The organism is Mesorhizobium sp. M0701, from assembly GCF_040320365.1.
Lineage (GTDB): Bacteria > Pseudomonadota > Alphaproteobacteria > Rhizobiales > Rhizobiaceae > Mesorhizobium.
In genome coordinates, this window is record NZ_JAMYPO010000028.1 from 1 (window position 1) to 55,937 (window position 55,937).

Below are 55,937 nucleotides of genomic sequence, written 5' to 3' on the forward strand. Positions count from 1 at the left end.
CTCGTTGAAACGATCGAGGCAACCGAATGCAACAACTACTTCGCAAACGCCGGCTACGCTTCCATCAAAACGTGAAAGGCTCTAGCTGAGGAGGGGGACGCGCTTCCTGGATATGCCACTTGGTAAGCCGGGCCCCGCTTCCGGCACAGGCTGAAGGTCTGCTTCGTAGCGCTAACTGGGCCCTGGCGTGACCCTGCTAAGCTTCCGCTCCTGGCGCAACGTGCTCGTCTGGCAGATGAGACGAACGGCAACTTCCCGCCCATCTCGGCCATTGGCGGCAGCCCGCTGATTGAGTTTTGACCCTAAGGCGCTTTTTGGGACGTGGCCGGTCTCGAAGCAGGTCAGGTACCGAGTTCTTCGACTTCCTCGACGAGTTGCGGACGCTGATGCAGATAACGCGTCGCCTTGCGCTTGGCGATGATATCGGCCCAGACGCGTTCCACTTGTGAGGCGGCCAACCCCGCCGCCTGCCCCACCACTTCGGCCGCCATGTCGTTGTTGAGACCGTAAAGGCAAATATCCATACGGTCATATGGAAGCGAGAAGTAGAACTCCTCCTGTGTCTGCGCCAGCGAGTAGGTATCGGTGGTCGGCGGCCGGTTCCGGATTTCCTCCGGAACGCCGAGATGGGGCGCCAGCGCATAGACCTGCGTTTTATAGAGGTGGGCGATCGGCTTGACGTCCGCGGCGCCGTCACCGTTCTTCACGAAGAATCCCTGATCATATTCCAGCCGATTCGGTGTTCCAAGAACGGCGAAGTTCAGACGATCAGCATGATAGTATTCGATCTGCTTGCGGGTGCGCTGTTTCATATTGGTAGCGGCGACGACGCCGAGATAGACAGGCAACGGCATTCTCAGTTTCGTCTGCTTGCCTTCGGGATCCTGCACCACCAGCGACGAGATATTGTAGCCCCCGCCCTCAAGGGCGTTCGCGATCACGATCTTCGAAGCCCAGCCTTCGCCGTATTCCGGGACCAATTCGCGGATGAAGGCGTCGCGACGCTGGTAGCAGCCCATTGCGCGCAGGATCGGCCCGATATCCTCCGTCACAGCCTCGACACCGAAAGTTTCGGCGACGAGGCGGCCGAGCCGCAGACTTTCAGGATCGGAATCGCTTTCCGGCATGAACAGGCAAAGCACATTCTTGGGGCCGACGGCACGTGCGGCCAACGCGACCGACACGCTCGAATCGATCCCGCCCGAAAGACCGAGCACAAGGCCCCGCTTGCGAAGCCCGCGCAACTGCTGGCGCAAGGCCGTTACGATACGGTCCGTTTCGGTGATCAGGTCGATTGCCAGAGCCTGCGCCAGAAAGGTCCGCGCATCCTCGGTCGGGCGAACATTCATTGCGCGGCCTCCATCATCTCTGCCGCAAGCCGACGGCTGACCTTGCCGGTATCGGTCTTCGGCAGCTCGCGGCGGAACTCGATGACCTTGGGGACCATGAAGTCCTCAAGGTGGCGTGCACAGTGGCGAATGATATCCTTTTCGCCAAGCGCTGGGTCGGAGCGTACTATAACTGCGCCGATCGCATGCCCGAGCACGGGATCCGGCACACCGACAACCACCGCTTCCGCGATGCCCGGATGAGCATGAAGCACGGCTTCCACTTCCTTGGGCGCCACCTTCTCTCCCCGTGTCTTTATGATGTCGTCCTTGCGGCCGACGAAATAGAGAAAGCCGTCCTCATCGGCCCTGAACAGATCGCCGGTGTAGAGAACCTTCTCCCAAGGGTTCGGGCCTGGGCGCAGGGTTTGTTCCGTCGCAGCTTCGTTTCGCCAATAACCCTGCATGAGGTGCGGCCCGCGAATGACCAATTCACCTGCTATGCCCGGCGGCACTCGTTGCCCATGGTCGTCGACGATAAAGGCTTCGGTGTTTGGAATGGCTATTCCGACCGACCCCGGCCGGCGGTCGAGCTCCTCGGGCGGCAGATAGGTGCAGCGCTTGCATTCCGTCAGGCCATACATCGAATAGAGCCTGACACCGGGAAAAAGGAACCGCAAGCGTTCTATGTGAGCCGGCGGCAAGGCAGCCGCCGTGTTGGAAATATAGCGAAGGCTGGGCAGGAAGCCCGGCGCCAGATCACGCATCTGCAGGATCATCGCTGCCATCGTGGGCACGAGCGGAAGCCCGGTGACGCCTTCCTGGCGGATGCGTTCAAAGACCGCCTGGGGAAAAGCGAAGGACTTCTCGAGCACGAGCGTGGCGCCGAGCCTGACAGCCATCAGCAACTGATAGAGGCCGTAGTCGAAAGCGAGGGGCAGAACATTCAAGATGATGTCGTCTGGGGAGTTGCGCAGATAAGTGATGATGGAGCCCGCCGCCGCGTCGCAATTGCGGTGCGTCATCATCACGCCCTTGGGCCGGCCGGTCGAGCCCGAGGTGTAGATCAACATCGCAAGATCGACGTCAACGCCGCGGTGGTCAATCTCCCTGGCTTGGAACGTCAAGCAATCCGCCAGGGATGTGGCCCCTGCCGGGCATTGATTATCGGCAGCAACGGTGGAAGCCACGAAGATGCCGGTCTTGCCGGACGATCCGCACGCCTCGGCGACCACGGGCATCAGTTTTGCTTGCGTGAGGATCGCAGCGGCATCGCAATCGGCGATGATGTAGGCCAGCTTTTCGGCCTTGGTGGATGCGTTGATCGGACTGAAAGTCGCGCCTGCTTTAAGAACTGCGAAAATCGAAACCGCAGCCTCCCAGCAATTGTCCATGAAGATCAGCACCCGGTCGTCGCGCCTGACGCCATTCATGAAAAGGGCGGCGGCCAGACGGCTCGAAAGATCGTCCAGCTCTTCATAGCACAGCCTTTTGTGCTCGGTGATCAATGCCGTTTTGGCTGGATGGGCAGCGGCCTTCGCCGTCAGAAAATGTTCGATCCGCACGGACGCTCCTCGCCGATGGCGCCTACGCTGCCAGCGCTTCTGCCTTTGCCTTGATGAAGGCTGAGATGCGGTCAATCGAATCCAGATTGGCCGGTACGATGTCGGCATCGACCATCGCTATGCCGAAATCATCCTCTATGAATGCCACGAGCTCCAACACGGCCGTCGAGTCGATGATGCCGTTCTCGATCAGTGATGCGGAGTCTGCAAGCTCGTAGGACGTGTCCCCGAACAGGAAGTTGTCGACGACAAAGGTTTTGACCTTGTCCTTGATTGCTATCATGATTTTTCATTCCCTCGATTTCTCAGGCCGCTCGTGCTGCACCGACCTTTTCGCCAGTGAAAATCTTCTGCCACAGTTGCGTCGACAAAATGCCGACGAAAGCCGCATTGTCGCGGAATCCGGACGCTGGCTGCAAGCGGCATTTCTCGTGCAGGTTCGCCACCGCCTTGGCGTTGAATAGTCCTCCGGCGGCGATGCTCGCCTCGCTCAGTGAGTCGCGTACGTAGTCCAGTTCTCCCGCTCCAACGAAGGAGCGGGCTTCCGGTGCCCGGTAAGGCTGTTTGGTGCGCTCGCGGATGGCCGTCGGAAGCAGGTGCTTGGCAGCTTTGCGCAATATGTGTTTTTCCACCAGTCCCTTCAGCTTCACCTCCGGCGGAAGTCGGGCCGCAAACTCTACCAAGCGATGGTCAAGGAAGGGGAAACGCCCTTCGATACCGTGCGCCATGGCCATGCGATCGCCCTGGCTGGAGAGGATGTAGCCCGGCAGGAGAAAGCGGGTTTCGAGATATTGCGCCTGATGCAGCGGATGCCACCGGGAAAATGCCTCAGGCAACCGGCTGGCCAGGTCCTCGGCTGCGTCATACCCCTTCAATGTCGCGCGCAGGTCGCCGGAAAAGAACATCTTCGCCGCTGATGTGGTCTTGAACCGCGGCCGATGCGAGAACAGCGGATCGTCCAGGGCAGCGCTGCCGGTTCCGAAGAACGCAGCCAGGTACTCCACGGACTGCTGTTGCAGGCCCGGCAGATAGGGATAAAGCTTGCGGAACAGTTGTGGCCTTATGCGCGATGCCGGCTGTCGCGCGCAGAAACGGCGAACCCGCGCTTCCTTGAAGACATCATAACCGGCAAAGACCTCGTCGGCGCCTTCGCCTGTCAGCACCACTTTCAAACCGGCCTGGCGAACGAGGCCAGACAATTGATATAGGGGGGCCGGGGCGGTGCGGATGATCGGCCGCTCGGTAAAGCGGATGACTTCGGGAAACACACCGGCGATATCGCCGGCACGGCAGGCGATGGTTCGATGCTGAGTGCTAATTGCCGACGCCATTTCGGTCTGGAAGGCGCTTTCGTCATGCTCGGCGCTGTCGAACGTCACGGAAAATGTCTGCAGCTTAAGAGGAGTCATGCCGGCCGCGAGTGCCGAAACGAGGGATGAATCGAGCCCGCCCGAAAGGTAAGAACCGACCGGCACGTCGGCGCGCATGCGAAGCCTCACCGCGTCGGTCAACAGGGCCTGCAGTTCCTCGGCCGCGTCGTCCTCATTGGTGATCTTCGATGGCGTATCCGGATACGGGTAGTCTAGGTGCCAATATGGTTTGACCGTGACTTGCCCCTGTGTCGCGATCATCACGCTTGCCGGCTCCAGCTCGTGGATGTTGCGGAAAGCCGTGCGTGGAGCGATCGGCGCCCACAGCGTAAAGATCTGGTCGAGTGCAATCGGATCGATTTCGGCCGAGACGCCGGGTATCTTCAGCAGGGCCTTTATCTCCGACGCAAAGTAGAGCACCCCGTCCTTGCTGGTGTAGAACAGCGGCCGAACACCCATGCGGTCTCTTGCAAGCACCATCCGCCGCCGCCGGTTATCCCAAATCGCGAAGGCGAAATCACCGTTCAGGAGCGACAGGCAGTCTTCGCCCATCTCGTCATACAGCTGCAGGAGAACTTCGGTATCGCTCGATGTGCGGAAGCGTCGGCCCTTGGCCAGCAGCCCTTCGCGCAATTCCACGTAGTTGAAGATCTCGCCGTTGAACGCAATCGTCAAATTGCCGGTTTCGTCGGACATCGGCTGCTGGCCATCGCCAATCCCGATCACCGACAGCCGCGCATGCCCAAGTCCAGCCTCGGGCGCTACGAATTTCCCTTGTTCATCCGGCCCGCGATGGGCGATCGCAGACGTCATGCGCGCAAGCAAAGCTTCCGCATCCCGGACTGAACCGAAATAGCCCCCGAATCCGCACATCCACACAGCTCATACTGAACAGCAAGCCACGAAACATAGCGGTCATAAGCGCCTCAAAGGTTAATCGGATACTTTTCAGCAAGCATGTGGTTAACAGGATGTTAGGACAAAATGATGCTTTTGCGGACCGACTTGCGCCCCACTCCAGGTGTCACGCTTGAAGGCGTCACGGCGAGCGTTGCAAATCACTGCTTCGAGTACGGCCGGTACCAGGCAACAAACTTCTTCAGCCCGTCCTCTATCGAAACGCTAGGCCTGAAACCGAAATTCCGCTCCAGCGCGGTCATGTCGGCGTAAGTCTTCTCGACGTCGCTCGCCTGCATCGGTTCGTTGTGGCGGATTGCCTTGACCTCGAGCAGCCTTTCCAGAATGTCGATGAAGTCGCCCAGACGCACCGGCCGGTTGTTGCCGACATTGTAGAGCCTGTTCGGCGGAACGTCAGCCGCCGGCGGCTTGTCGAGCACGGCGACAACCGCCTTCACAACATCGTCTATGTAGGTGAAATCGCGCCACATTTCGCCATTGTTGAAGACCCGGATCGGCTTGCCCTCGAGCATCGCCTGGGTGAACATCCAATAGGCCATGTCGGGACGGCCCCAGGGACCGTAGACCGTGAAAAACCGCAGGCCGGTCTGCGGTATGCCGAACAGATGGGCGTAGGTGTGGCTCATCAACTCATCAGTTTTCTTGGTGGCAGCGTAAAGCGAAACGGGCTTGTCGACCGGATCGGCTTCGCTGAACGGCACGCTGCGGTTGCCGCCATACACCGAGCTCGACGAGGCATAGACCAGATGCTCGAATGCCGGTTCGGCGCGACAGAATTCGAGCACTTCGAGGTGGCCCATGACATTGGAGCGGATATAGAGCCGCGGATTGTCGAGTGAGTGGCGCACGCCCGCCTGCGCGGCAAGGTGCACGATCCTAACGATGCCTTGCCCGGCCAAAGCGGCTGTAAGCGCGCCCTGTTCGGCAATATCGATCTGGTGGAACGAAAAATCCTTGTGGGGCAGAAGGCGGGCAAGCCGCCCCTTTTTGAGCGCCAGGTCGTAATAGTCGTTCATGTTGTCGACGCCGACGACCGCTTCTCCCCGGTCGAGCAGATGGTGGCAAACGTGGCTGCCAATGAACCCCGCGGCTCCGGTGACAAGTATAGGCAACAAGCTTCTCCACGCGCATAGCCGGGCCGGTATCTGGAGCGGCAGATCCGGCCCATTTTGTCGTGCTATAGTCGAAAGCCGAGGTGGAGACCACCATTAAGCTGATGCGTCAGCTTGCCTCGCGCATGGCTTCGGCCGCCTGCAGGTCAACCGACACCAGTTGGCTGACGCCTTGCTCGGCCATGGTCACCCCAAACAGCCGGTCCATGCGCGCCATGGTGATCGGGTTGTGTGTGATGATGACGAAGCGCGTTTCGGTGGTTGCGGCCATTTCGTCCATCAGATTGCAGAAACGCTCGACATTGTGGTCGTCGAGCGGCGCGTCGACTTCGTCGAGCACGCAGATCGGCGCCGGGTTGGTCAGGAACACGGCGAAGATCAGCGACATCGCCGTCAACGCCTGCTCGCCGCCGGACAGCAGCGTCATCGTCTGCGGCTTCTTGCCGGGCGGGCGCGCCAAGATCTCGAGCCCCGCTTCGAGCGGATCGTCGGACTCGATCAGTTGCAGCTCGGCGGTGCCGCCACCGAACAGATGCGAAAACAGCCGTTGAAAATGGCCGTTGACCACCTCGAAGGCGGCGAGCAGCCGCTCGCGGCCTTCGCGGTTCAGGCTATGGATCGCCTGCCGCAGCTTGCGGATCGCCTCGATGATGTCGTCGCGCTCGGAGACGATGGTCTCCAGCCGGTCCGACAGTTCCTTCTGCTCCTCCTCGGCGCGCAAATTGACGGCACCGAGCCGTTCGCGTTCGACCTTCAGCCGGTCGAGCTGACGCTCGATCTCGGCCATTTCGGGCATCGGGCTGTCGGATTCGAGGCCGGTGTGGCGGATCACCAGATGCGGCGGCGTGTTCAGCGTTTCCTGGATGCGCGCCTCGACTTCCAGCCGACGCTCGTCGGCGGCGGTCAGCCGCTCTTCGGCGCGAACGCGGGATTCGCGCGCCTCGGCCAGCGACTGGATGGCAGCAGTCGCAGCCTTGTCCAGCTCGGACTGCCGGTTCTCCGCTTCCTGCAAGCGGTCGCCCGCTGCCTTGCGCAGGCTTTCGGCCTCGGCGAGCTGCGACAGCAGGGCGCGCCGCTTGGCGTCAATCTCGTCGGGGGCGTCGGCCAGTTGCTCGCGCTCGGCCTCGGCCTCTGCCTTGCGTTCGCCGAGCGCCGCGATCTGCGTCGAGGCGTTTTCGGCGCGCTCGACCCAGTTGCGCCGTTCAACGCCGATGGCGTCGAGCCGACGCGCACGTGCCTCGGCTTCCCGCGTCAGGCCCTCGTGAACGGCACGCGCATCGGCAAGGGCGGCGCGGTCGCGGGCGACGTTGGCGGCCGACTGCTCGAGCTGCAATTGCAGATCGCCGAGATCGGGCGCGTCCTGCAGCAGCATTTCCGCCTCGACGAATGCCGCCGCCGTTTCCTCATGGCTGTCGACAATGCGTGCGCGCGCCTCGTCAAGTGCTGCACGCCGGCTCGACAGCTCGCCGCCGGCTTTTTCGGCCTCGGCCAGCGTGTTGCGGGCAGCGTCGAGCCAGTGCTGGGCGTCGCGCCCGGCCTGTCGGGCGTTGCGTTCGGCATCGCTCGCCTGGGCAAGCGCCTGTTCGGCCTGGGCAAGGGCTTGTTCAGCTTCGCGCAGGGTGCGCGTGGCATGGACTGCTTCGGCATCGAGCTCGGCCAACCGGTTTTTCTGCGCCAGCCGCTGCGCGGCGGCGGTCGGGGCATCGGCGCTGGCGGTGAAGCCGTCCCAACGCCAGAGCGCGCCTTCGCGGCTGACCAGCCGTTGACCGGGAGCAAGCAGCGTCTGCAGCCGTCTTCCGTCGGCGGCTTCGACAATGCCGATCTGGGCCAGCCTGCGGGCCAGCTGTGCCGGCGCACGCACAACGCTGGCGAGGCTCCTTATGCCTTCGGGCAATGCGGCGTCGGCAGGCTGGATTTCGCTCTGGCCCCAATGTACCGGCGCACTGCGGTCGAGCGGCACGGCGAGATCTTCGCCAAGCGCGGCACCCAGCGCCGTCTCGTAGCCACGCTCGACGCTGATCTGCTCCAGCACCGAGGGAAATAGATCGCCGCTGGCGGCGTTGAGGATCTTGGCCAGCGTGCGGGCCTCGGTTTCGATCCGCGCCAGCTCGGCCTTTGCGTCCTGAACCGGTGGGCGGGCAGCACTTTCGCCTGCACGCGCCTCGGCGACCGCCTGTTCGGCGGCAATGGCGGCTGCCTCAGCCTCTTCGAGCAGCGTCAGCGCCTGATCGACCAGCAGCCGCTTCTCGGCGGGATCGGGCAGGCCGGCGACCCTGGAGACGATCTCCGACAGTTCGCGGTCGACATCGGCAAGCTGGCGGGCAAAGCGGTCGCGGCGCTCAGCGGTGTCGCGCAGCGTCCGTTCGATCTGGTTGCGCGAGGCGGCAGCCTCCGCCCGTTCGGCGGTCAGCGCGGTGAGCCTGGCCTCGCTCGAGGCAAGCGTCGATGCCGCCTGCTCGAAAGCCGCGCGGGTGCTGGCCTCGCGCTCGGCGGCGCCGGCGTTTTCGGCGTTGAGCGCGGCTTCTTCGGCGGCGAGGCGTTCGAGGATATCCGCATTGTCGCGGATCATGCGCTCCTCGCGGGCAAGGTCGCCATCGAGCTGTTGCAGTCGGCGGTCGAGCTCAGCCTGGCGGGCGCGGATGCGGCCTGCCTCTTCCTCGATCTGCGCCTTGGCGATCGATAGACGCTGGAAGGCGGCGGCGGCAGCGGCTTCCGCATCGCGCAGGTCCGGCAGCCGGTGGGCGTTGATGCCTTGTTCCCTGGCGGCAGCCATCTGGGCGGCGGCACGGTCACCGACCAGCGCGGTGGCAATCGCCAGCGCCGAACGCGCTTCGCCTTCCTGCGTCTTGGCCAGCGTCCAGCGCAGATGCAGCAGCGTCGCTTCGGCCTTGCGGATGTCGGCCGACAGGTTCTTGAAGCGCGAGGCCTGGCGGGCCTGGCGTTTCAGGCTTTCGATCTGGCTTTCCAGCTCGCCGACGACGTCGTCCAGCCTTTCGAGGTTCTGTTCCGCCGCCTTCAGCCGCAGCTCGGCTTCGTGGCGGCGCGTATGCAGGCCGGAAATTCCGGCCGCCTCTTCCAGCAGCGCGCGGCGCGCCTGCGGCTTTGCCTGGATCAGCTCGCCGATGCGGCCCTGGCCGACCATCGAGGGCGAGCGGGCGCCGGTCGACTGGTCGGCGAACAGCAGCTGAACGTCCTTGGCGCGAGCCTCCTTGCCGTTGATGCGGTAGAGCGAGCCGGCCTCGCGCTCGATGCGGCGCGAGACCTGCAACTCGTCGGCGTCGTTGAAGGCGGACGGCGCGGTGCGGTCGCTATTGTCGAGGAACAGCGTGACTTCGGCGGTGTTGCGGGCCGGACGCGTTCCCGAGCCGGAAAAGATGACGTCGTCCATGCCGGACGCACGCATGTTCTTGTAGGAGCTTTCGCCCATGACCCAGCGCAGCGCCTCGACCAGGTTCGACTTGCCGCAGCCGTTCGGCCCGACGATGCCGGTCAGGCCGCGTTCGATGACGAACTCGCCGGGTTCGACGAAGGATTTGAAGCCGAGGAGGCGAAGGCGCGAGAACTTCATTCGCGCCGGCTCATAGCCAAGTTTCGCAAAACTGTGCCGCGGTTTTGCAAAGAGAACCCGCGGCAAGACAAAGAAGTGCGCACGCCGAAGCTACGCCGCTTCGGCGCTGCCGAAACGTCAGAGCAGAGGGTCGATGATGGCCGACATTTCCGCAATCGACATCGCCCCTTTGTAGGTCTTTCCGTTGATGAAAAAGGTCGGTGTGGAATCGACCTTGAATTCGTCGGCGCCGCGCTTCTGGACGGATCTCACATCGTCCAGAAGTTTCTGGTCCGTCAAGCAGGCCTCGAAGGACTCCTGTGTAAAACCGGCAAGCTTGGCGATTTGCAGCAGTGCGTCCTTGGTATTGTTCACACCAACCCAGTTCGCCTGCTGCCTGAACAGTACGTCGACCATCGGGAAATAGTTGTCCTTGGAGCAGCGCGCCAGCATGAAACCGGCCTCGGCGCTGGGATCGAACGGAAACTCGCGCAGTATGTAACGGGCCTTGCCGGTGTCGATATATTTCGTCTTCAGCTCCGGAAAAGTGGTCTCGGCGAAATGCGCGCAATGCGGGCAGGTCATCGATGCATATTCGACGATGGTGACCTTTGCATCGTCCTTGCCGAGCTGCATGTCGGGCAATGCGCCGGGCTTCAGCAGCGCCGCCATATCGACCGTGCCCTGAGCCTCCGGCGCCGCCGCGGCGGCCGGAGCGGCCGGCTTCGCAGGTTCCGGAGCCGCAGGCTTCACATCCTGCGCCTCGGCTTTCTCGCCCGAGTCGCTGCAGGCGGCAAGCAGCGCCACCGCTGGTATTGCGGCCAGCGAAGTCAAAAGGTTTCTGCGGGACAAGGAACGGATCATACGAATCACCTGGCAACAGTTGGATTTTGCAATGCAAAGTCTACAAAAAGCGAGAGTTGGCGCGAATTAAGGCATTACCGCCCCCATTCCAATCGCCAAATCCGGGCATACCATCACGATAGCGCGAGATCACGGTTTCTTTTGACCGAGAATGGTGGCGCCAAGCCGCTCCAGCGAGGCGCGCAGCCCGCCGTCCTCGATCAAACGAACGGTGCCCGACAGCTTCGCTTTCTCGGCCGCAGTCAATGGCCGCAAACTGGGTTTCGGCTTGTCCTTGCCCGCCATTACCGGCTTCTGCACGATCCTGATGCGACCTATCGCATTGAAACCGAGGAAGGCATTGACCCGGTTGATGATCTCGCCGGTCTCGTGCTGCAGATGCAGCGCCGCCACACCCTCGCAGGCAATCACCAGCACCGCCGGTTCGAAAGGATCGTCCTCGTGCATGCGGCGCGGCCACTGGATCTTTTCCGGGCGCGAGCGGCCGGCAAGCCGCGGCCCGGCAATTTCTTCCCATGACTGGACCAGTCCGATCGACATACCGGCCCGCTTGCGCAGCACTGGGTCGAGGATCTCGGTTGCGAGATCGCTCACCGGAACGGGATTGCCGAAGGGCCTTTTCCCTGCCATGTGCGTTCTCCAGCTTCAGCACCAATGGATTAGGGCCGACCCTCGATCAATGGCACTGCACGACCAGACCCGCAAGGCCGTATCCGGAGACAATGTCGAGATCGCCTCCCGGCTGCTTGGCTGGTACGACGCGCATCACCGCGACCTGCCCTGGCGCGTTTCGCCGCGCACGCTGGCGGGCGGGGCGCGGCCCGATCCCTATCTGGTCTGGCTTTCCGAGGTGATGCTGCAGCAAACCACGGTCGAGGCGGTAAAATCCTATTTCCGGGCGTTCGTGCAGAAATGGCCAACGGTCCAGGCGCTGGCGGCGGCACCGACCGAAGACGTCATGAAGGCCTGGGCCGGGCTCGGCTATTATTCCCGCGCCCGTAACCTCAAAGCCTGTGCCGATCTCGTCGCGCGGCAAGGCGGCCGCTTTCCGGACAGCGAGTCCGGCTTGAAGGAACTGCCCGGCATCGGCGCCTATACGGCGGCGGCGATCGCAGCGATCGCCTTCGACCGACCAGCCGCGGTCGTCGACGGCAATGTCGAACGGGTCGTCTCACGGCTGTTTTCGATCGCCACGCCGCTGGGCGAAGCCAAGGGCGAGATACGCGGCCAGGTCGAACGCATGGTTCCCCCGACAAGGCCCGGCGACTTCGCGCAGGCGATGATGGACCTGGGCGCGACGATCTGCACGCCGCGCCGGCCCCGCTGCATGCTGTGCCCCGTTCGCGAGGATTGCAGCGCCACAATCTCGGGCGACCCCGAACGCTTTCCGGTCCGCCTGCCCAAGGCCGAAAGACCCCTACGCCGCGGTGCCGCCTTCGTTGCCGTCAGGGGCGACGGCGCCGTGCTTTTGCGAAAGCGCGTCGAAAAGGGCCTGCTCGGCGGCATGACTGAGGTGCCGACGACCGGCTGGACGGCGCGCATAGACGGCGCCACCACGGAAGCGGCAGCCCCGTTCCCCGGCGACTGGCGGCGGGCCGGACGCATCGGCCATGTCTTTACTCATTTTGCGCTTGAACTCTACGTGTTCAAGGCGGACACCGACAGCGTCGCCCCGGCCGGGCATTTCTGGTCGCTGGCGCATGAAATTTCCGGGGAAGCGCTGCCGAGCGTCATGAAAAAGGTAATCGAAGCGGCGATACCGGGCGCGACGAAAAAGCAGCGGCCGCGTTGAAAGAGAGAAGAATGACTGAAATCCGCCACATCGTTTTCGACATCGGCAAAGTGCTGATCCACTATGATCCGGACCTGCCCTTCAGTCGCTTGATCCCCGATCCCGACGAACGGAAATGGTTCTTCGACAATGTCTGCACGCATGATTGGAACATCGAGCAGGATCGCGGCCGCAGTTGGGAAGAGGCCGAAGCGCTGGCGATCGCGCAATATCCCGAGCACGCCGAAAATATCCGCAATTTCCGCCGGCACTGGCACGAGATGGTGCCTCACGCCTATGAGGACAGCGTCGCCATCATGATCGGCCTGATCGACAGCGGCCATGACGTGACGATGCTCACCAATTTCGCTGCGGATACGCTCGCCGAGGCCCGCGAGCGCTTCGATTTCCTCAATCGGCCGCGCGGCGTCACCGTTTCCGGCGACATCCGCCAGATCAAGCCGGATCGCGCCATCTATGACCACCACGTCGCCGCGTTCAGCCTCGAACCGTCAGCGACGCTGTTCATCGACGACAGCCAGAAGAACGTCGACGGCGCCAAGGCGGCGGGCTGGCAGTCGGTGCTGTTCACCGATGCAAGGACGCTCAGGGCGGACCTTGAGCGTCTTGGGATCAAAGTGTGATTTGAATCGGTTCCAGGAGTTGGTTGAGCCTTCGCATTAACCGATCTGTCGCAACTCGGAAGCCGTCAGGCGCCCGCCCGCTCCATGCCTAGCCGAGCAATGCGGCGAAGCTCGTCGATCGGGGTCAGGCCGCCGCTGCGCTCATAATGCCAGAAGGTCCATCCGTTGCAGGCGTCCAGCCCCTGCACCTCGGCGCCGATCTTGTGGATCGACCCGGCACTGTCGCCGATGGCCAGCGTGCCGTCGGCGCGCACTTTTGCCGCCCAGCGCTTCTTGGCGTCGTAGAGCGTGGCGCCTGGCGCCACCAAGCCATTGTCGAGAAGCGTGACGAATGCGACGCGCGGCTCAGCCCGCTTGCCGGTCAGTACCGTCAAGTTGGCGCCTTCCAGCGGCCGGACCGCATCGATACGTTCCATGGCGGCATCGATATAGGTTTGTTCGCGCTCGATGCCGACGAAGTGGCGGCCAAGCCGCTTGGCCACAGCCCCGGTGGTTCCTGAACCGAAGAACGGGTCGAGCACGATGTCGCCCGGCCTGGTCGATGCCGTCATGATGCGGGCAAGCAACGCTTCCGGCTTCTGCGTCGGATGCAATTTGTCACCATTGTCGTTCTTCAGGCGCTCGCCGCCGGTGCAGATCGGAAACAGCCAGTCCGAGCGCATCTGGACGTCGTCGTTCGATGCCTTCAGCGCCTCGTAGTTGAAAGTGTAGCCCTTGCCCTTCTGGTCGCGCGATGCCCAGATCATCGTCTCATGCGCGTTCTGGAAACGGCGGCCACGGAAATTGGGCATTGGATTGGTCTTGCGCCAGACGACGTCGTTGAGGATCCAGAAGCCCAGGTCCTGCATCTTTGCCCCGACCCTGAAAATATTGTGGTAGGAGCCGATAACCCAGATCGTGCCGTTGGGCTTCAACACACGGCGCGCCGCCAGCAGCCAGGCGCGGGTGAAGGCGTCGTAGGCCTCAAAACTGTCGAACTGGTCCCAATGGTCGTCGACGGCATCGACCTTGGATTGGTCGGGCCGGTGCAGATCGCCATCGAGCTGCAAATTATAGGGCGGATCGGCGAAGATCACGTCGATCGACTTTTCCGGCAGCCGTTCGAGCGCGGCGACGCAGTCGCCCTTCAGGATCGTATCCAGCCACTCGGATTGCTGGGGAGCATCGGAAAGCTCGTCGAGAAGACGCACGGCAGACATTGTGACACCCAAGGCACGCGTTACTGTTTACTGTCCGTTATGGTTACCGATCAGCGTAAATATTCAGTGAAGCAGCCCGCCGAATTTGCGAAGCACGGCCTGTTGGTGTATGCCGCGCCGCCTGAGCCGTTTGGACCAAAGGGCCTCGGCATTCCCCTCATCCCGCTTTCCGGATCACCATGCCTCAGCCAGACCTTGTCATCTTCGATTGCGACGGCGTGCTCGTCGATTCCGAAATCATCGCCGCGCGGATCGATGCCGAGCTGTTGACCTCGGCCGGCTACGAGATATCGGCCGAGGAGATTTCCGCGGTCTATGCCGGGTTGACTTTCAAGGACATCATGATGCGGGTCGAGGAAAAGTCCCGGATCCCGTTCCAGGCCTCGCTGATCGACAAGGAGGAACAGCTGGTCGATCGTCGGCTGCGCAGCGATGTGCGTGCCATCGACGGGGCGCACGAGGCTGTCGCCGCGGTAGCAGTGCCGCGCTGCGTCTGTTCGAATTCGCGTTCGGAGCGAATCGAATTCATGCTGGAGAAGGTGCAGCTTTTGCCGTTCTTTGCCGGCCGTATCTTTTCCTCGCTGGAAACCCCGACCGGGAAATCCAAGCCGGCGCCGGACGTGTTTCGGTTCGCCGCGGAAAAGCTCAAGGCCGATCCTGCGAACACCTTTGTCATCGAGGATTCGGTGCATGGCGTCACCGGCGCCAAGACGGCGGGAATGCGCGTCATCGGCTTCACCGGCGCGGCGCACAGCTATCCCGGCCACGCCGATGCGCTGACCGAGGCCGGCGCGGAAACGGTCATCCGCCGCTGGGCGGAACTGAAAAGCGTGATCGCCGCGCTGTCGGAATGGTCGGCGGACGCCTGAGAGGCCGCCTCCAACCGCCGTGGCGCGAATGCAGCGGCTTAGTTGGTCGCGGCGGCTTTCTTCTTCCTCGGCTTGTCTGTCGCTACTTTCGGAGCGCCCTCGTCATACCCGGCATACGCCTGGTAGTCCTTCGCCGTCGGCTCCGGAACGACGACGTTGGAATCGGTGAAGACGAACTGCGTGGCACTCGAAGGATCAGTAACCTGGACCTGATAGGAGTGAAGCTGCGAATAGAGAACTTCGGTGCCGTGCATCACCGCGATGCGGATCGGCATGGTGATGGTCCCGGGGGTGAACATCGGGCCAGGCACGACCTTGCCGGCGACGGCTATCTTCATCGACAAGGAGCCGTTGGCGCGGCTGCAGTCGCGGGTCACATCGGTGATCGAGGCCTGATAGATGATCTTGGCGGAATCGTCCGGCTGATCGGCGCCAGCCGCGTCCGCTGCCGGCTGGGCGGCTTCCTCGGCGGCAACATCGGTTTTTTTCTTCGGCTTCGGACCGCTCTTGGCGTAGGTATTGAAGAAGGCGGTGCCGTCCCGCAACGTCACTTTCGGGCAATAGGCCTGCAGCTGGCTGGAAAGCACCTTGGGATCGGGTGGCGGTGGCGGTGTTGTATCCTTTTTGCCGAAGCCGAGAATTCCATTGTCGCTCGATTGGCAACCTGCGGCGGCAAGCATAAAGCCGGCGAGCGCCAGACCCGCGACAAAACGACCGTTGAATGAATGAAACGCCATGAACTGCACTTCCCTCTCGCAAAGCCGGTGACGTATATCAACCGCGCGGCAAAAATGCGACTGAGCCTGCGCAGAAATCCACCACCTCGCGGCGGGCGAAAATTCCCGGCAGCAATGGAAACGTGACGATGCAATATGTGAGTACCCGCGGGGAAGCGCCCGCGCTTGGATTTTCCGACGCGGTGCTGGCCGGACTGGCGCGCGACGGCGGGCTCTACCTGCCGAGCGCCTGGCCGCATTTTTCCGCAGCCGAGATCCGCGCCATGCGCGGCCTTGCCTATCCCGATCTTGCCATCCGTGTGCTGTCGCCGTTCCTCGGCGGCGAGATCGCGGCGCCAGTGTTCGAACGGCTGGTGCGCGAAGCCTATGCGACCTTCCGCCATGAGGCCGTCTGCCCGCTGGTGCAGACCGGGCCGAACAGCTTCGTGCTGGAGCTGTTCCACGGCCCGACGCTCGCGTTCAAGGACGTGGCGATGCAGCTTCTTGCGCGGCTGATGGACCATGTGCTGGCCGAGCGCGACCAGCGCGCCACCATTGTCGGTGCCACCTCCGGCGACACCGGAGGGGCCGCCATCGATGCCTTTGCCGGGCGCAACCGCACCGACATCTTCGTGCTTTTCCCGCACGGCCGCGTCTCGCCGGTACAGCAGCGGCAGATGACGACCTCGACCGCCGCAAACGTCCATGCGTTGGCGATCGAAGGCAATTTCGACGACTGCCAGGGCCTGGTAAAGGCCATGTTCAACGACCACGGTTTTCGCGACCGGGTATCGCTGTCCGGCGTCAACTCGATCAACTGGGCCCGCATCATGGCCCAGATCGTCTATTATTTCTCGTCCGGCCTGTCGCTCGGCGCGCCCGACAGGCCGGTTTCCTTCACCGTGCCGACCGGCAATTTCGGCGACATCTTCGCCGGCTATGCCGCCAAGAAGATGGGGCTGCCGATCGAACGGCTGATCATCGCCACCAACGACAACGATATTCTGGCGCGCACGCTGGCGACCGGCGAATACCGCATGAAGGGGGTCTTTTCGACCACGTCGCCCTCGATGGACATCCAGGTGTCTTCGAACTTCGAACGCTTGCTGTTCGAAGCGTCCGGCCGCGATGCCTCGACCGTGCGGCGCTACATGAACGGGCTCAAGCAGTCCGGCGCCTTCACCATCGAGGCCGGCGAAATCGCCAAGATCCGCTCCGAATTCGACGCCGGCCGCGCCACCATGGACGAGGTCGCCGCCACCATCCGCACCACACTTGCGGCGAGCGGCTATCTGCTCGACCCGCATACGGCCGCGGCCGTGCATCTGGCCGCCGGCAAGGCTGCGGGTGAGGTGCCGATGGTGGTGCTGGGCACTGCGCACCCGGCAAAGTTTCCCGCCGCCGTCGAAGCCGCCAGCGGCGTGTCGCCTGCCCTGCCTGCATGGCTAGGCGGGTTGATGAGCGCCGAGGAAAAATACACGGTACTTCCATCCGACCTGAAAATGGTGGAAGATTATCTCGGCCGCCACACGCGGGCGGCGCGTTAGGGAGTAATTGCCATATGGGTGTTGAGGTAAGCCGTCTGTCGAACGGCCTGACAGTCGCCACCGAAACCCTTCCAAGCCTCGAATCTGTTGCCCTTGGCGCCTGGGTCAAGTCGGGCGCACGCAACGAGCGTGACGAAGAGCACGGAATGGCGCACTTGCTCGAGCACATGGCTTTCAAGGGCACTAGGCGGCGAAGCGCCTTCGAGATTGCCTCGGAGATCGAGGACGTCGGCGGCGAGATCAATGCCGCCACCAGCGTCGAGACGACTTCCTATTATGCAAGGGTTCTGAGCGACGACGTGCCGCTGGCCGTCGATATCCTTTCCGACATCCTGCAGGAATCCGAATTCGATCCGCAGGAGTTGGAACGAGAGCAGCATGTGATTCTGCAGGAGATCGGCGCCGCGCACGATACGCCCGACGACGTCGTTTTCGATCACTTTACCGAGACCGCCTTCCGCCACCAGACTATCGGCCGCTCGATTCTTGGCACGCCGGAAACCGTCAAATCCTTCACTTCGAAGCAGCTGCACGACTTCATCGAACGACAGTACGGCGCCGAGAACATGGTGATGGTGGCGGCCGGCGATATCAAGCACGACGATTTCGTGCGGGAGGTCGAAAAGCGTCTCGGCAGCTTCCGCGGCAAGGCCGACGGCACCGTCCCGCAATATGCGCAATATGTCGGCGGCGATTTTCGCGAGGACCGCGACCTGATGGACGCGCAGATCGTGCTGGGTTTCGAGGGCCGCGCCTATCACGTCCGCGATTTCTATGCCTCCCAGGTCCTGTCGATGATCCTGGGCGGCGGCATGTCGTCGCGACTTTTCCAGGAAGTCCGCGAAAAACGCGGCCTGTGCTATTCGGTCTATGCCTTCCATTGGGGTTTTTCCGACACCGGCGTCTTCGGGGTCCATGCGGCGACCGGACAAAGCGATATTGCCGAGCTGGTGCCTGTGATCATCGACGAGCTGCAAAAGGCCGGTGAAAACATCCTGCAGGAGGAGCTCGACCGGGCGCGTGCCCAATACCGCGCCGGGCTGATCATGTCGGCCGAGAGCCCGGCCAGCCGCGCCTCGCAGATCGCCAGGCAGTTGCTTCTGTTCGGCAGGCCGATCGCCAAGGAAGAGCTGATGGAGCGGCTGGCGGCGTTGACTGTCGAGCGGCTGACGGATCTGTCGTCCCGGCTTTTTTCGACCAAGCCGACGCTTACAGCCGTCGGGCCGGTGGGTACGCTCGCGCCCTATGAGGCCATCCTCGATTCGCTTTCGGGCACGCAGACCACTGCCCGTAAGCTTGCCGTCTAAGCCTATTCGAGCGTCGTGTTCGCGCTCCCTTTCTTTCGCCGCGACCTGCCGGCACTGAAGGGCGAGCTTGTCACGCTGCGCGTACCGCTGACCAACGACTATCGCGAGTGGTCGGTGCTGCGCAGTGAAAGCCGCGCTTTTCTTGAGCCGTGGGAGCCGCGATGGACCCCTGACGAACTCGACCGCACGGCGTGGCGGCATCGTATCGGGCGCTACCGCGAGGACTACGCGCAGGGGACGGCGATCGCCTTCTTCATCTTCGAGAAAAGCAGCGGCAAGCTGGCCGGCGGTATCACCCTCGGCAATATCCGCCACGGGGTCGCCCAAAGCGGCCATATCGGCTACTGGATCGGCGAGCGCTTCAGCGGACGCGGCCTGATGACCGATGCCGTCAAAGTGGTGACGCGTTTCGCCTTCGAAACGCTGCGATTGCACCGGATCGAAGCTGCCTGTATCCCCGATAACGCCCGGTCGATCCGCGTGCTTGAAAAAGCCGGATTCCGGCGCGAAGGACTGCTACGATCCTATCTCAGGATCAACGGCATCTGGCAGGACCATTACCTATACGCCCGAATCGCGGACGATCCGCCGGGCGTTGGAACAAAGGGCTGATTTTGACGAATTTTCTGCGCAACGGGTCGCTGCTTGCCTTTATGCTGGCGGCAATCGTCACGCTCTGCGCGGCATCCTCGGCGTTTGCCGTAGAACCGATCAAGATCGCCCGCGACGACGTTGCGCTCGATCTTTCGGGGGCCGTCTTGATCTACCGGAACCAGGGCGAGAATTTTCAGGTGTCGACCGCGCCAGGCCCGGACGGCATCGTGCGGCGCATCGAGGTCGAGGCCAATGATGCGCGCTCGACCGGTGACTGGGCGGTGTTCGCGCTGGCCAATACCACCGACCAGCAGCTCGACAGGCTGATTGTCGCACCGCATTTCCGGCTGGTGAATTCCGGCCTGTTCTGGCCGGATCTCGGCTCGACCCGTATCGCTGCGATCACGCCCAGCGAAGGCTTTGCGCTCGACCGTCAGACCAGCCCCGACGCCGACGTGTTCCGGGTGACGTTGAACCCCGGAACGGTGATTACCTTCATCGCCGAGCTCGCCTCGCCCAAGCTGCCGCAGGTCTATCTGTGGGACCCTGAATCCTACAAGGACTCGGTCAATTCCTACACGCTGTTTCGTGGCATCGTCATCGGCATCGCCGGCCTGCTGGCGCTGTTCCTGACCATTCTTTTCGTCGTCAAGGGGACCTCGATGTTCCCGGCAACGGCGGCCCTAGCCTGGGCGGTGCTTGCCTATATCTGCGTCGATTTCGGCTTTCTCAACAAAATCATAGAAATCTCACCGGGCAATGAGCAGATGTGGCGCGCCGGAACGGAGGTGGCGCTTGCGGCGACCTTCGTGGTGTTCCTGTTTGCCTATCTCAACCTCAACCGGTGGCACGGCCATTTCAGCTACGGGGCACTGGTCTGGATTCTCGGGCTGGTGCTGATCGCCGGTGTCGCCATCATCGATCCGGCGGTTGCCGCCGGCATTGCCAGGCTGTCCTTCGCCGCCACCGCGCTGACCGGGCTCGGCCTGATCATCTTCCTCGGTATCCGCGGTTACGACCGCGCCATCATGCTGGTGCCCAGTTGGGTGATGGTTCTGCTGTGGCTATGCGGATCGTGGATGGCAATCACCGGCATGCTGGACAACGATATCGCTCAGCCGGCGCTGGGCGGTGGGCTGATCCTCATCATCCTGCTGATCGGCTTCACCGTGATGCAGCACGCTTTTGCCGGCGGCGCGCTGCATCAGGGCCTGTTCTCCGACCTTGAGCGGCAGGCGCTGGCGGTTGCCGGATCGGGCGATACTGTGTGGGACTGGGACGTGCTGCGCGACCGCGTCGTCACTCGTCCCGACGTCAGCATTCAGCTCGGTCTTGCCCCCAACAGCCTCGGCGGCCCTGCCCGCAACTGGCTGCCGGTGCTGCATGCCGACGACCGCGACATGTTTCGCACGACACTCGACGTGGTGCTCGAGCACCGGCGCGGCCGGGTGTCGCAAAACTTCCGCCTGCGCGGCGCCGACGGGCACTATCACTGGTTTTCGTTGCGCGCCCGGCCGGTGATCGGCTCGGACGGCGAGGTCATCCGCTGCGTCGGCACCATGGTCGACGTGACGGAGCAGAAGAAATCCGAGGAACGGCTGCTGCATGACGCCGTGCACGACAATCTGACCGGCCTGCCCAACCGCGAGCTGTTCATGAACCGGCTGGAGGCGATCATTTCGATTGCCCGCACCGAAGAGAAGGTGCGCCCGACCGTCTTCGTCATCGACATAGACCGGTTCAAGCAGGTCAATGACGGGCTCGGCATCTCGGCCGGCGATACCATCCTTTTGACTATCGCGCGGCGGCTGCACCGACTGCTCAAGCCGAAGGATTCGCTGTCGCGCTTTGCCGGCGACCAGTTCGCGCTGATGCTTTTGTCGGAGCAGGATCCGGCCCGCATCGCGGCCATTGCCGATGCCATCAAGCACGCCATCAACAACCCGATCACCTTCGCCAAGCGCGAGATCGTGCTGACGGCCTCGATCGGGCTGATCACCTGGACCGCCACGCAGACCTCGGCCGAGGACATGGTCAAGGATGCCGAGCTTGCCATGCATCAGGCCAAGCGCTTCGGCGGCGACCGGATCGAGCCATTCCGTCCCGCCTTCCGCACCGTCGGCACCGACCGGCTGCAGTTCGAGTCCGATCTGCGCCGCGCCATCGAACGACGCGAATTCACGCTTGCCTACCAGCCGATCGTGCGGCTGGAGGACGGCAGCGTCGCAGGCTTCGAAGCGCTGCTGCGCTGGGACCATCCGCGGCGCGGCATGATCCCGCCGGCGGATTTCATTCCGGTTGCCGAAAACTGCGGCCTGATCGTGCAGCTTGGGCTGTTTGCCATGCAACAGGCTGCCGAAGACCTGGCGGGATGGCAAAAGCAGATCGGCGATGCGCCGCTGTCGGTCTCGGTCAATCTGTCCAGCCGCCAGCTCATCCGCCGCGACCTGGTCAGCGACGTCCGCTCGGTGATCGCGCGAGCCAACCTGAAACCGCGCTGCTTCCGGCTCGAACTCACCGAATCGCTGGTGATGGACAATCCCGAGCAGACCGCCCATGTGCTGACCAAGCTGAAGCAGCTTGGCATCGGCCTGTCGCTGGATGATTTCGGCACCGGCTATTCATCGCTGGCCTATCTGACGCGCTTTCCGTTCGACACCATCAAGATCGACAAGAGCTTCGTCGACGACGCGACGCCGAAACGCGCGGTGCTGCTCAAATCAATGGTCAACATGGCGCATGAACTCGGCCTGTCGGTTGTCGCCGAAGGCATTTCGGACGAGAGCGATGCGCTGGAGTTGCGGCAGATGGGCTGCGAATACGTGCAGAGCTTCATGTTCGGCGCGCCGATGCCGGGCGACCAGGTGCTGAAGACGCTGAAGGAACAGTATCCGTTGACCCAAGCGTGACAAGTTTCAGGACGTAATGAGGTTCAGGCGTGACCGGCAGCCAGGCTGAGATGCGCGAGATCGATGCCGATCGAGGCGAGAATCCGGTCATATTTGCGATCGATGTCGGCGTCGAACAGAAGCTCGGCACTTGCCGGGCAAGTCAGCCAGCCATTCTCGACGATCTCGTTTTCAAGCTGGCCCGCACCCCAGCCGGCATAGCCGAGCGCCATCAGAGCCCGCCGGGGTCCGCGGCCGGAGGAGATGGCGCGCAATATGTCGACGGTCGCGGTCAGACAGACATCGTCGGACACGGCGAGCGAGGATTCCACCCGGTAGTCGCCCGAATGCAGAACGAAACCGCGGCTGCGATCCACCGGTCCGCCATTGCGCACGACGAAGTCGCGCGCCGGCGGCGGCAGGCGAATTGCCTCCAGCTCGTTCATGATGCCGAGTTGCACGAGCAGGTCCGGAAACAGCATCTGCTGCGTCTGGTTGATGATCAGCCCCATCGCGCCTTCGTCGCTGTGCGCGCAAATGTAGATGACGGAGCGCGTGAAGCGGTCGTCCTTCATGCCGGGCATGGCAATCAGGAACTGATCGTCGAGAAAGCCCGGTCCTGCGGCCGTCCTTTTATGGCGCAACAAATCCATGTCCACAGCGTAACGCGTTTCCGGGGCGTCGAAAAGATGGGCGGCGCCCGATTTGATCAGGCTCGTAAATCGAAGGTCACGCAAATATGATGCCGGCGGCGTCATGAAATCATTGTGCGGCCATCAACAGACGATCAAATCATCGCCATGCAAAGCTTGAAAATCCTGCTGCTTAGCGTGGCCATTGGATCGGCGACCGGCTTCCCCGCCTCAGCCTCCTCGTCGGCCTGGTACAACAGCGAAGGCGGCAGGGTGCGGCTGGTAACAAGCGGCAAAGCCGACGAGGCCGGACGTCTCCAGGGCGTCCTCGACATTGCGCTGAAGCCCGGCTGGAAAACCTATTGGCGCGATCCGGGCGATGCGGGCGTGCCGCCACAGATCGACGTCTCGGCCAGCACCAACATTGCCGACGCGACGCTTTCGTTTCCGCCGCCGCAGCGCCATGACGACGGCTATGGCAAATGGGCCGGCTACGACCACCCGGTTTCGTTGCCGGTGACGTTCACGCTTGCCGCGCCCGGCCAACCGGCCGTCATCGATGCGGACATCTTCCTCGGCATTTGCGAAACCATCTGCATCCCGGTGCAGACAAGGCTGACCGTCGATCCCGGCGCCGATCCCGACAACGCCGAGGATGCGGCACTGGTCAAGGCGGGCCTTGCAACCCTGCCCGCCACGGCAACGCCCGATTTCGGCATAAACGTACTGCCGGGCGACCACGAAACGCTGATTGTCGAAGCGAGCTTTCCGGGCAGCCCCGAGGGCGCCGACTTCTTCGTTGCCGGCGAACGCGACTACATGTTCGGTGCCCCGGCACGCAGCGAAAAGGATGGCAAGCTGATCTTTACTGTGCCGATCCTCGACAGGCCGTCGACAACGCCAACCGATGGCGGCCTGCACTACACACTGACAAGCGCCGCAGGCGCGGTCGAAGGCCTGTTGCCATTCCCGTGATGCCAACGTCTGGACGGTTGCCGGGCGCGCCTTAATTCGCTATCGCAAGGACACTCCCTTCCATTTCCAAGCGAGGACCATCATGACGATCTCCGTTGGCGACAAACTGCCCGATGCGACCTTCAAGACAATGACCGCCGACGGTGCAAAGCCGATCACGACGGGCGAGATATTCTCAGGAAAGACGGTCGTGCTGTTTGGCGTTCCAGGCGCTTTCACGCCGACCTGCAGCAACAATCATCTGCCCGGCTACCTGGATAATTACGACGCCATCCTGGCGCGCGGCGTCGACACTATCGCCGTTGTCTCGGTCAACGATGTTCACGTCATGGGGGCTTGGGCCCGCTTCAGCGGCGGTGAAGGCAAAATCCTTTATCTTGCCGATGGCAATGGCGATTTCGCCAAATCGGTCGGCCTCGACGCCGACCTCTCCAGCGGCGGCATGGGGCTGCGCTCAAGGCGTTTTTCGATGATCGTCGATGACGGCAAGGTCACCGCACTCAATGTCGAGACAAAGCCCGGCGTCGACGAGTCCGGTGCGGCTCACATTCTCGGACAGCTTTCCGTCCTGGCGACAGCATAGGCCTGGGACGGCGGCGGGCGCCTTCGAGCGCTCAGCGTCCAAAGGACGCTGACTTTTGCATCGGCGCATGATTCTTCCGAAAGCCGACCCGGTTTTCGGGGCCATGTGTCGGCCCTTCGGGACTGCTTGCTTTTGGGGACCTCGATTATGTCCGACATCTTGTGGCGCAGCGTCGCGATCGGCATCGGCGCAACCGCGCTTATGGATGTCTGGGCGATTTTCCTGAGCAAGGTGTTTGCTCAACCGCGGCCGAACTGGGGGCTGGTCGGCCGCTGGGTCTGGCATCTCAGGGAAGGCAAGGTCTTCCATGACGACATTGGCGAGGCCTCGCCCTACCCGCATGAATCAGTACTTGGCTGGGCCTTTCATTATGCTGTCGGCATCGTCTACGGCGTCATACTGGTCGTGCTGGCCGGAACGGCCTGGCTCACCGCGCCGACCTTCCTGCCGGCTTTTATGCTCGGCATCGTCACCGTCGGCGCCGGGTGGTTTCTGCTGGCGCCCGGCATGGGCGCCGGCTGGGCCGCTTCGAAGCGGCCCAATCCGATGCAGGTCCGCGCCCTCAATCTTGTGTCGCATACGGTGTTTGCCATCGGACTGTTCGGCACCGCCCTTCTGATCCGCTGACACGCCAGTTCAACCGGATCAATAACTCTGGGTCGAGCGCCGAACCTTCTTGGCCGCCGATTGCCTGGACTGGGTGCCTTCCTTCGGCGGCACGGACGCGAGCACGGGTTTCGCCGACTTCGTCTTGAATGGCGCCATGCCGAGCCGCGCCAATTCGTCGGCGCGCTCGTTCTCAGGATGGCCGGCATGGCCCTTGACCCAATGCCAGGTGACCTGGTGGCGGTTGCGCGCAGCGTCGAGCTGCTGCCACAGCTCGGCATTCTTCACCGGCTGTCGGGCAGCGGTTTTCCAGCCGTTGCGTTTCCAGCCATCGATCCAGCCGAAAATGCCGTCCTTGACGTAATTGCTGTCGGTATAAAGGTCGACGACGCAAGGCTCCTTGAGCGCATTGAGCGCCGAGATGGCCGCCAACAGTTCCATACGGTTGTTGGTGGTCAGAGCCTCGCCACCATGGAGCTCCTTGATTGCGCCGTTGAAGCGCAGGATTGCGCCCCAGCCGCCAGGCCCGGGATTGCCCGAACAGGCACCATCGGTGAAGATTTCAACGCGCTTGGTCATGTCAGTCCATATTCGGAAGGAGAGTTGATCGCCCGGTGGAAGCGCATCCGGCGGATATACTCGGTCGGGTCGCGTTTCATCACCAGCCCGCCGTCCGGGACCGTCAGCCAGTCGTAGAGCCGGGTCAGCATGAAGCGCAGCGCCGAGCCGCGCGCCAGCATCGGCAGCGCAGCTTTCTCGTCACTGCTCAACGGCCGCACGCTTTGGTAGCCGGCAAGCAGCGCCGTGCCCTTGGTCAGATTGAAGGAAAAATCCTTCTCGAAGCACCAGGCGTTCAGGCACGTGGCAACGTCATAGGCGTAGAGGTCGTTGCAGGCGAAATAGAAGTCGATCAGCCCGGACAGTTTCTCGCCGAGGAAGAACACATTGTCCGGGAAAAGATCGGCATGGATGATGCCTTGCGGCAGACCGTTCGGCCAGTTCCGCTCGAAATCGGTGAAATCGGCATCGACCTCGGCCGCCAGTCCCGGCTCGACCTCGTCGGCGCGGGCGCGGGCGGCATTCCACAGCTTGCGCCAGCCATCGATGGCAAGGGCGTTGGGGCGGGTCATCGGAAAATCCGCGCCGGCGAGATGCAGTGCCGCCAGCGCCTTGCCGACCTCGCCGCAATGCGCAGCCGTCGGCCGCCGCAGCGACAGGCCTTCGAGAAAGGTGATGATGACCGCCGGCCGGCCGGCAAGTGTTCCGATCACACCGCCATCATGTGCGGTGACCGGGAGCGGGCACGAAATGCCCTTTCTGGCGAGGTGGGCCATGAGGCCGAGAAAGAACGGCAGGTCAGCCTTGTCGACGCGCTTCTCGTAAAGCGTCAGTATGTAGGAGCCGCTGCTGGTGTGCAGCAGAAAATTCGAGTTTTCGGTGCCTTCGGCGATGCCCTTGTAGGACAACAGGTCGCCGACCGGATAGTTCCTGAGGAATGCGCCGAGCTCGCCCTCGTTGACGTCGGTGTAGACCGCCATCGTTGCTACGCGGCCCCGTTGACGAAGGCCATGTCGGCAGCCGTCAGTTCGACATCGCGCAACACCCGCATCACCGGAAAGTCCTCCGTCTCCGTCGCCGTCACGGCCAGCTCGATGGTCACGTCGAAGCGCTGCCTGAACGCATCGACGATCTCGTCGACGATGATCTCCGGCGCCGAGGCGCCCGCCGACAGGCCGAGCGTCGAAATGCCGGCAATCTCATTCCACGGAATTTCGGAGGCGCGCTGCACGAGAAGCGACATCGAGGCGCCGGCGCGCTCGGCCACTTCGACCAGGCGCCGCGAGTTGGAGGAGTTGGGTGCGCCGACAACCAGGAAGAGATCGGCGCCGGCCGCTGTTTCCTTGACCGCTTCCTGGCGATTGGTGGTGGCATAACAGATCGATTCCGCCGCCGGCGCGTGCAGCTCGGGAAAACGCTGCTGCAGGGCGCGGATGATACCGGCGGTGTCCTCGACCGACAGCGTCGTCTGGGTGACGAAGCCGAGCGCTTGCGGGTCTGCAGGCACGAAGCTTGCGGCGTCGGCCTCGGTCTCGATCAGAGTGACCGCGCCGTCCGGCAACTGGCCCATTGTCCCGATCACCTCTGGATGCCCGGCATGACCGATCAAAAGCACGTGGCGGCCAAGCCGCTGATGGCGCATTGCCTGCTTATGGACCTTCGAGACCAGCGGGCAAGTCGCATCGAGATAGAACAGGTTGCGGGACTTGGCGTCGGCTGGCACCGATTTCGGCACGCCGTGCGCCGAAAAGACGACCGGGCTCTGGCGATGCTCGGGCGGGATCTCGGAGAGCTCCTCTATGAACACCGCGCCGAGGCTTTGCAGCCCTTCGACGACGTAGCGGTTGTGCACGATCTCGTGGCGGACATAGACCGGCGCGCCGTATTTCTTCAGCGCCAGCACGACGATCTGGATGGCACGGTCAACGCCCGCACAGAAACCGCGGGGCTGGCAGAGCCGGATGGTCAGCGGCGGCTTTGTGTGAAGCATGATTGCATCTTACGCTGATTGTAGGCCGGTTGATCGGACTATGACTTCTGAGCTCAAGGCGCGAAATGAGGTGCGCGGCCCTGCCCTGTCAAGGGTAGTGGCGGCGATCATTGGTCTTTCGCCGGGCGGCGGAGCCAGGAGATCAGGACGCCGGCAAGGGCGGCGGCAAGGCCGTACCAGGTTATCGCATATTGCAGATGGCTGTTCGGCAGGTCGATGACGGTGACACCGCCAACTGGCAGCCCGCCGGGGTTGGGCGTGGCGTTCGCATCGATGAAGATCGGCACCAGCGCCGCACCTGTCGGCAGGCCGGCGCTCGAAGCCATCGCGTCACGATCTTTCCAGTAGAAGATATTCTTCTGCGGATCATTGTCGGGAAGCATCATCGAGGGCTTGGCCGGCAGCGGGTTGCGGGCGAGCCCCGTCACCGTCACTTTGCCCGTTACCTGCCCCTGCGGCCGCTTGGCTGGGTCCTTGAAATCGTAAGGCACGAAGCCGCGGTTGATCAGCACGAAACGGCCATCGTCGAGCTGTAGCGGCGTGAAGACGTCGAAACCGGACTGGCCTTCCCAGGTGGCGAGGAAATGCCGCTCGTCTTGATGCAGGAAAGTGCCGGTCACTATCACCGGCGTGTAGTCCACGTCGCCGGCGGCAGCAAACCGCTTTTCGAGCTCGGCCAATGGCACGGGCGCCGAATGCGTGCGCTGGTCTATTGTCTCGAGAAGGCCCTCTTTCCAGTGCAGGCGCTGAACCTGCCAGGTGCCGAGCGCCAGCAGGATCAAAAACACGACGATACCCAGGCCGAGCGCCAATGCGCGCTTGGGCTGCGACCGGCCGGCCACCAAACCTGATGCCTCGCTCATTCGCCGCGGTCCAGCCGGCCCTCGGCCGCCTTGTTGCGGTATTGCAGCGTCAGCAGCACGCCCTTGATCAGCCTGAGCGCCGCCAGGCAAAGCACCAGCGTCAGCGGAATCCACAGCAGCAGGTGCAGCCAGAGCGGCGGATTGAGCGTCACCTCCATCCACAACGCCAGGCCGACGACGATAAAGCCGATGATCAGGATAACGAACACCGCCGGCCCGTCGCCGGCATCGGCGAAGGAATAATCGAGGCCGCAATTGGAGCAGCGATCACCGACCGTGAGGAATCCGGAGAACAGCTTGCCCTCGCCACAGCGGGGGCAGCGGCCATGCAAGCCGGCCGAGATCGGATCGATTGGTGGCCAGATCGCCTTGTCGTCGCTCATGAGGTCATCCTAGGAGCATTTGCCGCAAAAGATAAGGCGGCCACGTCGCCGCAGCCGCCTTGTCGATTTCCTCAGCTCGATCTCAGTGCGGTTCGATCATCGCGCCGTTCGATGCCCAGACGTAGATCGAGGCAAACAGGAACAGCCACACCACGTCAACGAAGTGCCAATACCAGGCGGCGGCCTCGAAGCCGAAATGCTGCTTGGGCGTGAAGTCGCCCTTCATGGCGCGGATCAGGCAGACCAACAGGAAGATCGTGCCGATGATGACGTGGAAACCATGGAAGCCGGTCGCCATGAAGAAGGTGGCGCCGTAGATCGAATCCCTGAAGCCGAACGGCGCGTGCATGTACTCATAGGCCTGCACCATGGTGAACAGCATGCCGAGGCCGACGGTCAGCACCAAGCCATTGATCAGGCCCTTGCGGTCGCCGTGGATGAGCGAGTGGTGCGCCCAGGTCACCGTGGTACCCGACAGAAGCAGGATGACGGTGTTGTAGAGCGGCAGATGGAAGGGGTCGAGAACCTCGAGGCCCTTGGGCGGCCAGACGCCGCCGGTGAAGGCGGTACGGGCGTATTGATGGACCTCGCCCGGAAACAGGCTGGCGTCGAAGAAGGCCCAGAACCAGGCGACGAAGAACATCACCTCGGAGGCGATGAACATGATCATGCCGTAGCGCAGATGCAGCGACACGACACGGGTGTGGTGTCCCTCATGCGCCTCCTTGATCGTATCCGACCACCAGGCGAACATCGTGTAGATGACGATCAGCAGGCCGATGAAGAACAACCATGGATTAGCGATGTTGAAACCGAAGATCGGGAAATCGCCGCCCTTGAGATATTGCATGTAACAGACGCCGCCGAACGCGGTCACCAGCGCCCCGACGGAGCCCAGGAAAGGCCACGGGCTCGGGTCGACAAGGTGGTAGTCATGTTGTGGTTTTGCGTGTGCGTCTGCCATGTCAACCCCCGAGGCTTGCTTCGGTATCTGAAATCTTGTTGCGGCGGCCGTCGGCCGGCACCGATGATGCGACCGGCTTGGTCTTGTCGACCGGGAACATCGTGTAGGACAGGGTAATCGTCGTCAGATCCTTCAATTCCGGCGCGTTGACGATGTCGGGATCGACATAGAAGACGACCGGCATGTCCAGCGTCTCGCCCGGCTTCAGCGTCGTGTCGGTGAAGCAGAAACACTCGACCTTGTTGAAGTAAGGTCCGGCCAGTTCCGGCTGCACGTTGAAGGTGGCGCGTCCGGTGATGGGACGGCTGAATTTGTTGGTCGCGCTGAAATGCGCCTCGGCGGTTTCGCCGATCTTGATGGTGATCGAGCGGGCGACTGGCTGGAATTGCCAGGGAACGCCGGCGGTGTTGGCGTCGAAGCGGATGGTGATGTCGCGATCGAGCACCCGATCGGCATATTGCTGGGTCGCCCGTTTGACGGTGCCGCCGTAGCCTGTCGCCTGGCAGAACATCGCGTAGAGCGGCACCGCGGCGTAGGCCATGCCGATCATGCCGCCGAAGAACGCGATGCAGACGCCGGCGACGACGCGGTTCGTGTTTTTCTTCGTAGGATCGGTGACTGTTTGCCTGGTCATTGTGAGCTCACATCGAGCCGGGGAAACTGTGACCAAATTTCACGATGGTCGCGACGTAGAATATGACGACCAGCGCCGCCAGCGCGAAACCGATTGCGGCCGAGCGATTGCGGCGGGCCTTCTGCTGACGTTCGGTCAGCGTGACCAGTTCAAGCTTCTTTTCGATCATGCTCATGCTCCACCGATGGTCAGCGCGCGCGCGACAACGCAATCGCCAAGGTAGGCGGCGAAGATGGCGAAGAGATAGAGCAGCGAATAGCCGAACAAGGCCTTGGCCGGCTTCATCGCCCGGTCGTCATCGGCCATTTGCAGCACCTTCCACGCATACCAGACGAAGCCGGCGCCGAGCAGCAATGCAACGATGCCATAGGCCGGCGTGGTGAAGCCGAGAACCCATGGCAGCACGCCAACCGGTGCGAGGACCAGCGCATAGGCAAAGATCTGGCGCCTGGTCGAGGCCTGGCCGGCGACATTCGGCATCATCGGAATGCCTGCCTTCGCATAGTCCTCCGACTTGAAGAGCGCGAGCGCCCAGAAATGTGGCGGCGTCCACAGGAAAATGATCAGGAACAGCACCAAGCTTTCGAGGCTGACCGATCCGGTTACCGCCGCCCAGCCTATGACCGGCGGAATGGCACCGGCAGCCCCGCCGATGACGATGTTCTGCGGCGTCCAGCGCTTCAGCCACATCGTATAGATGACGGCATAGAAAAAGATGGTGAAAGCCAGAAGCGATGCTGCCAACCAGTTGACCAGCACGCCGAGCGTCATCACCGACAGAACCGACAGCACCAACCCGAAACTCAATGCCTCGCCCGGTCGGATGCGGCCGGCCGGCACGGGACGGCCGGCGGTGCGCGTCATCACCGCATCGATGTCTGCGTCGTACCACATGTTGAGCGCACCGGAGGCGCCGGCGCCGATGGCAATAGCCAGGATCGCGATCACCGCCAGCAGCGGATTGATGGTCACCGGGGCGGCGACCATGCCGACAAACGCAGTGAACACCACCAGCGACATGACGCGCGGCTTCAGCAGGGCGAAGAAATCGCCCGCCGTCGCTTCCGACATGCGGAAGCCCGGCTCGTCAATCAGTCTGTCTTCGGCAAGGGCCATGCGTACTTAAAGTCCATCATTCCGTTGGCCAAAACCGCCGGCCGGCCGGCGGTTCCGTATTAAGGAGGCAACCGCCTACTTGATCTTCGGCAACTGTTCCCACTGGTGGAACGGCGGCGGCGAAGGCAGCTGCCATTCCAGCGTGGTCGCACCCTCGCCCCAAGGATTGGCGCCGGCGACCCGCCTCTTCTGGAACGCCTCGAAGACGCCGAAGAGGAAGATGACGACGCCGACAGCCGAGATGTACGAGCCGTAGGACGACACCATATTCCAGCCGGCGAAGGCATCCGGATAGTCGATATAGCGACGCGGCATCCCGGAGAGACCGAGGAAGTGCTGCGGGAAAAAGACCAGGTTGACGCCGACGAAAGTGACCCAGAAGTGGGTGTTGGCGATCACCGGCGAATACATGTAGCCGGTCATCTTCGGGAACCAGTAGTACCAGCCGGCGAAGATCGCGAAGACCGCGCCCAGCGACAGCACGTAGTGGAAGTGCGCGACCACGAAATAGGTGTCGTGCAGCGGGCGGTCGAGGCCGGCATTGGCCAGCTGCACACCGGTGACGCCGCCAACAGTGAACAGGAAGATGAAGCCGATCGCCCACAGCATCGGGGTTTTGAGCGAAATCGACCCGCCCCACATAGTGGCGATCCACGAGAAGATCTTCACACCCGTCGGCACCGCGATGACCATGGTGGCAAAGACGAAATAGCGCTGGGTGTCGAGCGACAGGCCCGTCGTGTACATGTGGTGGGCCCAGACGATGAAGCCCACCGCGCCGATGGCAACCATCGCATAGGCCATGCCGAGATAGCCAAACACCGGCTTTCTCGAAAAGGTCGAGATGATATGGCTGATGATACCGAAACCCGGCAGGATCAGAATGTAGACCTCCGGATGGCCGAAGAACCAGAACAGGTGCTGGAACAGGATCGGATCGCCGCCGCCGTCCGGGGCGAAGAAGGTGGTGCCGAAATTGCGGTCGGTCAACAGCATGGTGATGCCGCCGGCCAGCACCGGCAACGACAGCAGCAGCAGGAAGGCGGTAATCAGCACCGACCAGGCGAACAGCGGCATCTTGTGCATGGTCATGCCGGGCGCGCGCATGTTGAAGATGGTGGTGATGAAGTTGATGGCGCCAAGAATCGAGGAGGCGCCGGCTATGTGGATTGACAGAATCGCCAGGTCCATGGCCGGTCCAGGCTGGCCCGATGTCGACAGCGGCGGGTAAAGCGTCCAGCCGCCGCCGACGCCGTAGGCGCCGGGCGCACTCGGGACGAAGGCCGAGAAAATCAGCAGAATGAAAGCCGGCGGCAGCAGCCAGAACGACACGTTGTTCATGCGTGGGAAGGCCATATCCGGCGCGCCGATCATGATCGGCACCATCCAGTTGGCAAAGCCGCCGATCAGCGCCGGCATCACCATGAAGAAGATCATGATCAGCGCATGCGCGGTGGTGAAAGCATTGTACATGCTCTTGCCCCCGTCGATGGCGGCGTCGCCGTTCATGCCGTAGACCATCTGCGCCAGGCCAGTGAATATCTGGATGCCCGGCTCCTGCAATTCCATGCGCATGACGACCGACAAGGCGCCACCGATGCAGCCCGCCATGATCGCGAAGATCAGATAAAGCGTACCGATGTCCTTGTGGTTGGTCGAATACACCCACCGGACCCAGCCATGATACGGCTTGTGGTCGTGGTCGTCGTGAGCTGCAGCGTGCGCCATGGTCGGCTCCGTTCCCTGAATCTTTTCTGGTCGCGGCATCAATTGCCGGCGGCCGCTACCTTGTTCGTGCCATCGACCTCGGCCATCAGCGCCTTGTTGGCGCCGGGAAGGTCGGTCTTGGCTGCCGCCAGCCAGGTCTTGTATTGTGCATCGGAGACGACGCGAATGGCGATCGGCATGAAGGCGTGGTCCTTGCCGCAGAGTTCCGAGCACTGGCCGTAATAGAGGCCTTCCTTGTCCGCCTTGAACCAGACCTCGTTGATGCGGCCCGGCACCGCATCGGTCTTGATGCCGAAGGACGGCATGGCAAAGGCGTGAATGACGTCGGTCGCCGTCACCAGCACCCGGGTCATGGTGCTGACCGGCACCACCATCTCATTGTCGACGGCGAGCAGGCGCGGATACGCGGCGCGATCTTCCTTGCCGGCAGCAGCCCTGTCGGCATCCTGAAGGATCGCGGAATTAAAGGAAAGCGTGTTGTCGACCTGGTATTCGTAGTCCCAGTTCCACTGATTGCCGGTCGCCTTGACGGTCAGCTTGGCTTCTTCCGGCGGCGTGTACTGCGCGGTCAGCAGCTGGAACGAGGGAATGGCGAGACAGAGCAGGATGACGACGGGACCGACAGTCCAGATGACCTCGATCAGCGTGTTGTGGCTGGTGCGCGACGGCGTCGGGTTGACGCTCGCCCGGAACCGCAAAATGCAGTAGGCAATCAGGAAAAGCACCAAGGCGGTGATCACAATGATGAACGCAAACGAGTAGTTCCCGAACCACTCGATCTGCCGCATAATGTCGGTTGCCGGAGGCTGAAAACTGGTTTCCCAAGGTTGGGGCTGGGCTGCATGAGCGGATGCAGCGGCAAACAACGTGGCGGCGGCAGTAGCTACGATTTTGGCGGTTGCCAGGAATTTTCTCATCGCCCTCGTCATCTCCCAGTTCCTCGCGATCGGACCGCAAGAATGTCGAACAATGCCGGGACGGGAATCCCGGACAATTCAAGGCTGGTTCAAACCATACTCTATTTGCCTCCGCAAGAAAGGAGCGCCGGAACCCGTGCGGCATTTTTGCGCGCAAGCGCGGCGCTGGCTTCGTGCGGTGACGGCTCGCCGCGAATCACCAGAGCGGCATCCGGGTAGAATGAGCCGCGCGGCGCGCGGAACCGTCGCAATTAGGGCGAAATTGGCACGGAAAAGCGCATTGTTGCCTGTGTCGGGGCAGATCGCCGGGGTCTCGTCCTTTACTTGGGTTTAGTGCGGCTTAAAGTGCCGTGATTCGCAATGGAGCCGTCATGAACCCTTGGCTTTCGAGAACCTTGGCGAAGGTCATCTTTGTTGCCGCCGCAATAGCCTTGTCCGAGGCCGGCCTGGCCAATGCCGCGCAGCCAAGCGGCACGGTGAAGTCAACGCACGGGGCGTGGTCGATCATCTGCGATACGCCCGCCGGTGCTACATCCGAACAATGCGTGATGATGCAGAACGTCGTCGCCGAGGACCGTCCGGAAATGGGTCTTTCCGTTGTCGTGCTGCGCACAGCCGACAACAAGGCCGAAATCCTGCGTGTGCTGGCGCCGCTCGGCGTGCTGTTGCCCAACGGCCTCGGCCTCAATGTCGACGGCAAGGATATCGGCCGCGCCTATTTCGTGCGCTGTTTCCAGGACGGCTGCTATGCCGAGGTCATCCTGGAAAAACCGCTGCTCGACACGCTGAAGACCGGTACGTCCGGCACCTTCATCGTCTTCCAGACGCCGGAAGAGGGCATCGGCATTCCCGTCGACCTCAAGGGTTTCGCCGACGGCTTCGCCGCCCTGCCTTGAGACTGGGTCTTGTAGCGCGATCCAGTGAGTTGACCGGCCGAGGTCACGGCAAATCTCATTTCAGATTGTCTGTGCGGGCCTTCGCGCCTACATCGTGGGAAACAATCCTCCTGCGAATGGACCTGCCATGAACAGCCTGATCGGCCAATTTGACATTTCCGACGATCGCATCAAGCAAATCGTTGCCGAGACTATTAACGGCGCCGACGACGGCGAACTGTTTCTCGAATATAGCGAAAGCGAATTGCTGATGTTCGACAATGGCAAGCTGAAGACCGCGAATTTCAACACCGACCAGGGTTTCGGCCTGCGCGCCGTCGCCGGCGAAGCCAGCGGCTACGCCCATTCCAGCGACCTCTCCGAAGCCTCGCTGCTGCGCGCCGCCGATGCCGTTTCGACGGTGAAGAGCGGCTATTCCGGCACGCTTGCCGCAGCGCCTGCCCGCACCAACCGCCATCTCTACGGCGACGGAAACCCTATCCCCTCGCCTTCCTTCGAGGCCAAGGCCAAGCTGCTTCAGGAAATCGATGCATGGCTGCGGGCCGAGGATCCGCGCGTCAGGCAGGTGACGGCGTCGCTCGCCGCCTCCTGGCAGCATGTCGAGATCGTGCGCGCCGACGGCCAGATGGTGCGCGACATCCGTCCGCTGGTCAGGATCAACGTGTCGGTGGTGGTCGGCGACGGCGACCGCCAGGAGAGCGGCTCCTACGGCATGGGAGGCCGCAAGGATTTTGGTGAATTCCTGATCGAGGACAGCTGGCGGCACGCGGCCAAGGAGGCATTGCGGCAAGCGCTGGTCAATCTCGAAGCGGTTCCAGCACCTGCCGGCACTTTCGACATCGTGCTGTCGAGCGGCTGGCCGGGCGTCATGTTGCACGAGGCCGTCGGCCACGGGCTGGAGGGCGATTTCAACCGCAAGAAGACGTCGGCCTTTGCCGGCCTGCTTGGCCAGCAGGTGGCGGCGAAAGGCGTCACCGTCGTTGACGACGGCACCCTGCCCGAGCGGCGTGGCTCGCTTACCGTCGACGATGAGGGCACGCCATCGGCCCATAACGTGCTGATCGACGATGGCAAGCTGGTCGGCTACATGCAGGACCGCCAGAACGCCCGGCTGATGGGCATGAAAGCCACCGGCAACGGGCGACGCCAAGGTTACGCGCACGAGCCTATGCCGCGCATGACCAACACCTACATGACAGCGGGCGACATGGAGCCGGACGAGATCATCGCCTCGGTCAAGAACGGCATCTATGCCGTGTCGTTCGGTGGCGGCCAGGTTGACATCACTTCGGGCAAGTTCGTGTTCGGCTGCACCGAAGCCTACATGATCGAGAACGGCAAGGTGACGCAACCGATCAAGGGCGCCATGCTGATCGGCAACGGGCCGGATGCCATGCATCGTGTGGCGATGATCGGCAACGACATGAAGCTCGACACCGGCATCGGCATGTGCGGCAAGGCCGGACAGGGCGTGCCGGTCGGCGTCGGCCAGCCGCATCTCAGGATGAACCAGATGACAGTCGGCGGCACCAGGGCTTGATGGAGTTGACGCCGAATTATCGCCGCTCCGGAACAACCAATCCCCGCCGCCCACTGCCTTGTCATCGCTTTAAGTAGGAGTAGCTTGCGCCTTGAATTTGCGGAGAGCTTCGACTATCTTACATTCGTCTTACACCTAAGGACGTGCCGAGATGGCTGCCGCAAAGAAGCTCGTAACTACGGTCTCGACCAAGGGACAGGTCATCCTGCCCAGCGCGATCCGGAAACGGAGGGAATGGCATGCCGGCACACGCCTTCTGGTCGAGGATACCCCGGAGGGCGTGCTACTGAAGCCTGCGCCAGTCTTCGCCGAGACACGGCCAGAGGACGTGTTTGGATCGCTGCGCTATAGTGGCAGGCCGAAGACGTTGGAGGAAATGGACGCGGGCGTGCTCGCCGAAGCGCGGCGGCGCCATGCTCGCAATTGATACCAACCTGATCGTCCGCTACCTGACGGGCGATCACCCGTCGCAGTCTTCCCGCGCCCGGGCGCTGATCGATAGCCAGCCGGTCTTTGTCGCCGTCACGGTGATGCTGGAAGTCGAATGGGTGTTGCGCAGCGCCTACGGTTTTGCGCCGCTTGAAATCGCCCGTACGCTACGGGTGTTTAGCGGGCTTCCCACGGTAGAGGTGGAAGACGGGGCGGTCGTGTCGTCCGCGCTCGACCTCTCGGAACAGGGGTTGGATTTTGCTGATGCGCTGCATCTGGGCAAGTCCGCTCACTGCGCTGGCTTCGCGACTTTTGACCGCAAGTTCGTCAGGGCCGCGAAGGCGGCCGGATACGAACGCGTGCAAGAAGCATAGCAGCTCACAGCGGCCCAGCGCGGCACAAAAGCGCGCCACAGGGTCAGCCTGGTTTCAGGCATAGATGCCGGAGCGGACTGCCTCCAGATAGGCAAGCACCTTGTCCGTCTTGCCTTCGCGAACCAGATCGTAGGCGGTCTTTCCGGCCCAACCGGGGATCGGCTGATGCTTGAACCAGATCGCCGCACGATGTTCATCACCGGCCATCTCGCCGGCCATCGCCAGGATACGGACGATGGGACTCAATGCGGCGTCGACCTTGCGCGCACCGGACTCGGCGGCAAGCGTGTTGCGCGCGAGACCGGTCAGCCCCGCCAGTTCTGTCGTATTGACCCCTAGCAGTTCAGCGACCCGCCTTGGCGAGAGAAACGGCGCCCGCTCCTCGCCGAAGCGCGATGCCGAAATTTCGAAGGCTGCGGTGCTCATGGCAATTTCCTGGCACAGTTTGAACGACGTGCGCTAAATTTCCTGGCACAGTTTGAACGACGTGCGCTAAAAATGTGCTTTTTTGGTGCGCGTTTCAGGCCCTGGCTGCTAGCGCCTTCGTCTCGGCTTCTCCAACAGCGCCACGGCCTCGACATGCGGCGACCACAGGAACTGGTCGATCGGCGTCACGCTCTTCAGGGCGTAGCCGCCGTCCATGAGGATGCGTAGGTCCCGCGCCAGCGTTACCGGATTGCAAGACACCGCGGCGACGAGCGGCACGTCGCACCGCGCGATCTGCTTCGACTGGTCCTCGGCGCCGGCGCGAGGCGGGTCGAAGACAACGCCGTCAAAGGCATTCAACTCCTTGAATGTGAGCGGCCTCCGGAACAGGTCGCGACGTTCGCCGGTCACCCGCTTCAGGCCGCTGGCGAAACGGAATGCCCGGTCGAGCGCCGCGAGTGCTGCCGCATCGCCTTCCACCGCATGAACCTCCGATCTTGCGGCCAGGCGCAGCGCGAAGCTGCCGCAGCCGGCGAAGAGATCGGCGACCTTTTTGGCGCGCGCGAAATGCTGGCCGACAATGTTGGCCATCGCCTGTTCGGCAGCTTCGGTCGCCTGCAGGAAAGCGCCCGGAGGCACTGCGACGGCGACGCCACCAAACAGGACGACCGGTTTGTTTGGTTCGATAATGACCTCGCCGTCGACCGACAGCCTGGCTAGCCCCTCGGCGATGACGAAGTTGGAAGCGACGCGGCGCTGGTTCTCGCCGAGCTTGCCGGAATCGTGAACCGCGACATCGAGGCCGGAACCGGTCACCGTCACCGCCATGTGGAACGATTTGGTCGTGGTGCAGATCAGTCCGGCAAGCATCCTCAAACGGTCGAGCGCAGCGACGATCTGCGGCGCCGAGATCGGGCATTCCTCGATCGAGATGATCTCGGATGACAGCGCGCGAACGAAGCCGAACTGCATTCCCGCCTCGCTCCGCCGGGCGGTGAAGACGACGCGGCGGCGCGTGTGCGGCGCGCACGGCACCAGCGCCCCGACATCGCAAGCGATGCCCTTGCTCTTCAGCGCATGCACGACCTTTTCGCGCTTCCACCGGTGATAGGCTTCAGTCTCGAGATGCTGGACGGCGCAGCCGCCGCACGCGCCGAAATGCCGGCACGGCGGATCGACCCGCAACGGCGAAGCCTCAAGGACCGACATCAAGGTGGCGCGATCTTTCTCCCGCGCGGCGGTGACGACCTCTCCCGGCAGCGCGAACGGAATGAAAACCTCGCCGGTTTCCGTCTCGGCGATGCCGTCGCCCTGCGAGCCCAACCTTGCGATCGTGAAACGGGTGCTCATCGCTTCTGGGTCTCGACGTCCTTGATGCCGCCGAGCAGGAACTCGCGGTTGCCGTCGCCGCCCTCTATCGGTGACAGATGAAGCCCCAGCGAGCGCCAGCCGGGAATGGCATCGAGCCAGTCCTGCATCAGGCCGGCAATGCGCGCCGCATCATAGGGGTCCTTCAGCAGGCCGCCCTTGCCGATCGCCTCGCGGCCGGCCTCGAATTGCGGCTTGACCAGAAACACAGCTTTTGCGCCATTCCTGGCCAAGGCAAGCGCCGGCGGCAGCGCCAGTTTCAGCGATATGAAGCTGACATCCGAGACGATGAAATCCGGCACACGGCCGCCGAGATCGGCGGCCGATAGTTCGCGCGCATTCAGGCCTTCAATTACCGTCACGCGCGGATCGCCGGCGATGTTGGAGTGCATCTGGCCGTGCCCGACATCGATCGCCGTGACATGCGCCGCGCCGCGTTCGAGCAGCACCTGCGTGAAGCCGCCGGTCGAGGCGCCGACATCGAGCGCTTCGCTGCCGGTGGGGTCGAGGGCGAAATGGTCGAGACCAGCCTTCAGCTTCAGTGCAGCGCGCGACACGTAACCTTGCGCCGGATCGTCAACGACGATGTTGCACTCAGGCAGAACGGCCTGGCCCGGCTTGAGGGCGACGATGCCATCGACCGTCACGGTGCCGCGCTCGACCGCGTCGCGGGCACGCGAGCGGCTGGCAAACAGGCCGCGCTGGACGAGCAATTCGTCGAGCCGCTGGCGTATGCTGGCTGGCGGAAGGGAAGTCATCGGCCTTCATGGCGAAAGCCAACGATGATGGCAAGGAATTTGGCGATCAGACAAGGCATGGTTGGAAAGGCGGTGAGCGCATCAAGCCGCTGCGCTGTTTGTCGAGCCTCGCACGAGACCCGACGCAATGCTAAGAAAGAGATGCCGTTTAGCCGTCGAAACGTGGAGGAGGAACATGCTGACGGGAACCTGCCACTGCGGCGCAGCCCACTGGACCCTGGAGGGCGATCCCGGTTCGATCACTGCCTGCAATTGCACACTTTGCCGTCGCTACGGCACGCTCTGGGCTTACGACTATGTCGACGAACGCATCCGCCTTGCCGGGCCCGTAAGCGCCTATCGGCGCGTCGGAAAGGCTCATCCTTCGCTTGAGATTCTCTTCTGCCCAACCTGCGCTTGCGTCCTGGCCTGGCGCGGTTTGCATCCCGATGCGGCTGGGCGCTACCGCATCGCCGTCAATGTGAGGCTTGCGCCGCCCGACGCCGTCGCCGATCTCCCGATCGACCATTTCGAGGGTCTCGATACATTCGAGGATTTGCCGAGAGATGGTCGCTATGTGCGGGACATGTGGTTCTAGTTTCTAGAGTCTCTTCGGGATCATGCTTTAGAAGATGGTCCGCGAAACCCGCCGTTCGACGGCCGGCGTCAGACCGTCGCTGCTGTCGCCGGACACCTGTGTGCGCGGCCGGTCAGCGGAACTGGACGCCTTCGGCAAGGTATCGGGCACGACGACGAATTGCGGCGCCTGCTTGTAGGAGAAGCCGCCACGGATCTCGCCGATCTTGCCGGCGACGACGCCCATCACCGCCTCTTCGAGTTTGCGGTCGTAGCGCGTTTCGGCTGTAGCCGACAAGACGACGATGGCCGTAAGCGCGATGCCGCCCAAAAGCGATCTCATTGGTCTGCTTTCCCCTGCCTGTTGCCTTCTAGCAGGGCAGCGTTGAAGAACGGCCAAAGGACACGGTAAGCAAATCGCCAAACGGCAGCGTAAACAGCATGTTACGACTGTTCGCCGGCAATTTGATTCAAGCGTTTGAGATATTGATTCAGACTAGCATCTTGCAGCCAAGTTGAATCGCGTCGGCGTCGCGGGAATGCGTCTAAAAGCTAGGCGCGCTGGGCCTGCGCGGTATGCCCCAGCGCCTCGAACACGGTGCGCACGATGCCGGCGCTGTCCAGCCCGGCATCGGCATACATCTTTTCCGGCTTGGCATGGTCGACAAATGTATCGGGCAGCACCAGCGGGCGCACCTTCAGGCCGCTCTCCAGCAGCCCTTCATGGGCCAGGAACTGCAGCACATGGCTGGCGAAGCCGCCGACCGCGCCCTCTTCCACCGTCACCAGTATCTCGTGTGAACGGGCCAGCCGCCGGATCAGGTCCTCGTCGAGCGGCTTGGCAAAACGGGCATCGGCGACCGTGGTCGAAAGCCCGGCCGCGCCAAGCTCCTCGGCCGCGGCCAGGCAATCCTGCAGCCTGGTGCCGAAGGAAAGCAGCGCAACCTTGGTGCCTTCCCTGACGATCCGACCCTTGCCGATCTCCAATACCGAGCCGCGTTGCGGCATCTCGACACCAACGCCGTTACCGCGCGGGTAGCGGAAGGCGATCGGGCCGTCATCGTAGCTTGCAGCGGTGCGTACCATGTGGCGCAGCTCGGCCTCATCGGCCGCGGCCATGACGACGAAACCGGGCAGCGTCGCCAGGAAGGTCGTGTCGAAGGCGCCGCAATGGGTGGCACCATCGGCGCCGACGAAGCCGGCGCGATCGATCGGAAAGCGCACCGGCAATTTCTGGATCGCCACGTCGTGGACGACCTGGTCGTAGGCGCGCTGCAGGAAGGTCGAGTAGATCGCCGCGAAAGGCTTGAAGCCTTCCGTGGCAAGGCCGGCGGCGAAGGTCACCGCATGTTGCTCGGCGATGCCGACATCGAAGGTCCTCGCCGGAAACGCTTCGCCGAACAGATCAAGCCCAGTGCCGTTCGGCATGGCGGCGGTGATAGCGACGATGCGGTCGTCCTCTCGGGCCTCCTGGATCAGGCTTTCGGCAAACACCTTGGTGTAGCTCGGCGCATTGGCGGGCGCCTTGGCCTGGGCGCCGGTGATGACGTCGAATTTGTTGACGCCATGATATTTGTCGGCCGCCGCCTCGGCCGGGGCGTAGCCCTTGCCCTTCTGGGTCACGACATGGATCAGCACCGGGCCGTCGGCATTGTCGCGGACGTTCTTCAGCACCGGGATCAGGTGCTCGAGGTTGTGACCGTCGATCGGGCCGATGTGGTAGAACCCCATCTCCTCGAACAACGTGCCGCCGGTGACGTAACCGCGCGCATGCTCGACCGCTCGCTTGATGGCGCGATCGGCGCGCTCGCCGAGATAGGACGTCAGCTTCTTGCCGAAATCGCGCAAGCCCAGATAGGTCTTGCCCGACGCCAGACGGGCCAGATAGGCGCTCATTGCACCGGTCGGCGGAGCGATCGACATATCGTTGTCGTTCAAGATGACGATCAGCCGGGCATCGAGTGCGCCGGCATTGTTCATCGCCTCATAGGCCATGCCGGCCGACATGGCGCCGTCGCCGATGACGGCAATGACATTGTTGCGGCCATCGGACAGATCGCGCGCCATTGCCATGCCGAGGCCGGCTGAAATCGAGGTCGAGGAGTGGGCTGCGCCGAACGGATCGTATTCGCTCTCGACGCGACGCGTGAAGCCGGACAGGCCGCCCTCCTGCCGCAGCGTGCGGATGCGATCGCGGCGGCCGGTCAGGATCTTGTGTGGATAAGCCTGGTGGCCGACGTCCCAAATCAGCCGGTCGTCCGGCGTGTTGAAGACGTAGTGCAGCGCGACGGTCAACTCGACCACGCCAAGGCCGGCGCCGAGATGGCCGCCGGTGTGGGAAACGACGTCGATCAGTTCGGCGCGAAGCTCGGAAGCCAGCTGCGGCAGGTCGCCTTCGGCAAGCGTGCGCAAATCGGCTGGGACGCGGACCTTGTCGAGAAGCGGCGTATCGGGCTTTGCGTTCACTGTTTGCGAGCCTGGTCAGATTTTCTGTTCATCGTGAAATATGCCGCTGGCCGGCGAATGTAAATGTGGCGGTAACGCGCATCAGCTTTCGGGCAGCGGGATGAACTCTTGCTCGTCTCCAGGAACGATATCGAAGCGGCCTGTCTTCCATTCTTCTTTCGCCTGCTCGATGCGTTCCTTTGAGGACGATACGAAATTCCACCAGATATAACGTTTCGAACCGAGCGAAGCGCCGCCAAACAGCATGAAATGGGCGCCGCGTTCCGATGAGACAACGATCTCATCGCCGGGCCGGAAAACCAGCAGCCGCTCGGCCGGGAAGCGGTCACCGGATATCGAAACCTCGCCTTCCAGCGTATAGATGGCGCGCTCCTCGGCATCGGCCGGGATTTTCACGCTGGCACCCGGCGCCAGCCTGAGATCGGCATAAAGCGTGTCCGAAGCGGTGGCGACCGGGGAGCGCAGTCCGGAAAACGCACCGATGATCACACGGCCGCTGACCCCCTCGGCCTCGACTTCGGGCAGGCGCAGGGCTGCGGTGTTCTCGAAGACCGGCGCGACCTCCTCCTTGCCGTCCGGCAGCGCCAGCCATGTCTGCAGGCCGGAAACCGACATCGGCGCGCCGCGCAATTCTTCCGGTGTCCGCTCCGAATGGACGATGCCACGGCCGGCGGTCATCAAATTCACATCGCCGGGCTGGATTACCATCTCGGTGCCGAGCGAATCGCGGTGCCTGATCTTGCCGTCGAACAGGTAAGTCACCGTAGACAGGCCGATATGTGGGTGCGGACGCACGTCGAGCGCCTGGCCCGCTCGCAGAACGGCTGGACCCATGCGGTCGAAGAAGATGAAGGGTCCGACCAGCCGGCGCCTGGCCGTCGGCAAGGCGCGGCGAACCTGAAATCCGCCGATGTCCTTGGCATTCGGAATGACCATCAGCTCGATCTGATCGCTGGCGAAGGCATCGCCCATCTGCGGATCGTTTCCGGGAAAGAAGCTCACGCGGTCCCCTCAGGCGAAGCGAAGTGCAGATTTGGCTTTCGCCTTGGCCGCCACCTCTTCGCGATTGCGCGGATGCTGTGTCGTCTCGAGGCTGTCGAGCAATTCGCGCGCCGAGGCGGCAATGGCCTCGACGGCATGGTCGAACGCATGCTGGTTCTGTTTCGACGGCCGCGTCGTTCCGCTCAGCTTGCGGACAAACTGAAGCGCGGCATCGCGGACCTCGTCATTGGTTGCCGGCGGATCGAAATTGAACAGGGTTTTGATGTTTCTGCACATCGTTCGCAATCTCCTCTCGTCCTGGAGCCGTTTCAAACGGGATGAGTTTTATCCTCAATCGTGATGATGTCCAAAGCCGGTAAGCAAAATTGTCGTTCGAGGCCGCGCCTCAATCCGCGTCCAACGGCTCTGTCCCCACCGGCTTGCCGTCACGCGACAGCCTGATTTTCTCGACCTTGTCCTCGGCCGCCTTCAGCAGCCGGTCGCAATGCGCCTTCAGCGCCTCGCCGCGCTCGTAGATGCGGATCGACTGGTCGAGCGGAACGTCGCCGCGCTCCAGATCGTCGACGATCCTCTCCAGCGCCTCGAGCGCCTGCTCGAAGCTCATCGCCTTGACATCCTCGTTGGTCTCACCAGCCATCGTCTATCCCTTCATCAGCCGCCCGACATGGGCGGCGACTGAAAATGCCAATCCCTGCAGATCGTAGCCGCCCTCGAGCACGCTGACGAGCCGGTTGCGGCTACGGCGCCCGGCTCGTTCGAGCAACTGGCCGGTCGCCCAGTCGAAATCATCCTCGGTCAGGTTGATCTCGGCCAGCGGATCGCGGTGGTGGGCATCGAAACCGGCGGAGATGATGATGAGGTCGGGCGCAAAATTGTCGAGCGCCGGCAGGATGCGTGACAGAAAGGCGTCGCGGAAACTATCGCTGCCGCTCTGCGGCGCCAGCGGCGCGTTGACAATGTTGCCGGCGCCGGTTTCGCTCACGGCCCCGGTTCCCGGGTAAAGCGGCATCTGGTGTGTCGAGCAATAGAGCACCGATGGATCGTCCCAGAAAATGTCCTGCGTGCCGTTGCCGTGATGCACATCCCAGTCGACGACGGCGACGCGGTCGGCGCCATGGTTCTTCTGCGCGTAGCGTGCCGCGATCGCGGCGGTGTTGAACAGGCAAAAGCCCATTGAGGTGGTCTTTTCGGCATGATGGCCGGGCGGCCGTGCGGCGACGAACACGTTTTCGGCACGGCCGGTGAAGACGTCGTCGACCGCGGCGTTGGCTGCGCCGATCGCGGTCACGGCCGCCTGCCAACTCTTCGGGCTGGCGGTGGTGTCGGCGTCGATACGGGCGATGCCGGTGTCCGGAATCGCTGCGCGGACACGTTCGACGAATTCGGGCGGATGCGCGTAGAGGATGGTTGCCTCGTCGCCTTCGGGCGCCTGGACGCGATCGAGCGCCGCGAAGGCCTCGTCGTCAAGCACACGCTCTATGGCGCGCAGACGGTCCGGTCGCTCCGGATGACCGGGCGGGGTTATGTGTTCGAGAAAAATCGGGTGGGTGTAAAGTCTCGTGACCATGCCCCGATATAGGCGCGCCTCGCCGCTTTGGCCATGTTTTCGCGCGCTGGTGACGCGATGTTCAACAGGGTTTAGGCAACCGGCGTCGGCTGAGCCCACCGCGAGCCGCCTTGGGATCGGCGAAAAGATGACCTCAGGCCGGTGATCGGTCAACCTCGGGCTGCATCGCCGACGGTCGGTCAGGCTGAGGCAGCTTGCCGGTGCGATTGAGCAGCCCTTCCAGAAGAACCTTGAACGCCTTCACTGCCTTCTTCGACGTCGCTTCGGGATGGTTCGAATTTGCGATCCACTGCGCCGCATGCAGCGAGGCGCCGCTGACCAGCCTTGCCGCGGCTTCGGGATCGACGGCGAGAATTGTCCCCTCGTCGCTCAGTCTTTGCAGGCTCTCTGTCATCGAGCGGATGCATGTGCTCTGGCTTGGCCATTGCGATGGATCGCCGAGCACCGCCGGCCCGTCGCGAAGCACGATACGCTGGATCTCCGGCTCCAGCGCCATCTCGATATAAGCGGTGCATTCGTCGACAAAGCCCTGCCAGAGATTGTCCGGCTTGGCCGAAACGACCTTCAGCCGGGCCGACATTTCGGCATCGATCTCGGCAATGACCGCCTGGAGCAGGCCCTTCTTGTCGCCGAAGTGATGATAGAGCGCACCGCGCGTCAGCCCGGCCGATGCCGTGAAATCGTCCATCGAGGCTTCGGCATAGCCGAGCGTACCGAAGGCGTGGCGTGCCGCGGCAATCAGCTTGGCGCGGGTTTCGGCAATCATCTCCTTGCGTGGTCTATACATGCTCTGGCCCTATTAACATACGTCTCGTATGCCAATTGACATACGCCGCGTATGATCTATTTAAACTCATACGCCACGTATGTAATCGCCGAACCGGCCGTTGTCGAGGAGCCAGACCATGCAAAATCCCTATTCCCAGATCTTTCGCGCGCCCGGCGCCAAGGGCTTTGCCGCGGCCGGCTTCGTTGCCCGGCTGCCGATGGCCATGGCTCCGATCGGGATCGTCGCGATGCTGTCGCAGACCGATGGCGAATACTGGCTGGCCGGCGCCGTCTCAGCGACATATGCGCTGGCCAACGCTTTCGTCGCCCCGCAGGTATCACGGCTGGTGGACCGCCTCGGCCAGACGCGGATTGTGGTGCCGACCACCATGATTTCCACGCTCGCTTTCGCGATCCTGATTGCAGCGGCCAATCAGCATTGGCCGATATGGACGCTATTCGTCTCGGCGCTGCTCGCCGCCGTCATGCCCAGCATCCCGGCAATGGTGCGCGCACGCTGGACCGAGATTTTTCGCAACCGCCCCGAGCTGAACACGGCGTTCGCCTTCGAGTCGGCGGCGGACGAACTGGTGTACATCGCCGGCGCATCGCTGTCGGTAGGGCTGAGCGTTGCGCTTTTTCCGGAAGCGGGAGTGCTCGCGAGCACATTGTTCCTCGCCTTCGGTTCGACGGCCTTCATCCTGCAGCGCTCGACCGAACCGCGAGCCCGACCGGTGGAACATGGTTCAGGCGGCTCGGCAATCCGCCTGCGGCCGGTCCAGATCATCACCTTGGCCCTGATCTTCATCGGCGCGACCTTCGCCACCACGGAGGTGAGCACCGTGGCGATCACCAAGGAGCTTGGCCAGCCAGGGGCCGCCAGCTTCGTCATCGGCGTCTACGCGCTCGGATCGTTCGTCGTCGGCATCATCATCGGCGCCCTGAACCTGAAAGTGCCGCTGCAAATTCAGCTTGCCGTCGCAATCGCCATCATCGCCCTCACCACGCTGCCGCTGCTCGTCGCCGACACCGTGCCGCTGCTGGCACTGGCCGTCTTCGTCAGCGGCGTGGCGATCTCGCCGACCTTCATCACGGCATTCGGCCTGATCGAGCGGCGCGTGCCCGAGGCGGTGCTGACCGAAGGCGTGACCTGGGTGATGACCGGCATCGGCATCGGCATGGCGCTCGGCTCGTTCGCCGCCGGCTGGGTGGTGGACGCTTTCGGCGCGCAGAACGGGTTCTGGGTATCGGTGGCATCGGGCACAATCGCGCTGGTCATCGTGCTCGCCGGCCAGCGCAGCCTTGCCATCCACACATGCGAGCTGGACGGATGCGACGCAGCCGCCGTTCCGGCGGAATAGCCGCACACGCGCCTGGTCCAGCTCACGGACCGGACGCAGTTCTCTTTGAAGAAGCCCGGCTTTTTAGGACAGTTCAAGCCGGTTGCGAATCTCGTTCCCGTCAACAACGACAACAGGACTCCCCAATGCCTCGACCATATCCGGGTTCAGATGGGGTATGGTTTCAGCGCGCCCAACCATTGGCGAGCACTCTCCAGCGCAATAAACGGCAGAATTGGTGACACGCAGAATCTCCCACAACGCTTTGTAGAGACGCGGATCATCTGGCGGCCGCGCGACGGTGAAGCCGGAACATCGCGACGCGTCATCAGGATCAAGATTGAGATAGAGGTCGGCTTGAGCAAGGGTCGGCGAGACCTCGTAGGTGACGACCCAGCATGAGTATTCAGGCTCACGCCTGGTGATGAACGGCGCGAAGGTGTCGTCTATGATCGATGTGGGGAAATAGCTCTGCTCCCCGTCCTTAAAACAACCGAGATATGCCTCGAAGCTCATCTCAATTGCCTCCAGTGGCCTAAAGAATCTCGGTCTTGGCGATGTGGATGCCAAAACCTTCGAGGCCGACATAATGGCGCTCGCGCGAGGCGATCAGATTGATCGAGGAAATGCCGAGATCCTTGAGGATTTGCGCGCCGAGGCCGATCTCGCGCCATTCGTTCTCGCGCCGGCGCGCCTCTTCATGATCCTCGCGGTCGCCGGCAGCCGGGCGCTTGCGCTCCTGATGGGCGACGCCGACCGAGCCTTCGCGCAGATAGACGATGACGCCGCGCTGGCGCTCGCCCATCGCCTTCATGATGGCGTCCAGCCGGTGGCTGGTTCCGAAGACGTCGCTGACCACGTCCTCGGAATGAAGGCGCACCGGCACCTCGACGCCGTCGCGGATATCGCCGAAGACGACCGCCACGTGATGCATGGAATCCCAGGGCAGCGTGTAGGTGAAGACCTGTGCCTTGCCGCCGGGCGTCTCGATGTCGGAACAGGCGACGCGCTCGACGAGCGTTTCCTTGCGTTGCCGGTAGCCGATAAGGTCGGCAACCGAGATCTGCTTCAACCCGTGCTTTTCGGCGAAGGCCTGCACCTGCGGGCCACGCATGACGGTGCCGTCATCATTGACCAGCTCGGAAATGACGCCGACCGGCGGCAGGCCGGCGAGCTTGCAGAGGTCGACAGCGGCTTCGGTATGGCCCGAACGCATCAGCACGCCGCCTTCACGCGCGATCAGCGGAAAGATGTGGCCGGGGCGGACGAAATCGGAAGCACCGACATTGCCATTGGCGAGATTGCGCACCGTCAGCGTGCGGTCGTCCGCCGAAATGCCGGTCGTGGTGCCGTGCTTGAAGTCGACGCTGACGGTAAAGGCGGTGGTGTGGGCGGAATCATTGTCAGCCACCATCGGCGACAGGTTGAGCCGCTTTGCTTGCTCGCGCGGCATCGGCGTGCAGACGATGCCCGACGTGTTGCGGACGATGAACGCCATCTTTTCCGGCGTGCAATGGACGGCGGCGACGATCAGGTCACCCTCGTTCTCGCGGCCGTCATCGTCCATAACGACGACGATCTCGCCGCGCTCGAAGGCGCGCAGGGCTTCGACGATTTTCTTCTGGTCGTAAGGCATGGGTGCTCGCTTCGCTCGCGGGAACAGGGGAGTAAGGGAGTAGGGCAGTACGGGAGTAGGGAAAAGGAAAAAATGCTGTCGTGGGAGCTGCGTAACCTACTCCCCTACTCCCCTACTCCCCTACTCCCCTACTCCCCTACTCCCCTACTCCCCTACTCCCCTACTCCCTTCCCGTTTGTCCCCGATGACGCAGATAATGATCCGCAATGGCGCAGGCAACCATCGCCTCGCCGATCGGTACGGCGCGGATGCCGACACATGGATCGTGCCGGCCCTTGGTCATGATCTCGACGTCGTTACCGTCCTTGTCGATCGACTTTCGCGGCGTCAGGATCGACGAGGTCGGCTTGACGGCGAAACGCGCGACGATCGCCTGGCCGGTCGAGATGCCGCCGAGGATGCCGCCGGCATTGTTGGATAGGAAGACCGGCTTGCCGTCATTGCCCATGCGCATCTCATCGGCATTCTCCTCGCCGGTGATGCGGGCGGCCTCGAAACCGTTGCCGATCTCGACGCCCTTGACGGCGTTGATCGACATCAGGCCGGCGGCGATGTCCTGGTCGAGCTTGGCATAGATCGGCGCGCCAAGCCCCGCCGGAACGCCGTCGGCGACGATCTCGATGACCGCACCGACCGAGGAGCCCGCCTTGCGGATGCCGTCCAGATATTTCGTGAAGACGGCGACGGACGCCGGATCAGGCGTGAAGAACGGGTTTTCGGCGTCGCGGACGAAATTCCAGTTCCAATTGGCGCGATCGATCGATTTATCGCCCATCGACACCAGCGCGCCGCGCACCACCATGCCGGGCACGACCTTTCGGGCAAGCGCCCCGGCGGCCACCCGCGCCGCCGTCTCACGCGCCGAGGAGCGACCGCCGCCGCGGTAATCGCGCAGGCCGTATTTGACCTCGTAAGTGTAATCGGCATGGCCCGGCCGGAACTGGCGGGCGATGTCGCCATAGTCCTTGGAGCGCTGGTCGACGTTCTCGATCAGCATCGACACCGGCGTGCCGGTGGTGACCATCGTCTCACCGTCCTCATCGAGGATGAAGCCGGACAGGACCTTCACCTCGTCAGGTTCGCGACGCTGCGTTACAAAACGTGACTGGCCGGGGCGGCGCTTGTCGAGTTCGGCCTGGATCTCGTCGCGAGTGAAGCGGATGCCTGGCGGACAGCCGTCGACGACGCAGCCCAGCGCCGGCCCGTGGCTTTCGCCCCAGGTGGTGACGCGGAAAAGATGGCCGAACGTGTTGTGCGACATGGAACCAGCCCTGCCGGCGTCGGAGCCGGCTCAGCGCATGAGCCCGAAAATCGGAGCGATTTTCGGAAAGGATCATGCACAAAATCAAAAGTGCTACAGCGTCCCTTGCGCGTCCAGGAGGACGCGCGGCGCTGTCGCCTGCCTTCTATTGGCGTTTTCCACAGTGGTCAAACTGTGATCCCGCGGATTTAGTTTTGACACATTCGATTGGTTTCTGCTCAGTTCCGTTCCGTTGGACCGAGCCGCTGTACCGGCAATGATTAAAGAGGACGATGATGCGTATCCTGATTGGCGCTGTTGCCGCCACGCTGTTGATTTCCACCGCCGCCTTCGCCGGCCAGACCGAAGGCCTGATCAAGAAGGTCGACAAGGATGCGCTGACGCTGACGCTGGACGACGGCAAGTCCTACAAGCTGAACGCCGAAACCGACCTCGATGCGCTGAAGCCAGGCATGGACATCGTCCTCGCCTACGACGTGACCAATGGCGAGAACGTCGTCACCGATATGGAACTGCCGGACACCGGATCGACCGAGTAGGACGCGTCGATATTCAGCTGATGCCGGCCCGACCTGATCTCAACATACGCTACGTCATCGGTCTCAGAGCCACTCCAGGCGCCGGCCGTCCAGTCTGAGCACGCGATCCTGCGGCACTTCCATGCTGACCGCATCTTGTTCGGACATCCCAAGTACCAAGCGGAACATTACGCGCATGATGCCACCATGGGTCACGCAGACCGTCTGGCGATCGAGCGCGTCGAACCACGGCTTCACCCGTTCGAGCAGCATCTGGTAGCTTTCGGCGCCCTCGCCGGGCGGCTGGAAATTCCATTTATCGAGGCGGCGGCGCCTGGTCGAACCGGGATTGTTCGCCTCGAGTTCGGCAAAGGTGAAACCCTGCCAGTCGCCAAAGCTCAATTCCACGAGCAGCGGCTCGGTGCGATAGGCGTGCGGATCGAGCTTCATCGCCGCGCGCAGGCGCTCCATCGTCTCGCGCGTGCGCCGCATCGGGCTGGCGACAAAGTCGAAATCTTCGGGCTTGTCGATGAGTTCGGCCAGCCTGCGCCCGTTGCGGCTAGCCTGCTCGCGGCCGAGCTCGTTGAGGTCGGTATCGGCCTGCCCCTGCAGCCGGGCCTCGGCGTTCCACGCCGTCTGGCCGTGGCGCACGATATAGACGAGCGGGTACATCAGGTCTTCCGGAAGAGGTCAGGCGGTGGCGTCAGTCCTTGACCGTCGAAATATCCGGCGCGTCGACCGCCTTCATGCCGACGACATGATAGCCGGAATCGACATGATGGACCTCGCCGGTGACGCCGCGCGAAAGGTCGGACAGGAAATAGACGCCGGAATCGCCGACCTCCTCCTGCGTGACCGTCTGCTTCAACGGCGAATTGTATTCGTTCCATTTCAGGATATAGCGGAAATCGCCGATGCCGGATGCGGCAAGCGTCTTGATCGGGCCGGCGGAGATCGCGTTGACACGGATTTTCTTGGCGCCGAGGTCGACGGCCAGATAGCGCACGCTGGCTTCGAGTGCCGCCTTGGCGACACCCATGACGTTGTAGTGCGGCATCACCTTTTCCGCGCCGTAGTAGGTCAGCGTGAGCAGCGAGCCGCCGTCGGTCATCAGCGCCTCGGCACGTTTGGCGATGGTGGTGAAGGAATAGACCGAAATATCCATGGTGCGCAGGAAATTGTCGCGCGTCGTCTCGACATAGCGGCCGGTCAGTTCGTCCTTGTCGGAAAAGGCGATGGCGTGGACGAGGAAATCGAGCTTGCCACCCCAGTGCTTGCTGACATTTTCGAACACCGCATCGAGGCTGGCCGGGTCGGTCACATCACAATGGCCGGCGACATGCGCGCCCAGTTCCGCCGCGAGCGGCTCGACGCGTTTCTTGAACGCCTCGCCCTGATAGGTCAGCGCGATCTCGGCGCCATGGTCGACACAGGCCTTGGCAATGCCGTAAGCGATCGAGCGATTGTTGGCGATGCCAAGGATAAGGCCGCGCTTGCCGGCCATAAGGCCCCGTCCACCCGCCATGTCAGCGCTCTCCGAAAGGTTCTCTGCTTTGTGGAGTGCCTATCGCACAGCCACAGTGCCCCTTCAAGCGTTCAAAGCGGACAGTTCGGGGGACAAAAGCGTTTGCTCAACAGCGCCGCGCGTCCTTTGGACGTGCAAAGGACGCTGTAGCGCTTTGACCTTGCGGTCGTGGGCCGGTGGGCAAACCCGACACTTGGTGTCCGTGTGGCACGGCGGAAGATGAGCCTTTGGCGGAAGTTTCGTTGGCCAGCGGCCGAAGTCACGCTCATGACCCCAAGCCGACTTCCATACTTTGGGCCGTGGACGATCGCTTTGCGCCTCATCTCGGCCATTCAAGTTAGCTCGGCCATTCCCTTAAACCGGACATTATAGGCGACCGCGCTGGGGGCCGGCATTCGAAACCCTTCACAATAGCCGTGATTCCGGAAGCTTCTTAGAAGCGGCCACTTAAGACTAGGTGTCGCCTATTGCAGTCCGATGCGTCCCGTAGCCGACGAAAACGCGGATAAGAAGCTAAACCGCGCTGGAGATCATATCGAAGCCAGTCGACCTCCGCCTGGACAACGGCTCCCGATAAACAGTCCACGCACCGCCGGTATCCCGGCAGCGCCTGGGAAAATTTCAGCCATTGCTCGGTCAGGAAGACGCAGGTGTTCCGTCAGCACGCCCTTTATGATCGATCGTACGTCCGTCGTAGCAGCCAAGTCTGTTCCGCCATGAAGCAGGTCTCGAGCAAGACCGGGCCAGCGATTGCCTACTCGCCCGCCGGCAACGGCGCCACCCATTAACAAGGTGACACTCGCGACGCCGTGATCAGTGCCGCCGTCGGTGTTGGGCACCACGGAACGGCCGAACTCCGTGACCACCAGCACCGCCGTCCTGTTCCAGGCAGGCCCGGACGCTTGGGCAAATGCAATGAGGCCCCGCGCGAGCCCATTCAAACTCCGCGCCAGCCTTCCGAAGTCCGCTCCCTGCGCCACATGCGTGTCGAAGCCGGCCACCTCGAGCATCGCGATCCGCGGTCCGCCCGTAGCTGACAGGGCAAGCGCCGCGCTCCTGGCCGCGTCGCCGAAGCGAGCCGCGTCGCATGCGGCATGTTGTTCCAGCAGGCTTTCGCTGCCCTTTGCGCCGGACGGCCAAGTGCCCTCGGCGTAGAGGCGGACGAGTTCGAGCCGAGGATTGGCCAGCGCAAGATGGGCCAGCATGTCCATCGATCGATCGGCCGGTCTGCCCCGCCACACCGCCTTCTGCCGGCGCGACAGTACAGAAGAAGCCCGGTCGAGCCATCCGGCGCTGCCGCCGTCGATATCGCCGTCGAACAGCGCCGCCTGGGCGGCCGCGTGGGACCGGCCCGCATCCGGAATGGCGGTCGCGGGCACGATGAGCAACTCGCCGCACGAGTAGTGGGGCAGGAGAGACCCGAGCGCCGGATGAAGCGCGAAGAGCCCGTCGAGCTTGAGCATCTCGGCGACGCCAGAGTTCGGGAAAGGCACGAGGGGCCCGCGCACCGAGGCAAAATGCGGATCGCCGTAGGGCGGCACAGCAGCTAGTGCATCTAGTCCGCCACGCACGTGGACGAGCAGAAGGCGAGGATCTTCGTCCACAAGCGAGGCACCGGCCAGACGCACGCTACCGAACGCGGACGCCAAGACCAAACCTTGCAGCGCTGCCCTTCGGGTCAGTTGCATTTAGGCTCGTCCGAACTTGGGTTCACCGGCGTACCCGCGGTCATATACCCTAGCAGATCCGTATTCGGGCTAAGACTTCCCGTTGTCAGAGCCTTGTTAGTCGGCTGCGCGTTGCGAACCAAAAGGCCGGCAAGTGCCGGGGCTGCGAAAGATGTGCCCGAACAGATGTTCCTCCGGAGCTTGCCGTTCTTTCGGCTCTTCCACAGTGACAGGACATTGACGCCCGGTTCGGCATAGGACGCGCCGAACGCCCCCCCGCGCCATAGCGTGTCGCACCAGGCGTTGCTGATGCCTTGGCATTTCCCAGGAGTTGCCACCTGAATATATTCGCTGTTGGAAGCCGAAGCGCTGTATATCGCTCCCACCTTGTTTCCTGTCGTCACAGGCGAAAAATAAGTCGCCGCATTGGCCGGGAAATAAGACTGTACCCAAGGGCCCTCTTCGTCTTCCCGGGGGTTGCCCGCAGCTACCACAACGCGCACCTGACGGTCGGCGATCTGATAAAGAAGGGCGTCGAGAAATTTAAGATCTTGCAACGTGCTTCCGCGTCTGGTGCTCTCCAGATATAATGCACCCCAACTCAAGTTCAGAATATCCCCAGCGACCGCGTTGTCCCGAACATGGCGAAGCGCGAGAAGAGGCGGGCCGAAAATTTCGGTCTTCAGCTTACTGAAGGCCTTTACGATCTTGAGCGGGGCGTCGGGGCTGACACCAACCAGACCTATATACTGGTCGCCCTGCTTGACACGCTTTCCGCCGATAACTGCTGCCACCATCGTCCCGTGCCCTACTGTGTCGTCGAGGCTCGACACGGTCTGGCATGGGCTGCTCGTGCAATCGATGGCTTCCTGAACCTTGAGGAGCCCGGCGGTGACAACGCTCCAATCCACTCCGCTGTCGATGATCCATACGGTGGGCGATCCTGAAGCCACCGGCTGTGGTGACCCGACGACCCTGCAGACGCTGGGAGGGACAACATCCGCAGTCGGCGAGATGCCCAGGAGTTCCGGCCCCTCGCAGGTGGCACCATCGAACAGGTTCACCACGAAAGGATCCGGCTCCTCATATCCCCTGGAGCGCAGCTCTTCGATCTCGCTCTCGGAAAAGGTCCCCGTCACGATGCTGATACCGATATCCGGCATGTCCACCGCGTCCAGCTTGCCCTTGCCTGCGATGAACTTGTTTAGCGCGCCGATATCCTTGCGTAACTCCGCCGCCCTGGCGATGTCGACGATGAAAGTCTTTTCGATGTCACCGCTGTCGGTGAAGCCCTCCTCGCCTGACGCTTCCGGTCTCGCTGTTCCGACAACGGCGAGGAGACAGCCGAGCAACAGCACACGAAGTTGAGCAAGTATCATTCGTACACCCTCCGGCTGTCGTTACTGATACCGCGAGGATCAGAATGCTCCCAATACGGCTTTCTGTCCATGAAAACATCGAGTCGATGCGAGCATGCCGCCTGCGCATTGCTTGCGACAGATGCAAAATGCGTTTAGGCTATTTGCATTGACCTCGGAGGGGAGCCTCGGCGATGCCCAGGGCAGAATTGAAGCCAGGTCGGCAAGTCCAAGAGATCGGCGCAGCGATCGTAGGGGCCTGGCTCAAGCTTTTGCCGGCCTCGTCACGTATCTT

57 protein-coding genes (1 of these 57 running past the window's edge) are annotated in these 55,937 nt (G+C 62.7%); 18 read left to right on the forward strand and 39 right to left on the reverse strand.

Annotation, left to right across the window (positions count from 1 at the left end; translation table 11 throughout):
* Window positions 1–341: 341 nt before the first annotated feature.
* From nadE to NKI24_RS23320, 8 genes are all read right to left on the reverse strand, one after another.
* Entirely contained in the window at window positions 342–1,349 is a 1,008-nt protein-coding gene (gene nadE / locus NKI24_RS23285; protein WP_352748678.1) for an NAD(+) synthase, read from the reverse strand.
* Window positions 1,346–2,893, reverse strand: a complete 1,548-nt coding sequence (locus NKI24_RS23290; RefSeq protein WP_352748681.1) for a class I adenylate-forming enzyme family protein — start codon at window positions 2,891–2,893, stop codon at window positions 1,346–1,348. Before NKI24_RS23290 ends, nadE begins: the two co-directional genes overlap by 4 nt.
* 22 nt (window positions 2,894–2,915) lie before the next feature.
* Complete coding sequence (locus tag NKI24_RS23295) at window positions 2,916–3,179, reverse strand: acyl carrier protein (RefSeq protein WP_352748837.1); 264 nt, start codon at window positions 3,177–3,179, stop codon at window positions 2,916–2,918.
* 19 nt (window positions 3,180–3,198) lie between these two features.
* Window positions 3,199–5,136, reverse strand: a complete 1,938-nt coding sequence (gene asnB, locus NKI24_RS23300) for an asparagine synthase (glutamine-hydrolyzing) (protein WP_352748684.1) — start codon at window positions 5,134–5,136, stop codon at window positions 3,199–3,201.
* 185 nt (window positions 5,137–5,321) lie between these two features.
* A complete protein-coding gene (locus tag NKI24_RS23305) occupies window positions 5,322–6,293 on the reverse strand; it encodes an NAD-dependent epimerase/dehydratase family protein (protein WP_352449865.1) in 972 nt (323 codons plus the stop codon).
* Window positions 6,294–6,402: 109 nt separating this feature from the next.
* Complete coding sequence (gene smc, locus NKI24_RS23310; RefSeq protein ID WP_352748687.1) at window positions 6,403–9,861, reverse strand: chromosome segregation protein SMC; 3,459 nt, start codon at window positions 9,859–9,861, stop codon at window positions 6,403–6,405.
* A gap of 117 nt (window positions 9,862–9,978) precedes the next feature.
* Window positions 9,979–10,704: a DsbA family protein gene (locus NKI24_RS23315; protein ID WP_023674158.1), complete on the reverse strand. Its 726-nt coding sequence runs from the start codon at window positions 10,702–10,704 to the stop codon at window positions 9,979–9,981.
* Window positions 10,705–10,833: 129 nt separating this feature from the next.
* The gene (locus NKI24_RS23320) at window positions 10,834–11,334 is read right to left on the reverse strand and encodes a DUF721 domain-containing protein (RefSeq protein WP_352748690.1); all 501 of its coding nucleotides are present in this window, start codon (window positions 11,332–11,334) and stop codon (window positions 10,834–10,836) included.
* Window positions 11,335–11,383: 49 nt separating this feature from the next.
* On the opposite strand from NKI24_RS23320, the gene mutY reads away from it, so the two are divergent.
* Window positions 11,384–12,496 carry an A/G-specific adenine glycosylase gene (mutY, locus tag NKI24_RS23325; protein WP_352449868.1) on the forward strand — a complete coding sequence of 371 codons (1,113 nt, stop codon included), beginning with the start codon at window positions 11,384–11,386 and terminating at the stop codon, window positions 12,494–12,496.
* A gap of 11 nt (window positions 12,497–12,507) precedes the next feature.
* On the forward strand, window positions 12,508–13,119 hold the full coding sequence (locus NKI24_RS23330; protein WP_352449869.1) for an HAD family hydrolase: 612 nt from the start codon (window positions 12,508–12,510) through the stop codon (window positions 13,117–13,119).
* A gap of 65 nt (window positions 13,120–13,184) precedes the next feature.
* On the opposite strand, the gene NKI24_RS23335 is transcribed toward NKI24_RS23330, so the two are convergent.
* Window positions 13,185–14,318: a site-specific DNA-methyltransferase gene (locus NKI24_RS23335; RefSeq protein WP_352621675.1), complete on the reverse strand. Its 1,134-nt coding sequence runs from the start codon at window positions 14,316–14,318 to the stop codon at window positions 13,185–13,187.
* Window positions 14,319–14,497: 179 nt separating this feature from the next.
* Between NKI24_RS23335 and NKI24_RS23340 the strand changes: the two genes are divergently transcribed.
* The gene (locus NKI24_RS23340) at window positions 14,498–15,187 is read left to right on the forward strand and encodes an HAD family hydrolase (RefSeq protein WP_352748694.1); all 690 of its coding nucleotides are present in this window, start codon (window positions 14,498–14,500) and stop codon (window positions 15,185–15,187) included.
* A 38-nt stretch (window positions 15,188–15,225) separates the two neighbouring features.
* On the opposite strand, the gene NKI24_RS23345 is transcribed toward NKI24_RS23340, so the two are convergent.
* Window positions 15,226–15,924 (reverse strand): hypothetical protein, encoded by a 699-nt coding sequence (locus tag NKI24_RS23345; protein ID WP_023674152.1) that lies wholly within the window; start codon window positions 15,922–15,924, stop codon window positions 15,226–15,228.
* A gap of 128 nt (window positions 15,925–16,052) precedes the next feature.
* On the opposite strand from NKI24_RS23345, the gene thrC reads away from it, so the two are divergent.
* From thrC to NKI24_RS23365, 4 genes are read left to right on the forward strand one after another with little or no spacing between them, the layout of a single operon-like run.
* On the forward strand, window positions 16,053–17,450 hold the full coding sequence (thrC, locus tag NKI24_RS23350; RefSeq protein ID WP_352748697.1) for a threonine synthase: 1,398 nt from the start codon (window positions 16,053–16,055) through the stop codon (window positions 17,448–17,450).
* A gap of 14 nt (window positions 17,451–17,464) precedes the next feature.
* On the forward strand, window positions 17,465–18,757 hold the full coding sequence (locus NKI24_RS23355; protein WP_352449872.1) for a M16 family metallopeptidase: 1,293 nt from the start codon (window positions 17,465–17,467) through the stop codon (window positions 18,755–18,757).
* A gap of 15 nt (window positions 18,758–18,772) precedes the next feature.
* Window positions 18,773–19,369 (forward strand): GNAT family N-acetyltransferase, encoded by a 597-nt coding sequence (locus NKI24_RS23360; protein WP_352449873.1) that lies wholly within the window; start codon window positions 18,773–18,775, stop codon window positions 19,367–19,369.
* A 2-nt stretch (window positions 19,370–19,371) separates the two neighbouring features.
* Window positions 19,372–22,260 carry an EAL domain-containing protein gene (locus NKI24_RS23365; protein ID WP_352748709.1) on the forward strand — a complete coding sequence of 963 codons (2,889 nt, stop codon included), beginning with the start codon at window positions 19,372–19,374 and terminating at the stop codon, window positions 22,258–22,260.
* A 23-nt stretch (window positions 22,261–22,283) separates the two neighbouring features.
* Here NKI24_RS23365 and NKI24_RS23370 read toward each other — a convergent pair whose 3' ends face one another.
* Entirely contained in the window at window positions 22,284–22,892 is a 609-nt protein-coding gene (locus NKI24_RS23370; protein ID WP_031211061.1) for a YqgE/AlgH family protein, read from the reverse strand.
* Between the two features lie 147 nt (window positions 22,893–23,039).
* On the opposite strand from NKI24_RS23370, the gene NKI24_RS23375 reads away from it, so the two are divergent.
* The 3 genes from NKI24_RS23375 (at window position 23,040) to NKI24_RS23385 (ending at window position 25,056) form a co-directional block, all read left to right on the forward strand.
* On the forward strand, window positions 23,040–23,846 hold the full coding sequence (locus NKI24_RS23375) for a protein-disulfide reductase DsbD domain-containing protein (RefSeq protein WP_352748713.1): 807 nt from the start codon (window positions 23,040–23,042) through the stop codon (window positions 23,844–23,846).
* Window positions 23,847–23,928: 82 nt separating this feature from the next.
* Window positions 23,929–24,429 carry a peroxiredoxin gene (locus NKI24_RS23380; RefSeq protein ID WP_352589027.1) on the forward strand — a complete coding sequence of 167 codons (501 nt, stop codon included), beginning with the start codon at window positions 23,929–23,931 and terminating at the stop codon, window positions 24,427–24,429.
* A 147-nt stretch (window positions 24,430–24,576) separates the two neighbouring features.
* Entirely contained in the window at window positions 24,577–25,056 is a 480-nt protein-coding gene (locus tag NKI24_RS23385) for a DUF2938 domain-containing protein (protein ID WP_352748716.1), read from the forward strand.
* 18 nt (window positions 25,057–25,074) lie between these two features.
* Here the strand turns inward: NKI24_RS23385 and rnhA are convergent, their stop codons facing one another.
* The 11 genes from rnhA to coxB form a co-directional block, all read right to left on the reverse strand.
* A complete protein-coding gene (gene rnhA, locus NKI24_RS23390) occupies window positions 25,075–25,614 on the reverse strand; it encodes a ribonuclease HI (RefSeq protein WP_352476676.1) in 540 nt (179 codons plus the stop codon).
* On the reverse strand, window positions 25,611–26,573 hold the full coding sequence (locus tag NKI24_RS23395; RefSeq protein ID WP_352743610.1) for a homoserine kinase: 963 nt from the start codon (window positions 26,571–26,573) through the stop codon (window positions 25,611–25,613). The genes rnhA and NKI24_RS23395 overlap by 4 nt, the downstream gene beginning before the upstream one ends.
* Before the next feature lie 5 nt (window positions 26,574–26,578).
* Window positions 26,579–27,583, reverse strand: a complete 1,005-nt coding sequence (gene ispH / locus NKI24_RS23400; RefSeq protein WP_352748719.1) for a 4-hydroxy-3-methylbut-2-enyl diphosphate reductase — start codon at window positions 27,581–27,583, stop codon at window positions 26,579–26,581.
* Between the two features lie 107 nt (window positions 27,584–27,690).
* Entirely contained in the window at window positions 27,691–28,446 is a 756-nt protein-coding gene (locus tag NKI24_RS23405; protein ID WP_352748722.1) for an SURF1 family protein, read from the reverse strand.
* A complete protein-coding gene (locus NKI24_RS23410) occupies window positions 28,443–28,829 on the reverse strand; it encodes a DUF983 domain-containing protein (RefSeq protein ID WP_352621654.1) in 387 nt (128 codons plus the stop codon). The genes NKI24_RS23405 and NKI24_RS23410 overlap by 4 nt, the downstream gene beginning before the upstream one ends.
* An 82-nt stretch (window positions 28,830–28,911) precedes the next feature.
* Window positions 28,912–29,793: a cytochrome c oxidase subunit 3 gene (locus NKI24_RS23415; RefSeq protein WP_352578608.1), complete on the reverse strand. Its 882-nt coding sequence runs from the start codon at window positions 29,791–29,793 to the stop codon at window positions 28,912–28,914.
* A gap of 1 nt (window position 29,794) precedes the next feature.
* Window positions 29,795–30,427 (reverse strand): cytochrome c oxidase assembly protein, encoded by a 633-nt coding sequence (locus NKI24_RS23420; protein WP_352743607.1) that lies wholly within the window; start codon window positions 30,425–30,427, stop codon window positions 29,795–29,797.
* 7 nt (window positions 30,428–30,434) lie between these two features.
* On the reverse strand, window positions 30,435–30,602 hold the full coding sequence (locus tag NKI24_RS23425; protein WP_502894815.1) for a cytochrome c oxidase system small membrane protein: 168 nt from the start codon (window positions 30,600–30,602) through the stop codon (window positions 30,435–30,437).
* Entirely contained in the window at window positions 30,599–31,543 is a 945-nt protein-coding gene (locus NKI24_RS23430) for a heme o synthase (protein WP_352578609.1), read from the reverse strand. Before NKI24_RS23430 ends, NKI24_RS23425 begins: the two co-directional genes overlap by 4 nt.
* Window positions 31,544–31,618: 75 nt before the next feature.
* Window positions 31,619–33,271 (reverse strand): cytochrome c oxidase subunit I, encoded by a 1,653-nt coding sequence (gene ctaD, locus NKI24_RS23435; protein WP_352578610.1) that lies wholly within the window; start codon window positions 33,269–33,271, stop codon window positions 31,619–31,621.
* 38 nt (window positions 33,272–33,309) lie between these two features.
* Window positions 33,310–34,200 (reverse strand): cytochrome c oxidase subunit II, encoded by an 891-nt coding sequence (gene coxB, locus NKI24_RS23440; RefSeq protein ID WP_352748728.1) that lies wholly within the window; start codon window positions 34,198–34,200, stop codon window positions 33,310–33,312.
* A gap of 359 nt (window positions 34,201–34,559) precedes the next feature.
* Between coxB and NKI24_RS23445 the strand changes: the two genes are divergently transcribed.
* The 4 genes from NKI24_RS23445 (at window position 34,560) to NKI24_RS23460 (ending at window position 37,427) form a co-directional block, all read left to right on the forward strand.
* Complete coding sequence (locus tag NKI24_RS23445) at window positions 34,560–35,084, forward strand: invasion associated locus B family protein (RefSeq protein WP_352748731.1); 525 nt, start codon at window positions 34,560–34,562, stop codon at window positions 35,082–35,084.
* A 127-nt stretch (window positions 35,085–35,211) separates the two neighbouring features.
* The gene (gene tldD / locus NKI24_RS23450) at window positions 35,212–36,624 is read left to right on the forward strand and encodes a metalloprotease TldD (protein WP_352748734.1); all 1,413 of its coding nucleotides are present in this window, start codon (window positions 35,212–35,214) and stop codon (window positions 36,622–36,624) included.
* Between the two features lie 151 nt (window positions 36,625–36,775).
* Window positions 36,776–37,051, forward strand: a complete 276-nt coding sequence (locus NKI24_RS23455; protein ID WP_352449889.1) for an AbrB/MazE/SpoVT family DNA-binding domain-containing protein — start codon at window positions 36,776–36,778, stop codon at window positions 37,049–37,051.
* A complete protein-coding gene (locus tag NKI24_RS23460; protein ID WP_023674128.1) occupies window positions 37,038–37,427 on the forward strand; it encodes a type II toxin-antitoxin system VapC family toxin in 390 nt (129 codons plus the stop codon). The genes NKI24_RS23455 and NKI24_RS23460 overlap by 14 nt, the downstream gene beginning before the upstream one ends.
* Before the next feature lie 54 nt (window positions 37,428–37,481).
* Here the strand turns inward: NKI24_RS23460 and NKI24_RS23465 are convergent, their stop codons facing one another.
* From NKI24_RS23465 to NKI24_RS23475, 3 genes are all read right to left on the reverse strand, one after another.
* The gene (locus tag NKI24_RS23465; RefSeq protein WP_352748737.1) at window positions 37,482–37,853 is read right to left on the reverse strand and encodes an antitoxin Xre/MbcA/ParS toxin-binding domain-containing protein; all 372 of its coding nucleotides are present in this window, start codon (window positions 37,851–37,853) and stop codon (window positions 37,482–37,484) included.
* Window positions 37,854–37,961: 108 nt separating this feature from the next.
* Window positions 37,962–39,203: a class I SAM-dependent RNA methyltransferase gene (locus NKI24_RS23470; RefSeq protein WP_352748740.1), complete on the reverse strand. Its 1,242-nt coding sequence runs from the start codon at window positions 39,201–39,203 to the stop codon at window positions 37,962–37,964.
* Complete coding sequence (locus NKI24_RS23475) at window positions 39,200–39,979, reverse strand: TlyA family RNA methyltransferase (RefSeq protein WP_352678148.1); 780 nt, start codon at window positions 39,977–39,979, stop codon at window positions 39,200–39,202. Before NKI24_RS23475 ends, NKI24_RS23470 begins: the two co-directional genes overlap by 4 nt.
* A 175-nt stretch (window positions 39,980–40,154) precedes the next feature.
* On the opposite strand from NKI24_RS23475, the gene NKI24_RS23480 reads away from it, so the two are divergent.
* Entirely contained in the window at window positions 40,155–40,556 is a 402-nt protein-coding gene (locus tag NKI24_RS23480) for a GFA family protein (RefSeq protein ID WP_352748744.1), read from the forward strand.
* Window positions 40,557–40,583: 27 nt separating this feature from the next.
* Here the strand turns inward: NKI24_RS23480 and NKI24_RS23485 are convergent, their stop codons facing one another.
* The 7 genes from NKI24_RS23485 to NKI24_RS23515 form a co-directional block, all read right to left on the reverse strand.
* A complete protein-coding gene (locus NKI24_RS23485; RefSeq protein ID WP_352748747.1) occupies window positions 40,584–40,877 on the reverse strand; it encodes a hypothetical protein in 294 nt (97 codons plus the stop codon).
* A gap of 209 nt (window positions 40,878–41,086) precedes the next feature.
* The gene (dxs, locus tag NKI24_RS23490; RefSeq protein WP_352748750.1) at window positions 41,087–43,000 is read right to left on the reverse strand and encodes a 1-deoxy-D-xylulose-5-phosphate synthase; all 1,914 of its coding nucleotides are present in this window, start codon (window positions 42,998–43,000) and stop codon (window positions 41,087–41,089) included.
* Window positions 43,001–43,081: 81 nt separating this feature from the next.
* The gene (locus tag NKI24_RS23495) at window positions 43,082–44,002 is read right to left on the reverse strand and encodes a pirin family protein (protein ID WP_352540104.1); all 921 of its coding nucleotides are present in this window, start codon (window positions 44,000–44,002) and stop codon (window positions 43,082–43,084) included.
* Between the two features lie 9 nt (window positions 44,003–44,011).
* Window positions 44,012–44,278 carry a DUF2277 domain-containing protein gene (locus tag NKI24_RS23500; RefSeq protein ID WP_023716908.1) on the reverse strand — a complete coding sequence of 89 codons (267 nt, stop codon included), beginning with the start codon at window positions 44,276–44,278 and terminating at the stop codon, window positions 44,012–44,014.
* Between the two features lie 109 nt (window positions 44,279–44,387).
* Complete coding sequence (locus NKI24_RS23505; protein WP_031211056.1) at window positions 44,388–44,639, reverse strand: exodeoxyribonuclease VII small subunit; 252 nt, start codon at window positions 44,637–44,639, stop codon at window positions 44,388–44,390.
* A 3-nt stretch (window positions 44,640–44,642) separates the two neighbouring features.
* Entirely contained in the window at window positions 44,643–45,569 is a 927-nt protein-coding gene (locus NKI24_RS23510) for a histone deacetylase family protein (protein WP_023674116.1), read from the reverse strand.
* Between the two features lie 133 nt (window positions 45,570–45,702).
* Entirely contained in the window at window positions 45,703–46,356 is a 654-nt protein-coding gene (locus tag NKI24_RS23515; RefSeq protein WP_352748754.1) for a TetR/AcrR family transcriptional regulator, read from the reverse strand.
* A 118-nt stretch (window positions 46,357–46,474) separates the two neighbouring features.
* Between NKI24_RS23515 and NKI24_RS23520 the strand changes: the two genes are divergently transcribed.
* Window positions 46,475–47,698 (forward strand): MFS transporter, encoded by a 1,224-nt coding sequence (locus NKI24_RS23520; protein ID WP_352748757.1) that lies wholly within the window; start codon window positions 46,475–46,477, stop codon window positions 47,696–47,698.
* 63 nt (window positions 47,699–47,761) lie between these two features.
* Here the strand turns inward: NKI24_RS23520 and NKI24_RS23525 are convergent, their stop codons facing one another.
* The 3 genes from NKI24_RS23525 to aroC form a co-directional block, all read right to left on the reverse strand.
* Window positions 47,762–48,193, reverse strand: a complete 432-nt coding sequence (locus tag NKI24_RS23525) for a hypothetical protein (protein ID WP_352748760.1) — start codon at window positions 48,191–48,193, stop codon at window positions 47,762–47,764.
* 19 nt (window positions 48,194–48,212) lie between these two features.
* Window positions 48,213–49,313: a 3,4-dihydroxy-2-butanone-4-phosphate synthase gene (ribB, locus tag NKI24_RS23530; protein WP_352748763.1), complete on the reverse strand. Its 1,101-nt coding sequence runs from the start codon at window positions 49,311–49,313 to the stop codon at window positions 48,213–48,215.
* 160 nt (window positions 49,314–49,473) lie between these two features.
* A complete protein-coding gene (aroC, locus tag NKI24_RS23535) occupies window positions 49,474–50,574 on the reverse strand; it encodes a chorismate synthase (protein ID WP_352748766.1) in 1,101 nt (366 codons plus the stop codon).
* A gap of 275 nt (window positions 50,575–50,849) precedes the next feature.
* Here aroC and NKI24_RS23540 point away from each other — a divergent pair, with 275 nt between their 5' ends.
* Window positions 50,850–51,113 carry a DUF1344 domain-containing protein gene (locus NKI24_RS23540; protein ID WP_023716902.1) on the forward strand — a complete coding sequence of 88 codons (264 nt, stop codon included), beginning with the start codon at window positions 50,850–50,852 and terminating at the stop codon, window positions 51,111–51,113.
* Between the two features lie 63 nt (window positions 51,114–51,176).
* Here the strand turns inward: NKI24_RS23540 and NKI24_RS23545 are convergent, their stop codons facing one another.
* From NKI24_RS23545 to NKI24_RS23560, 4 genes are all read right to left on the reverse strand, one after another.
* Window positions 51,177–51,764 (reverse strand): histidine phosphatase family protein, encoded by a 588-nt coding sequence (locus NKI24_RS23545; RefSeq protein ID WP_352456876.1) that lies wholly within the window; start codon window positions 51,762–51,764, stop codon window positions 51,177–51,179.
* Between the two features lie 31 nt (window positions 51,765–51,795).
* A complete protein-coding gene (gene fabI / locus NKI24_RS23550) occupies window positions 51,796–52,617 on the reverse strand; it encodes an enoyl-ACP reductase FabI (protein WP_352748770.1) in 822 nt (273 codons plus the stop codon).
* Between the two features lie 530 nt (window positions 52,618–53,147).
* Window positions 53,148–54,305 (reverse strand): DUF1501 domain-containing protein, encoded by a 1,158-nt coding sequence (locus NKI24_RS23555; protein WP_352748772.1) that lies wholly within the window; start codon window positions 54,303–54,305, stop codon window positions 53,148–53,150.
* The gene (locus NKI24_RS23560; protein WP_352748778.1) at window positions 54,296–55,663 is read right to left on the reverse strand and encodes a S8 family serine peptidase; all 1,368 of its coding nucleotides are present in this window, start codon (window positions 55,661–55,663) and stop codon (window positions 54,296–54,298) included. Before NKI24_RS23560 ends, NKI24_RS23555 begins: the two co-directional genes overlap by 10 nt.
* 173 nt (window positions 55,664–55,836) lie before the next feature.
* Here NKI24_RS23560 and NKI24_RS23565 point away from each other — a divergent pair, with 173 nt between their 5' ends.
* Window positions 55,837–55,937, forward strand: partial view of a hypothetical protein gene (locus NKI24_RS23565; protein WP_352748781.1) — the 5' end (the start) only. The gene runs 478 nt beyond the window's last position; 101 of the gene's 579 nt are visible here — the first part of the coding sequence; it begins with the start codon at window positions 55,837–55,839; its stop codon lies off the right edge, out of view.

Bases quoted from the DNA above. Each gene is read 5' to 3' on its own strand.
- rnhA (WP_352476676.1), bottom strand. From the start codon at position 25,614: ATGACCAAGCGCGTTGAAATCTTCACCGATGGTGCCTGTTCGGGCAAT.
- NKI24_RS23375 (WP_352748713.1), top strand. From the start codon at position 23,040: ATGCAAAGCTTGAAAATCCTGCTGCTTAGCGTGGCCATTGGATCGGCG.
- NKI24_RS23510 (WP_023674116.1), bottom strand. From the start codon at position 45,569: ATGGTCACGAGACTTTACACCCACCCGATTTTTCTCGAACACATAACC.
- ribB (WP_352748763.1), bottom strand. From the start codon at position 49,313: ATGCCTTACGACCAGAAGAAAATCGTCGAAGCCCTGCGCGCCTTCGAG.
- NKI24_RS23505 (WP_031211056.1), bottom strand. From the start codon at position 44,639: ATGGCTGGTGAGACCAACGAGGATGTCAAGGCGATGAGCTTCGAGCAG.
- NKI24_RS23330 (WP_352449869.1), top strand. From the start codon at position 12,508: ATGACTGAAATCCGCCACATCGTTTTCGACATCGGCAAAGTGCTGATC.
- NKI24_RS23395 (WP_352743610.1), bottom strand. From the start codon at position 26,573: ATGGCGGTCTACACCGACGTCAACGAGGGCGAGCTCGGCGCATTCCTC.
- NKI24_RS23380 (WP_352589027.1), top strand. From the start codon at position 23,929: ATGACGATCTCCGTTGGCGACAAACTGCCCGATGCGACCTTCAAGACA.
- NKI24_RS23460 (WP_023674128.1), top strand. From the start codon at position 37,038: ATGCTCGCAATTGATACCAACCTGATCGTCCGCTACCTGACGGGCGAT.
- NKI24_RS23340 (WP_352748694.1), top strand. From the start codon at position 14,498: ATGCCTCAGCCAGACCTTGTCATCTTCGATTGCGACGGCGTGCTCGTC.
- NKI24_RS23425 (WP_502894815.1), bottom strand. From the start codon at position 30,602: ATGAGCATGATCGAAAAGAAGCTTGAACTGGTCACGCTGACCGAACGT.
- NKI24_RS23555 (WP_352748772.1), bottom strand. From the start codon at position 54,305: ATGCAACTGACCCGAAGGGCAGCGCTGCAAGGTTTGGTCTTGGCGTCC.
- NKI24_RS23370 (WP_031211061.1), bottom strand. From the start codon at position 22,892: ATGGATTTGTTGCGCCATAAAAGGACGGCCGCAGGACCGGGCTTTCTC.
- NKI24_RS23405 (WP_352748722.1), bottom strand. From the start codon at position 28,446: ATGAGCGAGGCATCAGGTTTGGTGGCCGGCCGGTCGCAGCCCAAGCGC.
- NKI24_RS23385 (WP_352748716.1), top strand. From the start codon at position 24,577: ATGTCCGACATCTTGTGGCGCAGCGTCGCGATCGGCATCGGCGCAACC.
- NKI24_RS23470 (WP_352748740.1), bottom strand. From the start codon at position 39,203: ATGAGCACCCGTTTCACGATCGCAAGGTTGGGCTCGCAGGGCGACGGC.
- NKI24_RS23335 (WP_352621675.1), bottom strand. From the start codon at position 14,318: ATGTCTGCCGTGCGTCTTCTCGACGAGCTTTCCGATGCTCCCCAGCAA.
- NKI24_RS23515 (WP_352748754.1), bottom strand. From the start codon at position 46,356: ATGTATAGACCACGCAAGGAGATGATTGCCGAAACCCGCGCCAAGCTG.
- aroC (WP_352748766.1), bottom strand. From the start codon at position 50,574: ATGTCGCACAACACGTTCGGCCATCTTTTCCGCGTCACCACCTGGGGC.
- NKI24_RS23455 (WP_352449889.1), top strand. From the start codon at position 36,776: ATGGCTGCCGCAAAGAAGCTCGTAACTACGGTCTCGACCAAGGGACAG.
- NKI24_RS23345 (WP_023674152.1), bottom strand. From the start codon at position 15,924: ATGGCGTTTCATTCATTCAACGGTCGTTTTGTCGCGGGTCTGGCGCTC.
- NKI24_RS23465 (WP_352748737.1), bottom strand. From the start codon at position 37,853: ATGAGCACCGCAGCCTTCGAAATTTCGGCATCGCGCTTCGGCGAGGAG.
- NKI24_RS23315 (WP_023674158.1), bottom strand. From the start codon at position 10,704: ATGATCCGTTCCTTGTCCCGCAGAAACCTTTTGACTTCGCTGGCCGCA.
- NKI24_RS23525 (WP_352748760.1), bottom strand. From the start codon at position 48,193: ATGAGCTTCGAGGCATATCTCGGTTGTTTTAAGGACGGGGAGCAGAGC.
- NKI24_RS23430 (WP_352578609.1), bottom strand. From the start codon at position 31,543: ATGGCCCTTGCCGAAGACAGACTGATTGACGAGCCGGGCTTCCGCATG.
- NKI24_RS23410 (WP_352621654.1), bottom strand. From the start codon at position 28,829: ATGAGCGACGACAAGGCGATCTGGCCACCAATCGATCCGATCTCGGCC.
- NKI24_RS23415 (WP_352578608.1), bottom strand. From the start codon at position 29,793: ATGGCAGACGCACACGCAAAACCACAACATGACTACCACCTTGTCGAC.
- NKI24_RS23560 (WP_352748778.1), bottom strand. From the start codon at position 55,663: ATGATACTTGCTCAACTTCGTGTGCTGTTGCTCGGCTGTCTCCTCGCC.
- NKI24_RS23520 (WP_352748757.1), top strand. From the start codon at position 46,475: ATGCAAAATCCCTATTCCCAGATCTTTCGCGCGCCCGGCGCCAAGGGC.
- ispH (WP_352748719.1), bottom strand. From the start codon at position 27,583: ATGCTTCACACAAAGCCGCCGCTGACCATCCGGCTCTGCCAGCCCCGC.
- NKI24_RS23320 (WP_352748690.1), bottom strand. From the start codon at position 11,334: ATGGCAGGGAAAAGGCCCTTCGGCAATCCCGTTCCGGTGAGCGATCTC.
- thrC (WP_352748697.1), top strand. From the start codon at position 16,053: ATGCAATATGTGAGTACCCGCGGGGAAGCGCCCGCGCTTGGATTTTCC.
- ctaD (WP_352578610.1), bottom strand. From the start codon at position 33,271: ATGGCGCACGCTGCAGCTCACGACGACCACGACCACAAGCCGTATCAT.
- nadE (WP_352748678.1), bottom strand. From the start codon at position 1,349: ATGAATGTTCGCCCGACCGAGGATGCGCGGACCTTTCTGGCGCAGGCT.
- coxB (WP_352748728.1), bottom strand. From the start codon at position 34,200: ATGACGAGGGCGATGAGAAAATTCCTGGCAACCGCCAAAATCGTAGCT.
- asnB (WP_352748684.1), bottom strand. From the start codon at position 5,136: ATGTGCGGATTCGGGGGCTATTTCGGTTCAGTCCGGGATGCGGAAGCT.
- NKI24_RS23480 (WP_352748744.1), top strand. From the start codon at position 40,155: ATGCTGACGGGAACCTGCCACTGCGGCGCAGCCCACTGGACCCTGGAG.
- tldD (WP_352748734.1), top strand. From the start codon at position 35,212: ATGAACAGCCTGATCGGCCAATTTGACATTTCCGACGATCGCATCAAG.
- NKI24_RS23485 (WP_352748747.1), bottom strand. From the start codon at position 40,877: ATGAGATCGCTTTTGGGCGGCATCGCGCTTACGGCCATCGTCGTCTTG.
- NKI24_RS23420 (WP_352743607.1), bottom strand. From the start codon at position 30,427: ATGACCAGGCAAACAGTCACCGATCCTACGAAGAAAAACACGAACCGC.
- NKI24_RS23355 (WP_352449872.1), top strand. From the start codon at position 17,465: ATGGGTGTTGAGGTAAGCCGTCTGTCGAACGGCCTGACAGTCGCCACC.
- fabI (WP_352748770.1), bottom strand. From the start codon at position 52,617: ATGGCGGGTGGACGGGGCCTTATGGCCGGCAAGCGCGGCCTTATCCTT.
- NKI24_RS23475 (WP_352678148.1), bottom strand. From the start codon at position 39,979: ATGACTTCCCTTCCGCCAGCCAGCATACGCCAGCGGCTCGACGAATTG.
- mutY (WP_352449868.1), top strand. From the start codon at position 11,384: ATGGCACTGCACGACCAGACCCGCAAGGCCGTATCCGGAGACAATGTC.
- NKI24_RS23540 (WP_023716902.1), top strand. From the start codon at position 50,850: ATGCGTATCCTGATTGGCGCTGTTGCCGCCACGCTGTTGATTTCCACC.
- NKI24_RS23445 (WP_352748731.1), top strand. From the start codon at position 34,560: ATGAACCCTTGGCTTTCGAGAACCTTGGCGAAGGTCATCTTTGTTGCC.
- NKI24_RS23500 (WP_023716908.1), bottom strand. From the start codon at position 44,278: ATGTGCAGAAACATCAAAACCCTGTTCAATTTCGATCCGCCGGCAACC.
- smc (WP_352748687.1), bottom strand. From the start codon at position 9,861: ATGAAGTTCTCGCGCCTTCGCCTCCTCGGCTTCAAATCCTTCGTCGAA.
- NKI24_RS23545 (WP_352456876.1), bottom strand. From the start codon at position 51,764: ATGTACCCGCTCGTCTATATCGTGCGCCACGGCCAGACGGCGTGGAAC.